At 67.5% G+C, this 56846-nt stretch carries 55 protein-coding genes, 1 other RNA gene and 1 riboswitch (2 of these 57 running past the window's edge); of the genes, 22 read left to right on the top strand and 34 right to left on the bottom strand.

Annotated elements, in window-relative coordinates; all coding sequences use genetic code 11:
• Nucleotides 1–1451: the 5' portion of a GuaB1 family IMP dehydrogenase-related protein gene (locus tag AB4Y91_RS04530; RefSeq protein ID WP_441417317.1), read on the bottom strand. 22 nt of this gene lie to the left of the window's left edge; 1451 of the gene's 1473 nt are visible here — the first part of the coding sequence; it begins with the start codon at nt 1449–1451; its stop codon lies off the left edge, out of view.
• A gap of 268 nt (nt 1452–1719) precedes the next feature.
• Here AB4Y91_RS04530 and AB4Y91_RS04525 point away from each other — a divergent pair, with 268 nt between their 5' ends.
• The 5 genes from AB4Y91_RS04525 (at nt 1720) to AB4Y91_RS04505 (ending at nt 7995) form a co-directional block, all read left to right on the top strand.
• Nucleotides 1720–5535: a multifunctional oxoglutarate decarboxylase/oxoglutarate dehydrogenase thiamine pyrophosphate-binding subunit/dihydrolipoyllysine-residue succinyltransferase subunit gene (locus tag AB4Y91_RS04525; protein WP_441417316.1), complete on the top strand. Its 3816-nt coding sequence runs from the start codon at nt 1720–1722 to the stop codon at nt 5533–5535.
• A gap of 94 nt (nt 5536–5629) precedes the next feature.
• Complete coding sequence (locus AB4Y91_RS04520) at nt 5630–6229, top strand: GDSL-type esterase/lipase family protein (RefSeq protein ID WP_441417315.1); 600 nt, start codon at nt 5630–5632, stop codon at nt 6227–6229.
• Nucleotides 6230–6386: 157 nt separating this feature from the next.
• A complete protein-coding gene (locus AB4Y91_RS04515) occupies nt 6387–7214 on the top strand; it encodes a DUF4097 family beta strand repeat-containing protein (RefSeq protein ID WP_441417314.1) in 828 nt (275 codons plus the stop codon).
• Complete coding sequence (locus tag AB4Y91_RS04510; RefSeq protein ID WP_441417857.1) at nt 7214–7825, top strand: PadR family transcriptional regulator; 612 nt, start codon at nt 7214–7216, stop codon at nt 7823–7825. The genes AB4Y91_RS04515 and AB4Y91_RS04510 overlap by 1 nt, the downstream gene beginning before the upstream one ends.
• Before the next feature lie 95 nt (nt 7826–7920).
• Entirely contained in the window at nt 7921–7995 is a 75-nt protein-coding gene (locus AB4Y91_RS04505; protein WP_104061284.1) for a 50S ribosomal protein bL37, read from the top strand.
• 101 nt (nt 7996–8096) lie between these two features.
• Here the strand turns inward: AB4Y91_RS04505 and rsrA are convergent, their stop codons facing one another.
• Together rsrA and AB4Y91_RS04495 are read right to left on the bottom strand one after the other, a co-directional pair.
• Nucleotides 8097–8369, bottom strand: a complete 273-nt coding sequence (gene rsrA, locus AB4Y91_RS04500; protein ID WP_441417313.1) for a mycothiol system anti-sigma-R factor — start codon at nt 8367–8369, stop codon at nt 8097–8099.
• Nucleotides 8366–9283: a sigma-70 family RNA polymerase sigma factor gene (locus AB4Y91_RS04495; protein WP_441417312.1), complete on the bottom strand. Its 918-nt coding sequence runs from the start codon at nt 9281–9283 to the stop codon at nt 8366–8368. Before AB4Y91_RS04495 ends, rsrA begins: the two co-directional genes overlap by 4 nt.
• A gap of 190 nt (nt 9284–9473) precedes the next feature.
• Here AB4Y91_RS04495 and AB4Y91_RS04490 point away from each other — a divergent pair, with 190 nt between their 5' ends.
• The 10 genes from AB4Y91_RS04490 to AB4Y91_RS04445 all read left to right on the top strand — a co-directional run bounded on the left by AB4Y91_RS04490 (nt 9474) and on the right by AB4Y91_RS04445 (nt 18860).
• Nucleotides 9474–10022, top strand: a complete 549-nt coding sequence (locus AB4Y91_RS04490) for a DoxX family protein (RefSeq protein WP_441417311.1) — start codon at nt 9474–9476, stop codon at nt 10020–10022.
• Between the two features lie 7 nt (nt 10023–10029).
• Nucleotides 10030–11418 carry a 3-phosphoshikimate 1-carboxyvinyltransferase gene (aroA, locus tag AB4Y91_RS04485; RefSeq protein ID WP_441417310.1) on the top strand — a complete coding sequence of 463 codons (1389 nt, stop codon included), beginning with the start codon at nt 10030–10032 and terminating at the stop codon, nt 11416–11418.
• Nucleotides 11402–12517: a ribosome small subunit-dependent GTPase A gene (gene rsgA, locus AB4Y91_RS04480; RefSeq protein WP_441417309.1), complete on the top strand. Its 1116-nt coding sequence runs from the start codon at nt 11402–11404 to the stop codon at nt 12515–12517. Before aroA ends, rsgA begins: the two co-directional genes overlap by 17 nt.
• A 68-nt stretch (nt 12518–12585) precedes the next feature.
• The gene (gene hisN, locus AB4Y91_RS04475; RefSeq protein WP_175321887.1) at nt 12586–13398 is read left to right on the top strand and encodes a histidinol-phosphatase; all 813 of its coding nucleotides are present in this window, start codon (nt 12586–12588) and stop codon (nt 13396–13398) included.
• An 89-nt stretch (nt 13399–13487) separates the two neighbouring features.
• Nucleotides 13488–13601, top strand: a riboswitch (SAM riboswitch).
• 34 nt (nt 13602–13635) lie between these two features.
• Complete coding sequence (locus tag AB4Y91_RS04470) at nt 13636–15063, top strand: aminotransferase class V-fold PLP-dependent enzyme (RefSeq protein WP_441417308.1); 1428 nt, start codon at nt 13636–13638, stop codon at nt 15061–15063.
• Nucleotides 15064–15135: 72 nt separating this feature from the next.
• A complete protein-coding gene (locus tag AB4Y91_RS04465) occupies nt 15136–15927 on the top strand; it encodes a class I SAM-dependent methyltransferase (RefSeq protein WP_441417307.1) in 792 nt (263 codons plus the stop codon).
• A 95-nt stretch (nt 15928–16022) separates the two neighbouring features.
• A complete protein-coding gene (locus AB4Y91_RS04460; protein WP_441417306.1) occupies nt 16023–17318 on the top strand; it encodes an Nramp family divalent metal transporter in 1296 nt (431 codons plus the stop codon).
• Between the two features lie 10 nt (nt 17319–17328).
• Nucleotides 17329–18042: a metal-dependent transcriptional regulator gene (locus AB4Y91_RS04455; protein ID WP_175321885.1), complete on the top strand. Its 714-nt coding sequence runs from the start codon at nt 17329–17331 to the stop codon at nt 18040–18042.
• Complete coding sequence (locus AB4Y91_RS04450) at nt 18043–18492, top strand: fluoride efflux transporter FluC (protein WP_441417305.1); 450 nt, start codon at nt 18043–18045, stop codon at nt 18490–18492. It begins immediately after the preceding gene.
• Nucleotides 18489–18860 carry a fluoride efflux transporter FluC gene (locus AB4Y91_RS04445; protein ID WP_441417304.1) on the top strand — a complete coding sequence of 124 codons (372 nt, stop codon included), beginning with the start codon at nt 18489–18491 and terminating at the stop codon, nt 18858–18860. The genes AB4Y91_RS04450 and AB4Y91_RS04445 overlap by 4 nt, the downstream gene beginning before the upstream one ends.
• Here AB4Y91_RS04445 and AB4Y91_RS04440 read toward each other — a convergent pair.
• Nucleotides 18857–20275: an MFS transporter gene (locus AB4Y91_RS04440; RefSeq protein ID WP_441417303.1), complete on the bottom strand. Its 1419-nt coding sequence runs from the start codon at nt 20273–20275 to the stop codon at nt 18857–18859. The two genes, AB4Y91_RS04445 and AB4Y91_RS04440, sit on opposite strands and share 4 nt — an antisense overlap.
• A gap of 110 nt (nt 20276–20385) precedes the next feature.
• Between AB4Y91_RS04440 and AB4Y91_RS04435 the strand changes: the two genes are divergently transcribed.
• Both AB4Y91_RS04435 and AB4Y91_RS04430 read left to right on the top strand, forming a co-directional pair.
• Entirely contained in the window at nt 20386–20757 is a 372-nt protein-coding gene (locus tag AB4Y91_RS04435) for a hypothetical protein (protein ID WP_441417302.1), read from the top strand.
• A 51-nt stretch (nt 20758–20808) separates the two neighbouring features.
• Nucleotides 20809–20943, top strand: coding sequence for a hypothetical protein (locus AB4Y91_RS04430; RefSeq protein ID WP_441417301.1), 135 nt, complete (start codon nt 20809–20811; stop codon nt 20941–20943).
• Between the two features lie 100 nt (nt 20944–21043).
• On the opposite strand, the gene ssrA is transcribed toward AB4Y91_RS04430, so the two are convergent.
• The 13 genes from ssrA to AB4Y91_RS04365 form a co-directional block, all read right to left on the bottom strand.
• Nucleotides 21044–21412: a transfer-messenger RNA gene (gene ssrA, locus AB4Y91_RS04425) on the bottom strand.
• A gap of 128 nt (nt 21413–21540) precedes the next feature.
• Nucleotides 21541–22011, bottom strand: coding sequence for an SsrA-binding protein SmpB (gene smpB, locus AB4Y91_RS04420; protein WP_441417300.1), 471 nt, complete (start codon nt 22009–22011; stop codon nt 21541–21543).
• Nucleotides 22012–22050: 39 nt separating this feature from the next.
• The gene (locus tag AB4Y91_RS04415) at nt 22051–23457 is read right to left on the bottom strand and encodes a peptidoglycan DD-metalloendopeptidase family protein (protein WP_441417299.1); all 1407 of its coding nucleotides are present in this window, start codon (nt 23455–23457) and stop codon (nt 22051–22053) included.
• Nucleotides 23458–23482: 25 nt separating this feature from the next.
• Nucleotides 23483–24397, bottom strand: coding sequence for a permease-like cell division protein FtsX (gene ftsX, locus AB4Y91_RS04410; RefSeq protein ID WP_441417298.1), 915 nt, complete (start codon nt 24395–24397; stop codon nt 23483–23485).
• Entirely contained in the window at nt 24394–25188 is a 795-nt protein-coding gene (gene ftsE, locus AB4Y91_RS04405; RefSeq protein ID WP_441417297.1) for a cell division ATP-binding protein FtsE, read from the bottom strand. The genes ftsX and ftsE overlap by 4 nt, the downstream gene beginning before the upstream one ends.
• Nucleotides 25189–25385: 197 nt before the next feature.
• Nucleotides 25386–26501: a peptide chain release factor 2 gene (gene prfB, locus AB4Y91_RS04400; RefSeq protein WP_441417296.1), complete on the bottom strand. Its 1116-nt coding sequence runs from the start codon at nt 26499–26501 to the stop codon at nt 25386–25388.
• 89 nt (nt 26502–26590) lie between these two features.
• Nucleotides 26591–27001: a hypothetical protein gene (locus tag AB4Y91_RS04395; RefSeq protein WP_441417856.1), complete on the bottom strand. Its 411-nt coding sequence runs from the start codon at nt 26999–27001 to the stop codon at nt 26591–26593.
• 56 nt (nt 27002–27057) lie between these two features.
• Complete coding sequence (locus AB4Y91_RS04390) at nt 27058–27495, bottom strand: hypothetical protein (protein ID WP_441417295.1); 438 nt, start codon at nt 27493–27495, stop codon at nt 27058–27060.
• Nucleotides 27476–27868, bottom strand: a complete 393-nt coding sequence (locus AB4Y91_RS04385) for a TadE family protein (protein WP_441417855.1) — start codon at nt 27866–27868, stop codon at nt 27476–27478. The genes AB4Y91_RS04390 and AB4Y91_RS04385 overlap by 20 nt, the downstream gene beginning before the upstream one ends.
• Nucleotides 27869–27985: 117 nt before the next feature.
• Nucleotides 27986–28234 carry a hypothetical protein gene (locus AB4Y91_RS04380; protein ID WP_441417854.1) on the bottom strand — a complete coding sequence of 83 codons (249 nt, stop codon included), beginning with the start codon at nt 28232–28234 and terminating at the stop codon, nt 27986–27988.
• Between the two features lie 169 nt (nt 28235–28403).
• Complete coding sequence (locus AB4Y91_RS04375) at nt 28404–29336, bottom strand: type II secretion system F family protein (RefSeq protein ID WP_441417853.1); 933 nt, start codon at nt 29334–29336, stop codon at nt 28404–28406.
• 5 nt (nt 29337–29341) lie between these two features.
• Complete coding sequence (locus AB4Y91_RS04370; RefSeq protein WP_441417294.1) at nt 29342–30196, bottom strand: type II secretion system F family protein; 855 nt, start codon at nt 30194–30196, stop codon at nt 29342–29344.
• Entirely contained in the window at nt 30196–31419 is a 1224-nt protein-coding gene (locus AB4Y91_RS04365) for a CpaF family protein (RefSeq protein ID WP_441417293.1), read from the bottom strand. The genes AB4Y91_RS04370 and AB4Y91_RS04365 overlap by 1 nt, the downstream gene beginning before the upstream one ends.
• A gap of 295 nt (nt 31420–31714) precedes the next feature.
• Between AB4Y91_RS04365 and AB4Y91_RS04360 the strand changes: the two genes are divergently transcribed.
• Entirely contained in the window at nt 31715–34090 is a 2376-nt protein-coding gene (locus AB4Y91_RS04360; protein ID WP_441417292.1) for a GH25 family lysozyme, read from the top strand.
• A gap of 89 nt (nt 34091–34179) precedes the next feature.
• Here the strand turns inward: AB4Y91_RS04360 and AB4Y91_RS04355 are convergent, their stop codons facing one another.
• The 9 genes from AB4Y91_RS04355 to AB4Y91_RS04315 all read right to left on the bottom strand — a co-directional run bounded on the left by AB4Y91_RS04355 (nt 34180) and on the right by AB4Y91_RS04315 (nt 44353).
• Nucleotides 34180–35421 (bottom strand): hypothetical protein, encoded by a 1242-nt coding sequence (locus tag AB4Y91_RS04355; protein WP_441417291.1) that lies wholly within the window; start codon nt 35419–35421, stop codon nt 34180–34182.
• A 133-nt stretch (nt 35422–35554) separates the two neighbouring features.
• On the bottom strand, nt 35555–36736 hold the full coding sequence (locus AB4Y91_RS04350; protein WP_441417290.1) for an acyltransferase family protein: 1182 nt from the start codon (nt 36734–36736) through the stop codon (nt 35555–35557).
• Nucleotides 36729–38180: a hypothetical protein gene (locus AB4Y91_RS04345; protein ID WP_441417289.1), complete on the bottom strand. Its 1452-nt coding sequence runs from the start codon at nt 38178–38180 to the stop codon at nt 36729–36731. The genes AB4Y91_RS04350 and AB4Y91_RS04345 overlap by 8 nt, the downstream gene beginning before the upstream one ends.
• The gene (locus tag AB4Y91_RS04340; RefSeq protein ID WP_441417288.1) at nt 38173–39324 is read right to left on the bottom strand and encodes an aminotransferase class I/II-fold pyridoxal phosphate-dependent enzyme; all 1152 of its coding nucleotides are present in this window, start codon (nt 39322–39324) and stop codon (nt 38173–38175) included. Before AB4Y91_RS04340 ends, AB4Y91_RS04345 begins: the two co-directional genes overlap by 8 nt.
• 22 nt (nt 39325–39346) lie before the next feature.
• The gene (locus tag AB4Y91_RS04335) at nt 39347–40354 is read right to left on the bottom strand and encodes an SDR family NAD(P)-dependent oxidoreductase (protein ID WP_441417287.1); all 1008 of its coding nucleotides are present in this window, start codon (nt 40352–40354) and stop codon (nt 39347–39349) included.
• Nucleotides 40355–40359: 5 nt separating this feature from the next.
• A complete protein-coding gene (locus tag AB4Y91_RS04330) occupies nt 40360–41415 on the bottom strand; it encodes a sugar phosphate nucleotidyltransferase (RefSeq protein ID WP_441417286.1) in 1056 nt (351 codons plus the stop codon).
• A gap of 4 nt (nt 41416–41419) precedes the next feature.
• Nucleotides 41420–42580, bottom strand: a complete 1161-nt coding sequence (neuC, locus tag AB4Y91_RS04325) for a UDP-N-acetylglucosamine 2-epimerase (protein WP_441417285.1) — start codon at nt 42578–42580, stop codon at nt 41420–41422.
• Nucleotide 42581: 1 nt separating this feature from the next.
• Complete coding sequence (locus AB4Y91_RS04320; protein ID WP_441417284.1) at nt 42582–43634, bottom strand: N-acetylneuraminate synthase family protein; 1053 nt, start codon at nt 43632–43634, stop codon at nt 42582–42584.
• The gene (locus AB4Y91_RS04315; protein WP_441417283.1) at nt 43631–44353 is read right to left on the bottom strand and encodes a PglD-related sugar-binding protein; all 723 of its coding nucleotides are present in this window, start codon (nt 44351–44353) and stop codon (nt 43631–43633) included. Before AB4Y91_RS04315 ends, AB4Y91_RS04320 begins: the two co-directional genes overlap by 4 nt.
• A gap of 36 nt (nt 44354–44389) precedes the next feature.
• Here AB4Y91_RS04315 and AB4Y91_RS04310 point away from each other — a divergent pair, with 36 nt between their 5' ends.
• The 3 genes from AB4Y91_RS04310 to AB4Y91_RS04300 are packed head-to-tail and all read left to right on the top strand — an operon-like array spanning nt 44390 to nt 47128.
• The gene (locus AB4Y91_RS04310) at nt 44390–45481 is read left to right on the top strand and encodes a Gfo/Idh/MocA family protein (RefSeq protein ID WP_441417282.1); all 1092 of its coding nucleotides are present in this window, start codon (nt 44390–44392) and stop codon (nt 45479–45481) included.
• Between the two features lie 55 nt (nt 45482–45536).
• Nucleotides 45537–46337: an acylneuraminate cytidylyltransferase family protein gene (locus tag AB4Y91_RS04305; protein ID WP_441417281.1), complete on the top strand. Its 801-nt coding sequence runs from the start codon at nt 45537–45539 to the stop codon at nt 46335–46337.
• Complete coding sequence (locus AB4Y91_RS04300; protein WP_441417280.1) at nt 46334–47128, top strand: SDR family oxidoreductase; 795 nt, start codon at nt 46334–46336, stop codon at nt 47126–47128. Before AB4Y91_RS04305 ends, AB4Y91_RS04300 begins: the two co-directional genes overlap by 4 nt.
• 25 nt (nt 47129–47153) lie before the next feature.
• On the opposite strand, the gene AB4Y91_RS04295 is transcribed toward AB4Y91_RS04300, so the two are convergent.
• From AB4Y91_RS04295 to AB4Y91_RS04280, 4 genes are all read right to left on the bottom strand, one after another.
• A complete protein-coding gene (locus tag AB4Y91_RS04295) occupies nt 47154–48185 on the bottom strand; it encodes a hypothetical protein (protein WP_441417279.1) in 1032 nt (343 codons plus the stop codon).
• Between the two features lie 69 nt (nt 48186–48254).
• Entirely contained in the window at nt 48255–49151 is an 897-nt protein-coding gene (locus tag AB4Y91_RS04290; RefSeq protein WP_441417278.1) for a glycosyltransferase family 2 protein, read from the bottom strand.
• Nucleotides 49151–49564: a DUF2304 domain-containing protein gene (locus AB4Y91_RS04285; RefSeq protein ID WP_441417277.1), complete on the bottom strand. Its 414-nt coding sequence runs from the start codon at nt 49562–49564 to the stop codon at nt 49151–49153. The genes AB4Y91_RS04290 and AB4Y91_RS04285 overlap by 1 nt, the downstream gene beginning before the upstream one ends.
• 3 nt (nt 49565–49567) lie before the next feature.
• Nucleotides 49568–50341 (bottom strand): glycosyltransferase family 2 protein, encoded by a 774-nt coding sequence (locus tag AB4Y91_RS04280; protein WP_441417276.1) that lies wholly within the window; start codon nt 50339–50341, stop codon nt 49568–49570.
• Nucleotides 50342–50485: 144 nt separating this feature from the next.
• Between AB4Y91_RS04280 and AB4Y91_RS04275 the strand changes: the two genes are divergently transcribed.
• On the top strand, nt 50486–52555 hold the full coding sequence (locus tag AB4Y91_RS04275; protein ID WP_441417275.1) for a DUF6541 family protein: 2070 nt from the start codon (nt 50486–50488) through the stop codon (nt 52553–52555).
• Nucleotides 52556–52650: 95 nt separating this feature from the next.
• Here the strand turns inward: AB4Y91_RS04275 and AB4Y91_RS04270 are convergent, their stop codons facing one another.
• From AB4Y91_RS04270 to AB4Y91_RS04255, 4 genes are all read right to left on the bottom strand, one after another.
• Complete coding sequence (locus AB4Y91_RS04270) at nt 52651–53715, bottom strand: ABC transporter substrate-binding protein (RefSeq protein ID WP_441417274.1); 1065 nt, start codon at nt 53713–53715, stop codon at nt 52651–52653.
• 88 nt (nt 53716–53803) lie between these two features.
• Entirely contained in the window at nt 53804–55795 is a 1992-nt protein-coding gene (locus AB4Y91_RS04265) for a DUF6541 family protein (protein WP_441417273.1), read from the bottom strand.
• 40 nt (nt 55796–55835) lie between these two features.
• Nucleotides 55836–56588 (bottom strand): ABC transporter ATP-binding protein, encoded by a 753-nt coding sequence (locus AB4Y91_RS04260; protein WP_441417852.1) that lies wholly within the window; start codon nt 56586–56588, stop codon nt 55836–55838.
• A 5-nt stretch (nt 56589–56593) separates the two neighbouring features.
• On the bottom strand, nt 56594–56846 hold the 3' end of the coding sequence (locus AB4Y91_RS04255) for an ABC transporter permease (protein WP_441417272.1). The gene runs 638 nt beyond the window's last position; 253 of the gene's 891 nt are visible here — the last part of the coding sequence; its start codon lies beyond the right edge, outside the window — the gene reads right to left on this strand; it ends in the stop codon at nt 56594–56596.

Below are 56846 nucleotides of genomic sequence, written 5' to 3'. Positions count from 1 at the left end.
CGGCCTTCCTCGTAGCCCGCCGCGGACTGGATGCCGGCTACGGCCCGCTCCCGGAACGCCGCGAGATCGGCGGCACCGGCGTAGCTCATCGAACTGCGCAGCCCCGCGGTGATCATGTCGAGCAGGTCCTCCACCCCGGGGCGGGCGGAGTCGAGGTACATCCGGGAGGTGGAGATGCCTTCCTCGAACAGGGCTTTCCGGTCCTTTTCGAATGCGCCCTCGCGCTGGTTGCGGTTCTGCACCGCCCGCGCCGAGGCCATCCCGAAGCTCTCCTTGAACTGGCGGCCGTTGGCGTCCAGTTGCAGGTCCCCCGGGCTCTCGTGCGTCCCGGCGAACCAGGAGCCGATCATGACCTGGCTCGCGCCGGCCGCGAGGGCCAGCGCCACGTCGCGGGGGTAACGGACTCCGCCGTCGGCCCAGACCCTGCCGCCGGCGTCGCGTGCCGCGGCCGAGCACTCCAGCACGGCGGAGAACTGCGGACGGCCGACCGCCGTCATCATCCGGGTGGTGCACATGGCGCCCGGTCCCACACCGACCTTGACGATGTCCGCGCCGGCCTGGATCAGCTCGCGGGTGGCCTCGGCGGTGACCACATTGCCGGCCACGACCGGCACTCCGGGGTCCAGACTGCGGACCGCGGCCAGGGCGTCGAACATCTTCTGCTGGTGGCCGTGGGCGGTGTCCAGCACCAGCACGTTAACTCCGGCCGCGAGCAGTTCTGACGCCCGGCCGGCGACGTCGCCGTTAATGCCGACGGCGGCGGCCACCTTGAGCGCACCCCCGTCGTCGAGGGAGGGCCGGTACAGGGTGGAGCGCAGGGCGCCCTTGCGGGTCAGGACGCCGGCCAGCACACCGTCCTGCTGGACGGGCGCGAAGTCGGTACCGGCGGCGTCCATGGCGTCGAAGGCGCGGCGCAGGGAGAGCGCCATGGCCCCGGAATCAGCTGCGCCGTCGGCGTCGAACTCCGCGGCGTCGAGCACGAGCGGCTGGTGGCGCATCACGGAGGCAAGGGAAGCGAAACGGTCCTGGCCCTCGAAGTCCGCGGCCCGGACGACGCCGGCGACGGCGCCGGCGTCGTCCACAACCACCACCGCGCCGTGCGGACGCTTGCCCATCAGGTGCAGGGCATCGATCACGGTGTTCGAGGCGCGCAGGCTGACCGGCGTCTCAAAGACCGCGTGCCGGGCCTTGACCCAGGCCGTGACGCTCCGAAGCACGTCCAGCGGCACGTCCTGCGGAAGGACCGCCAGGCCACCGCGGCGTGCCATCGTCTCGGCCATCCGTTTCCCGGTCACGGCGGTCATGTTCGCGACGACCAGCGGGATGGTGGAACCGGTCCCGTCGTCCGCCGACAGATCCACGTCCAGCCGCGAGGTGACGTCGGAGCGGGATGGCACCAGGAAGATGTCCGAATAGGTCAGGTCGGTGGTCGGCTCACTCAAAAAACGCACGGCTGCTCCTTCATAGAGGGTCTCGGTTGTGATTCTAGAGGCACTCGGGCGGCGGGGCAGTTCCGGCCCGGGGGCGGTCCGCCGGGCCGGATCGGACGGCGTTGCGGCTCGTGGATGATTTGAGTCACCCTTATTGGCGGTTTGGCCGGAATCGTCACTAGACTGGCAAAGGTCTGGGTTCACTGGACGCGGAGAACTGGTTCGATTGACGTGCTGCGGCACCGTGGAAACCAGCGGGAATCAAACTCATGGAAGAGGCGTATTTCAAGTGCCAGAGCAGCCTAGCCACCGTCTACCCGAGGAATTTGGCGGAAACGAGTGGCTCGTTGACGAACTGTACGAGCGGTACCAGCAGGACAAGAACACGGTAGACGCCAAGTGGTGGCCGCTTTTCGAGTCCTTCGATGCCAGCGACGGTTCCTCGACCAACGGCGCCTCGGCAACGGCCGCCGCGCACCCTTCCACCCGTGAGCTTCCCGTCGTAGCACCGTCCGCTGCGTCTGCTCCTGCTGCCCCGGCACCGGCAGCCCCTGCTGCCCCGGCCGCCGCCCCGGCCCCTGCCGCTGCGCCCGCTCCCGCCGCAGCCGCATCCCAGAAGGCGCCGGCCACCGTCGCCCGCGACGGTTCGAAGACCGCCGAGCCCGGCGCCGGCACCCCTATCCCGGCCCAGCTGCCCAAGAACGTTAAGGCCCCCACCGCGCCGGAAGAAGACGTCGTCTCCGTGCTGCGCGGCCCGGCGAAAGCCATCGCGGCCAACATGGTCACCAGCCTGGAGGTCCCCACCGCGACGAGCGTCCGGGCCATCCCCGCCAAGCTGCTGATCGACAACCGCGTGGTCATCAACTCCAACCTCGCCCGCGCCCGCGGCGGCAAGGTCTCCTTCACGCACCTGATCGGCTACGCCGTCATCCGGGCGCTGGCCCAGTTCCCCTCGATGAACGTCTACTACGACGTCGTCGACGGCAAGCCCGTGGCCGTGCAGCCCGCGCACGTGAACTTCGGCATCGCCATCGACATGCCCAAGCCGGACGGCACCCGCCTGCTCATGGTGCCGAACATCAAGAAGGCTGAGACCCTCAACTTCTCCGAGTTCTGGCACACCTACGAGGACCTGATCAAGCGCGCCCGCAACGGCAAGCTGACCGCGGACGACCACTCGGGCACCACGGTCTCGCTGACCAACCCCGGCGGCATCGGCACCGTGCACTCGGTCCCCCGCCTCTCCAAGGGCCAGGCCGCCATCATCGGCGTCGGCGCCCTTGACTACCCGGCCGAGTTCCAGGGCGCCAGCGAGAAGATCATTGCGCACAACGCCATCAGTAAGGTCCTCACCCTGACCTCCACCTATGACCACCGCGTCATCCAGGGTGCCGGCAGCGGCGAGTTCCTCAAGCTCGTGCACCAGCTCCTGCTCGGCGCGCAGAACTTCTACGACGAGATTTTCGAATCCCTGCGCATCCCTTACGAGCCCGTGCGCTGGAGCCCGGACCTGCAGGTGGACCCGGCGGACGAGATCAACAAGGTCGCCCGGATCCAGCAGCTCATCCACTCCTACCGCGTCCGCGGCCACCTCATGGCGGACACCGATCCGCTCGAGTACGTGCAGCGCAAGCACCCGGACCTCGACGTCCTGACTTACGGCCTGACGCTGTGGGACCTGGACCGTGAATGGCCCACCGGCGGCTTCGGCGGCAAGCCGATGCTGAAGTTCCGCGACATCCTCGGTGTGCTCCGCGACGCGTACTGCCGCACCACGGGCATCGAGTACATGCACATCCAGGATCCCGAAGAGCGCAAGTGGTTCCAGGACCAGCTGGAGCACCCCTACTCCAAGCCGAGCCGTGACGAACAGCTCCGGATCGTCTCCAAGCTCAACGCGGCGGAGGCTTTCGAGACCTTCCTTCAGACGAAGTTCGTCGGCCAGAAGCGCTTCTCGCTCGAGGGCGGCGAGTCGCTGATCCCGCTGCTGGACGCCATCATCTCTGACGCCGCCGACGACGAACTCGACGAAGTAGCCATCGGCATGGCCCACCGCGGCCGCCTCAACGTGCTCACCAACATCGCCGGCAAGACCTACGCCCAGGTCTTCCGCGAATTCGAGGGCACCCAGGATCCGCGCTCCGTGCAGGGCTCGGGCGATGTGAAGTACCACCTCGGCACCGAGGGCACCTTCACCTCGGACAACGGCAAGGAGACCAAGGTCTACCTCGCCGCCAACCCCTCGCACCTCGAGGCCGTGGACTCCGTCCTCGAAGGCATCGTCCGCGCCAAGCAGGACCGCCTGGACGCGGGCGAGGCCTTCCCCGTGCTGCCGATCATGGTCCACGGTGACGCCGCCTTCGCCGGCCAGGGCGTTGTGGCGGAAACGCTCAACCTCTCCCAGCTGCGCGGCTACCGCACCGGCGGCACCATCCACGTGGTGGTCAACAACCAGGTCGGCTTCACCACGGCGCCGTCCTCGTCGCGTTCCTCCACCTACTCGACGGACGTCGCCAAGATGATCCAGGCGCCGGTGTTCCACGTGAACGGCGACGACCCGGAGGCAGTGGTCCGCATCGGCCAGCTCGCCTACGAGTTCCGCCAGCGGTTCCACAAGGACGTTGTCATCGACATGGTCTGCTACCGCCGCCGCGGCCACAACGAGGGCGACGACCCTTCGATGACGCAGCCGCTGATGTACAACCTGATCGAGGCCAAGCGGTCGGTCCGCAAGCTCTACACCGAGTCGCTGATCGGCCGCGGCGACATCACCGAGGAAGAAGCCGAGCAGCTGCTCCGCGACTACCAGGAACGCCTCGAGCGCGTCTTCGCCGAGACCCACGCCGCGCAGACGTCCCCGATCCCGATCATCACCGCAGATTCCGCCGCGGTGTCCGATCTGGAACGGCCCTCCGCCCAGCAGTCCGACTCGGGCATCAGCGCCCCGGAATCCACCGCGATCTCCACCGAGATGCTGGCCCGGATCGGCAAGGCGCACGTCCAATTCCCCGAGGGCTTCACGGTGCACGCCAAGCTCAAGCAGCTGCTCGAGAAGCGTGAGCAGATGTCCCGCGAAGGCGGCATCGACTGGGGCTTCGGCGAACTCGCGGCCTTCGGCTCGCTCAGCATGGAGGGCGTCCCGGTCCGGCTCGCCGGCCAGGACTCGCGCCGCGGCACCTTCGTGCAGCGCCACGCCGTCTTCCACGACCGCGCCAACGGCGACGAGTGGATGCCGCTGGCCCACCTCTCCGACGACCAGGCCAAGCTCTGGATCTACGACTCGCTCCTGTCCGAATACGCGGCCATGGGCTTCGAATACGGCTACTCCGTCGAGCGCCCGGACGCGCTGGTGCTCTGGGAAGCGCAGTTCGGTGACTTCGTCAACGGCGCGCAGACCATCATCGATGAGTTCATCTCCTCGGCCGAGCAGAAGTGGGGCCAGCGCTCGTCGCTGGTGCTCATGCTGCCGCACGGCTACGAGGGCCAGGGCCCGGACCACTCCTCGGCACGGATCGAACGCTTCCTGCAGCTCTGCGCTGAGGAGAACATGATCGTGGCCAACCCCACGACGCCGGCCTCGCACTTCCACCTGCTCCGCCGCCAGGCGTACAGCAGGCCGCGCAAGCCGCTGATCATTTTCACCCCGAAGCAGCTCCTGCGCCTCAAGGCTGCCGCGTCCTCGGTGGAAGACTTCACCACGGGCACCTTCCGCCCGGTCATCCCCGAGCACGAGCAGCTGCAGGCCGACGCCGTCGAACGCGTCCTGCTGGTCTCCGGCCGCCTGTACTACGACCTGCTGTCCACCCGGCAGAAGACCGGCGACACGACGACTGCGATCATCCGGGTCGAACAGCTCTACCCGCTGCCCGCAGCGGAAATCGCCGCCGAGCTGGCCAAGTACCCGAACGCCGACGTTGTCTGGGCCCAGGACGAGCCCGCCAACCAGGGACCGTGGCCGTTCATCGGCCTGAACCTGCCGGATGCGCTGGACCGGCGCGTGCGCCTCGTCTCCCGGCCGGCCTCGGCTTCGACCGCGGCAGGTTCGATGAAGCGCCACGCAGCCGAGCAGGATGCCCTGCTCAAGCAGGCATTCGCACGTAAGTAAGACCAGGCTGCCCGGCCGGAGGTGGAACACCACGACTCCGGCCGGGCAGCTTCGTTTAAGGCTTTGAACCGGCATTGGGAATGAAGAGGTAGTCGTGGAAGATCGGAAGCTGCGGATCGCAGCCGTTGGAGATGAGTTGCTGGCCGGCCTGGGTGACCCCCGGGCACTGGGCTGGCTGGGACGGGTGCTCGCCCGCACTCCCCACGACGGGCTCAGCCTGGAAAGCTACTCGCTGCCGTGCCCGCAGGAAGGCACCGAAGGGTTGGCTGAGCGCTGGCTCGAGGAAGCCGGCCGCCGGTTCGGCCCGCAGCACGAGAACCGCCTGGTGATCGGCTTGTCCGGGCGGGACATCGAGTTCGGCCTCTCCACGGCCCGCAGCCGGCTCAACCTCGCCAATATCCTTGACTCCGCTTCGCAGAACAAGATCGAGGTCTTCGTCGTCGGGCCGCCGCCGACCCTGGACCCCGCCCAGAACCGCCGACTGGGCGAGCTCAACACCGCCTTCGCCGATGTCACCACGCGCCGCAAGCACCTGTACGTGGACACCTTCTCGCCGCTGCTGAACCACGAGCAGTGGCGCCAGGACCTCGCGGCCAACGGCGGAACGCCGGGCCAGGCCGGTTACGGACTGATGGCCTGGCTCGTGCTGCACCGCGGCTGGTTCCAGTGGCTGGGGATCGACGCGCCGGAGTAGGCCGCCGCCCGTCCGGTCCCGCCCGGCGGACCACGGAAGATTCTGTCGCGATATATCTTGACCGCTCAGGGGGCGCGATATATCGTGTTTCCATAGTCGCGATATATCGCAAGCACCGAGGCTCGCCTGATCGCACCCGCCCGCATCCGGAGGAAGCATGGAACAGAATTCGTGGACCGTTACGGGTCCCCAGACGATCGACGTCGACGGCGTCCGCTCGCTCAAGCTCGGCATTGTCCGCGGCCGCTTCGACGTTGTCACCCACGACGAGGACGTGGCCCGGATCGAGGTCTCCGAGGTCGACGGCGATCCGCTGGCGATCAGCCTCACCGAGGGCCGCCTGGAGGTGCGCCACCAGCTCCACGGCCCGCAGGGCTGGTTCAAGAACCTGATGGGCACGGTCAACAACAACTCCAGCAACAGCGTGGTCATCAGCATTGCCCTGCCGGCCGGCGTGGACGTCGAGGCCGGCACTGTCAGCGGCGACGGCATGGTCTCCGGCCTCACCGGGCACACCCGGCTGAACACCGTCTCCGGCTCGGTGCTGGCCGACGGCACCGCGGGCGAACTGGCCGTCAGCACCGTCAGCGGCGAGGTGATCGCCCGCAACCACCACGGCGTCCTGACCGCCAAGAGCGTCTCCGGCGAAGTCACCGCCTCTGGCGAATTCAGCAACATCCGCGCCAACACCGTCAGCGGGGACCTGAGCTTCGACCTGCACGGCTTCACCCAGGACTTCGGCGCCAACTCGGTCTCCGGCGATGTCACCATCCGGCTGCCGCACGACGTCGGCGTGGACATCATCGCGAAGTCGGCCAGCGGCGCGGTGGTGATCGACGACCAGCGGTACGCCCAGCCCGGCGGATCCGTGCAGACCATCGCCGGTCCCGATGCCAAGCTCATGCTGGTCCGGACCAACTCGGTATCGGGGAAGACCTCGATCTTCCACCGCCAGCCCAGCACGGACACCGAAGCGGGGCTGTGATGCCGCCCGTCTTCGCCCACGGCGCGCTGCGGCTGTACCTGCTGGCCCTGCTGGAGTCCGGCCCCAAGCACGGCTACGAGCTGATCAAGGCACTCAGCGACCGCTTCGGCGGCACGTACTCCCCCAGCGCCGGGACCATCTATCCGCGGCTCGCCAAGCTGGAGGAGGAGGGGCTCGTCGCCACGCACACCGAGGGCCGGCGCACCAACTACAGCATCACCCCGGCCGGCTTGGTGGAACTCAACAGGCGGCGGGAGGAGCTGGCCGACGTGGAGGACGACATTTCCGCCTCCGTCCGGCGACTGGCCGACAAGCTGCGGCAGGACATCCGGGTGAACATGCAGGGGCTGCGCGCGGACCTTGCCGCCACGGCCGAGGCGGCCCGCTCCACGGCCCGCAGTGCCGCCTCCCCAGCCGGGGCGCGCTACTCCAAGGAAAGCGACCGCAGGCTGCGGGAGGCCGAAATGCTGGTGCAGTCCTTCCGGGACGATATGCGGGTCGAGCTGCGCCGCCACGCCGGAGCCCGGCCGGTCACCCCAGTCACCCTTGAAACCGTCAAGACGGTCCTGGACCAGGCCCGGATCTCCATCCGGAACTCACTGGAGGGCTGAGCCGCACGACGGCGGCCGCCCGGTTCGCGGCGGGTCCGCCAATGTGGGAGACTTGAGGGCAGCTCTTTTGAGTACCAAGATTAAGGAGGCCAGCTATGAGCAAACGTGCACGTAAACGTCGTGACCGTAAGCGTGGCGGCGCGAACCACGGTAAGCGCCCCAACGCCTAAGCCAAGGCTTGGATATCAAGCTTTAAGCGAAAGACCCCGGAAACCTCACGGTTCCCGGGGTCTTTCGCTGTTTCTTGGTCCTTCGCGGGGCCCGGCGGCGCTCAGGCCTCCGCGTCGGCCTCAACCGCGCGGATCGAGTGGATCCGGTCGAGGATGGAATTCTTGAGATTCTCGGGCGCGGCCTCCGTGCAGGAGCGCTTTACCATCACGCGGATGACGCACTCGAGGTCATACTGCTCGTGGCACTCGGGGCACTCGTCGAGGTGGTCCTTGATCTCGGCGATGTCGTCGTGTGTCAGGGCCCCGTCGAGGTACTCGTAGATGCGCTGCATCCGGGTGTCATCGCAGTCGCCCAGTCCCTGGCAGTCGCTCATTTCCTGTTCTCCTGATTGTTGCTTTCGGCCGCTGCGGCGGGATCGCCCGCGGCTTTGAATCCCCGCTCGGCCGCGTAGTCGGCCAGCATGTCCCGCAGCATTCTCCGGCCGCGGTGCAGCCGGGACATGACGGTCCCGATCGGGGTGTTCATGATGTCTGAAATTTCCTTGTACGCGAAGCCCTCGACGTCGGCGAAGTAGACGGCGAGCCGGAACTCCTCCGGGATCGACTGCAGGGCCCGTTTTACGTCCGAGTCCGGCAGATGGTCCAGCGCTTCAGCCTCCGCCGAGCGCAGGCCGGTCGAGGTGTGCGACTCGGCGCGGGCCAACTGCCAGTCCTCGATGGTGTCCGAGTTCGACTGCAGCGGTTCACGCTGGCGCTTGCGGTACAGGTTGATGTACGTGTTGGTGAGGATCCGGTACAGCCATGCCTTGAGGTTCGTTCCGGGCTTGTACTGGTGGAAGGCGGAAAACGCCTTCGTGTACGCCTCCTGGACGAGGTCCTCGGCGTCGGCGGGATTCCGCGCCATCCGCATGGCCGCGGAGTAAAGCTGGTCGACGTACTGCATCGCGTCGCGCTCGAAGCGGATGCGGCGCTCGTCGGTGGTCTCGGCAGTCGTGTCCAGCGGCTGGCCGGTGCCGTCCGCCGCTACGGTTTCCACGGCTGTTCGTTCCGCGATGGCCTCGTCCGCGGCTGTCGCCTGCGCCGTACTACTGGCGGCGGCTGCCTTGGTGGGCTTGGCGTCGTCGTTTCCGGCAACCTCGTGCATGGCCGCAACGGCCGGATCCATGGTGCTCATTGCGTTCAAGTCTACTGTCACCTTCCGGCGGGTGCTCAAAGCCCCCGTCAGGGCCGCGGCCCACGGGTCCGCGGCGGCTTCATCCAGCAGCCCGGATTCTTTAACCAGAACCAAACCTCCGCCTTCCTGCACTGGCCGGATGACCGGCCGTGCCCATAGTTATTGCGCTGGTTTTCCCGCCCCCATTTCGGCTGGAATCTGTCATGCACAACCCCGCACAACGGGCAAATATTCCGCAAAAGTGCAAGACTAGAACCGGTTCTCCCGCACAGCGTCCGCGGTTCGTCCATCCAGGAGGAAATTCATGTCCTTTGTCCGCTTTCTCGCCCGCCCCATGCTCGCCTCCAGTTTCGTGCTCGCAGGCATGGACAAGCTAAAGAATGCGGATGACACTGCGACACAGCTGTCTCCCCTGCTGCGCCGCGCGGCTGAGTCCCTCCCCTTCCAGGCCGACGAGAAAGTCCTGGCCCGCGTGATCGGCGGCACCCAGGTGGGTGCCGGCGTGTGCCTGGCCCTCGGCAAGGCCTCCCGCCTGGCCGCCACCGTGCTCGCTGTGATCTCGGCGCTCAATGGCTACGTTGAATGGCGCAGCGCGGACATCTCGTCCAAGGAAGGCCGCGACGCCCGGCGCAAGCAGCTGCTGAAGAACGTCTCACTGACCGGCGGGGTGCTGCTGGCTTCCGTGGACACCGCGGGCAAGCCGAGCCTGGCCTGGCGTGCAGAGCACCTCGCCGCCGACGCCCGGAAGACCACCGCACACCTCGCCGCGGACGCCCGGAAGACCACCGGCAAGAAGCTGAAGAAGGCTGACAAGGCGGTCCGCAAGGCCGTCGACCACGCTGTCGGGGCCTAAGACGGCAATGACTGGCACCACCCCCACCGCTGCAGCCCCTTCCCTTCCGGCCGGCGGCGGTCCGCATTGGCGTGCGCCCTTCGCCGAGCGTCCCGTCGACGCCACCGTCACCGTTCCCGGCTCCAAGTCCCTGACTAACCGGTACCTGATCTTGGCCGCCCTCGCGGACGGGCCGTCCAAGCTCCGTGCTCCGCTGCACTCCCGGGACTCGGCCCTGATGATCGAGGCCCTCCGGCAGCTGGGGGCCACCATCACCGAAGTGCCCGGCGACGGCGCCTACGGCCCGGACCTGGACATCACCCCCATCGCCCCGGATGCCGCTGCCGCGGACACCTCAATCGACTGCGGCCTGGCCGGCACGGTGATGCGCTTCGTGCCTCCGGTCGCCGCGCTGCACCGCGGCCGCTCAGCATTCGACGGCGATCCCCACGCCCGAAACCGGCCGATGGGCACCATCATCGAGGCACTGACCGGTCTCGGCGTCGCCGTTAGCGCCCCCGACGGCGGACCGGCGTCGTCGTTGCCGTTTTCCGTCCAGGGAACGGGAGAAGTCCGCGGCGGCCACCTCGTCATCGACGCCAGCGCCTCGTCGCAGTTCGTTTCCGCCCTGCTGCTCGCGGGAGCCCGCTTTACCGAGGGACTCCACCTCGAACACGTGGGAAAGCCCGTACCGAGCCTGGACCACATCAACATGACGGTCGCCGTGCTGCGCGGCGTGGGCGTGGCGGTCGATGACTCGGTGCCGAACCACTGGGTTATTTCCCCCGGCCCGATCCGCGCCTTCGACCAGCGGATCGAACAGGACCTCTCCAATGCCGGGCCGTTTCTCGCCGCGGCCCTCGCCACCCGCGGAACCGTGCGGATCCCCAACTGGCCGGCCGGGACCACCCAGGTCGGCGATCTCTGGCGCGGCATCCTGGCCACCATGGGCGCCACCGTGACGCTGGAGCACGGCACCCTGACCGTGAGCGGCGGCCCGGAGATCAAGGGCGGCGACTTTGACGAAACCAGCGAACTCGCCCCGACCGTGGCAGCCCTCTGTGCCCTGGCCACCGGCCCCTCCCGGCTGAGCGGCATCGCCCACCTCCGGGGCCACGAAACCGACCGGCTTGCCGCCCTCGTCGCGGAAATCAACCGCCTTGGCGGGGACGCCGAAGAGACCCCCGACGGACTCATCATTAGGCCGGCGAAGCTGCACGGCGGCGTCGTGCACAGCTACGCGGACCACCGCATGGCCACCGCGGGCGCAATCCTCGGTCTCGCCGTCCCGGACGTGGAGGTCGAGGACATCGCCACCACGGCCAAGACCATGCCCGGCTTCCCGCAGCTGTGGGGGGCCATGCTCAGCCAGGCAAGCACCGCAGACAAGGACGCCGCCGGTGGCACGCAGCACTGACTCCTGGGACGAATCCGACGTCCGGATCCGCCCCAACAAAAAGGGCTCCCGCCCCCGCACCAAGGACCGGCCCAGCTACGACGACGCCGTCACCGGCCGGATCGTCACCGTGGACCGCGGACGCTACACCGCCGTCGTCGGCGAGGGCACCGCCGACGAACGCAAGATCATCGCGGCGCGGGCCAGGGAGCTGCGCCGCAACCCCGTAGTTGCCGGGGACTTCGTCTCGCTCGTCGGGGACGTCAGCGGCGAACCCGACACCCTGGCCCGGCTGGTCAAGATCCAGGACCGCAGGACGCTGTTGCGCCGCAGCGCGGACGACACGGACCCGATCGAACGCGCCGTCGTCGCCAACGCCGACCAGCTCGTCGTTGTCGTGGCCGCAGCCAACCCGGAACCCCGCACCGGCTTCATCGACCGCGCTCTGGTGGCCGCCTACGACGCCGGCATCGAACCGCTGCTGCTCGTCACCAAGGCCGACGTCAAGGACCCCGCCGAGCTGCTGGCCAACTACCAGCACCTGGATTTCCCGGTGATCATCTCCAAAACCGCGGATTCGGCCGCCTCCGGCATCGACGCCCGCTCCGATGACGGCCTGTCCGCCCGGCTGGACAAGGCCGCCGTGTCGCAGCTGCGGGACTACCTCGACGGGAAGGTCACCGTCATGCTGGGCCACTCCGGCGTCGGCAAATCCACCATGGTGAACGCACTCACCGGCGCCGAACGGGCCACCGGCGGCGTCAACGCGGTCACCGGCCGCGGCCGCCACACCTCCTCCTCCGCGCTGGCGCTGAAGGTCAGCGATGCGCCTGCGGGCAGCTGGATCATCGACACCCCGGGCATCCGCTCCTTCGGCCTGGCCCATGTGGACCCGGACAGGATCCTGCGTTCCTTCCCGGACCTGGCGCCCGGCACCGATGACTGCGAGCGGGGCTGCAAGCACGACGCCACCGCCGTCAATTGCGGCGTGGACGCCTGGGTGCAGGGCGGCCACGCGGGCCCGTCCGGCCCGGCCCGGCTCGCGTCGCTGCGCCGGCTGCTGGGCACCGATCCGCGGCTGGAAGCGCAGGACACCAAGGAACTCGGCAGCGTCTCATAGCCGCGTCTACTTGGCGGCAGCGACGTGGCCTCCCGGTCCGCGGCGCGTTTTGACGGTAGTTTGGAAGCATGAGCCAACCAGCTTCGAGCTACAACGATGACCTGCGCCTTGCCCATGTACTGGCAGATTCCGTAGATTCCCAGACCATGAGCCGCTTCAAGGCGCTCGACCTTCGGATCGAGACGAAGCCGGACCTGACCCCCGTCACCGACGCGGACAAGTCCGCCGAGGAAGCCATCCGCGGGCAGCTGTCCCGCTCCCGCCCGCGCGACGCCGTCCTGGGCGAGGAGTTCGGCAGCTCCGGCCACGGTTCGCGCCGCTGGATCATCGACCCGATCGACGGCACCAAGAATTTCGTCCGCGGCGTCCCGGTCTGGGCCACCCTGATCGCCCTCGTCGACGAAGGCGAACCCGTGGTGGGCGTCGTCAGCGCCCCCGCACTGGGCAAGCGCTGGTGGGCCGCAAAGGGCGCCGGCGCCTACATGGGCCGCTCACTGGCCGCCGCGACCCGGCTGCGGGTCTCCAACGTCTCCCGGCTCGCCGATGCGTCACTGTCCTATTCGAGCCTCGGCGGCTGGAAGCAGCGCGGCAACCTCGACGAGTTCCTCGGACTCACCGAGGAGGTCTGGCGTACCCGCGCCTACGGCGATTTCTGGTCCTACTGCCTCGTGGCCGAAGGCGCCGTCGACATCGCCTGCGAGCCCGAACTCAACCTCTACGACATGGCGGCGCTGGTCCCGATCGTGACGGAGGCCGGCGGCCGCTTCACCTCGCTCGAGGGAGAGGACGGCCCCTTCGGCGGCAACGCGCTGGCGACCAACTCGATCCTGCACTCCGAAGTCCTCAAGCGCCTCAACCCGGGCCTCGACGACCTGCTCTAGCCGGCCACGCCCGAGGCAGCCCGTAACACTACGCTTCATATTCCGCCCTCCCTTTTCCGTGCGACCGGCCATGTCCTAGGCTCGAAGCAGGTCACGAGTGCCAGCGCAAAACCCCGGTTTGCTGGCCGGCAACCCTCCATTCGCGGCGGGGTGCCCCGGGTGACGACCTGGCCGGTCCGGAGCGGACCCGGCAAGCGCGGATCCCCTGTGTGCGGGGTCCTTTTCGAGCGAGGTCCCATGACGACTGCCACCATCCCCACCCACACCACCAGCGCCGGCGGCCCGGAGTTCACCGACGCACGCTTCGACGCCGCCCGCCGGCCACTGTCCGCGGTTTCCGGCGCCGAAATCCTGGCCCCCCTGATCCAGGGCGGCCAGGTCCGGTACGCCAACCTGGACTACGGAGCCTCCGCCCCGGCGCTGTCCGTGGTGTCCGCCTACCTGAACGAGATCCTGCCGTACTACGCCAGCGTGCACCGCGGCGCCGGCTACGCCTCCCAACTGAGTACCTCGGTGTACGAAAACGCCCGGAACATCGTCCGCGGGTTCGTCGGCGGCCGTCCGGATGACTCCGTGATCTTCACCCGGAACACCACCGACGCACTGAACCTGCTGGCCGGCTGCCTGCCCGTCGACGACGGCCGACACACCGGCGAGGTGCTTTACCTCGACATCGAGCACCACGCCAACCTGCTGCCCTGGCAAAACGTCCCGCACCGCAGCGTCGTCGCGGCGCCCACCCTGGCCGGCACCGTGGAGCGGCTCCGGGCGGAACTCGCCCTCGGCGGAGTAAGCCTGCTCGCCGTGACCGGCGCGTCCAACGTCACCGGCGAAATCCTGCCGATCCGTGAGCTGGCCGCGCTGGCGCACGAATTCGGCGCCCGGATCGCCGTCGATGCGGCCCAGTTGGCCCCGCACCGCCGCATCAACATCGCCGCGGACGACGTCGACTACCTCGCCTTCTCCGGCCACAAGCTCTACGCCCCGTTCGGCGCCGGCGTGCTGGTGGGCCGGCCGGACTGGCTGGACGCCGGCACCCCGCACTTGGCTGGCGGCGGCGCAGTACGGGACGCACGACTCGACGCCGTCAGCTGGACCACCGGGCCGGCCCGCCACGAGGGCGGCTCCCCCAATGTCCTGGGCGCGGCCGCGCTGGCCCGCGCCAGCCAGGTTATCGAGGCGCTGGACGAGCAGCAGTGGCACGCCCACGAGGACGCCATCCGTTCCTTCCTGGTCGAGGGGCTGGAGCGGATCGACGGCGTAACGGTCCACCACATCTTCGAGGACACCGGCCGGGAAGGCGGCCCCGGGACGATCGGCGTGGTCAACTTCTCGGTCGCCGGTTACGACGCAGGCCTGGTCGCCGCATACCTGTCCGCGGAGCACGGCATAGGCCTGCGCGACGGCCGGTTCTGCGCCCACCCGCTGCTAAAACGGCTCGGCCTGCCCGCCGGTTCGCTCCGGGCCAGCTTCGGCCTCGGCTCACGGCTCAACGACGCGCAGCGGCTGCTCGCCGGGCTCCAGGAGCTGCGGCGGAACGGCCTGGGCTGGGACTACGTCGTGGACGCCGGACGCTGGGTGCCGGCCAACGACACGCGCAGCTATCCGCACTGGGCGCCGAACACGCCTGGCACCGCTGGCGCAGCCCCCTGCTCCGTCGACTGACCGGCAGCGCAGCCCGGGCCGCGTGCGGTAAATTCGACAGGTACGCACCAGAGCTGCCGAAGGAGATCGCACGTGGCACGCGGCGGCCCCAAACTGCACCACCCCGGACTGCAGGGTGGCCCAAAACTGCAGCACCAGCGGCGGCGGGAGCTCGGGCAGAGCTTCCAGGACGGCGGCGAGCACTACGACCGGGTCCGGCCCGGCTATCCGGCGGATTCGGCCGATTGGCTGATCCCGGCCGGGGCCCACGACGCCGCCGACCTGGGCGCCGGGACCGGTAAGTTCACGGCGCTCCTGGTCCAACGGGGGCTCAGGACCGTGGCCGTCGATCCGTCCCCGGACATGCTCGACCAGCTGCGCCGCGCCCTCCCGGAAGTCGCCGCCGTCGAGGGTACCGCCGAACACACCGGGCTGGCTTCGGGGGCCTTCGACCTGGTCACGGTGGCCCAGGCCTGGCACTGGTGCGATCCCCTGCTGGCCAGTACCGAGGCGGCTCGGATCCTGCGGCCGCACGGCGTTCTCGGCCTGATCTGGAACCAGCTCGACACCTCGGTCCCCTGGGTGCACAGGCTGTCCCGGATCATGCATGCGGGGGACGTCCACAAGCCCCACTTCACGCCGCCGCTGGGACCGGAATTCATCGGGCTGGAGAGTCATCTCACCCGCTGGGAGGATCCAGTAACCACGCAGGACGTCATGGAACTGACCAAATCCCGCAGCTACTACCTGCGGGCAGGCGAGAGCACCAGGGCCAAGGTGCTCGCTAACCTCGACTGGTACCTGCACGAGCACCTAGGACACACTGCCGGGCAGCTCCTGCCGCTTCCCTACCTGACGCAAAGCTGGCGTGCCGTCAAAGCCTGAGGTTCCCGCATTGCACTGACCACGCCGCGGCGCCTATTATTTCGGTGTGCCTAACTTATATTTGTAGGCACTCAGGAACTTCTTGGGAGCCCGCAGTGCTGGACGTAGCCGGACACGAACCCCTGCCCGCGGGGAAACCGCCTGCCCGCAGGATCAGGGGTAGCCGCCGGGCTTTGCTGGGCCTGCTCGGCCCGGCGTTCGTGGCTGCCATCGCCTATGTGGACCCCGGCAACGTCGCCGCCAACCTGACGGCCGGGGCACAGTACGGTTATCTGCTCGTCTGGGTCCTCGTCGCCGCCAACGTCATGGCGGTGCTGGTCCAGTACCAGTCCGCCAAGCTCGGCATCGTCACCGGCAAGAGCCTCCCGGAGATCCTCGGCGAGCGGCTCCGGCCGGCCTGGCGCCGCGCCTTCTGGGTCCAGGCCGAGATTGTGGCCGCAGCCACCGACCTCGCCGAGGTGGTGGGCGGCGCGGTGGCCTTGTACCTGCTCTTCGGCCTTCCGCTCCCCCTCGGCGCCGTCATTGTGGGCGGCATTTCGATGGCCCTGCTCGCCGTGCAGAGCCGCAACCAGCAGCGCCCCTTCGAGTTCGTCATCATGTTCCTGCTGGGCATCATCACCGTCGGGTTCCTGGCCGGACTGTTCATCAGCCCGCCGGATCCGGGCGGGTTCGTGGCCGGGCTTGTGCCTGGCTTCCAGGGCCCGGACACGGTGCTGCTGGCCGCGAGCATGCTCGGTGCCACGGTGATGCCGCACGCCATCTACGTCCACTCGGCGCTCTCCCGGGACCGGCACCGCCCGGATCCGCATCTGCATGTCCCGCCGCACGCCATTGCCCGGCTGATCAAAGCCACGCGCTGGGACGTCGTCGCGGCGCTGGCCGTCGCCGGCATCGTCAACATCGGAATGCTGCTGCTGGCCGCGTCCACGCTGGGCGGTGAAGACGGCACGGACACGATCGAGGGTGCCCACGCCGCCATCACAGCCAACCTCGGCCCGGTGGTCGGCGTGGTCTTCGCCGTCGGCCTGCTTGCCTCCGGCCTGGCCTCCACCTCGGTGGGCTGCTACGCCGGCGGAACCATCATGCAGGGCCTGCTCAAGATCCGCATTCCGCTGATGACGCGACGGGTGCTGACCCTGGTCCCCGCCGTCGTCCTGCTGGCCGTCGGCTTCGACCCCACCTGGGGGCTGGTGCTCAGCCAGGTTGTGCTCAGCTTCGGGATTCCGTTCGTGCTGGTCCCGCTCGTGGTGCTGACCAGCAGCAAGCCCCTGATGGGCCGGTTCGCGGACGGCATGACCCTGCGGGTGGCCGCCGTCGTCAGCGTGATCCTGGTAGTGGCGCTGAACCTGGTCCTGCTGTGGCTCACCTTCACCGGTGCCGCCGGACGGTAGGCTTGGGGCTGTGAAGACCAGTCCGCCCTCCTCCTCCATTGAGGACTACGTCAAGGTCATCTACTCCTTCACGGAGTGGCAGGACAAGCCCATCACCTCCACCCAGCTGGCCCAGCGGCTGGGCGTCGCGAATTCCTCGGTCTCCGAGATGGTCCGCAAGCTCAAGGACCAGGGCCTGGTGGACCACAAGCCCTACAGCGCCGTAACCCTGACCGAGGACGGCGTGCGGCTGGCCCTCTCCATGGTCCGGCGGCACCGGCTGATCGAGACCTTCCTGGTCCAGGAGCTCGGCTACCGCTGGGACGAGGTCCACGACGAGGCCGAGCTGCTTGAACACGCCGTCTCGGACACCTTCATCGAGCGGATGTCCGCCAAGCTCGGCAACCCGGTCCGCGACCCGCACGGCGACCCCATTCCGGCCGCGGACGGCTCGGTCCTGATGCCGCCGGCCTACCGGATGAGCGAGCTCGACGACGGCCACACCGGCCGGATCACCCGGATCAGCGACGAAAACCCCGAGCTGCTGCGCTACCTCGCCGCCGAACAGATCGACCTGGACTCCGACGTCGAAGTCCTGGGCCGGAAGCCCTTCGGCGGCCCGCTCGTGGTCCGCATCGGCGCCCGCGGCGAGCTGCGCGAAATCGACCTCGCCGACGAGGTGGCCTCCGCGCTCTGGGTGCACAGCGACGCGGCCCATTCCGGCTGCAGCGTCGAGGGGCGCTGAATGGAAGCGTTGGATGCGGAGCGCCGCCCGGCAACGGTCGCGACGGTTCCCGGCTGGCGGGCATGGGCGGCAGTCGCCGTCGGCGGCCTGATCGGAACCGAGCTGCGCTACGGCGCGGGGCTAGTCTTCCCCGAGGCGGCAGGCGCCGTGCCGTGGACCACGCTTGCGATCAACGTCCTGGGGAGCTTTGTCCTGGCCGCCCTGACCACCATCTGGATTGCCCGGCCGCGGACAGCTTTCTGGCTCCGGGCGGGCCTCGGCCCGGGGCTCCTTGGCTCCTTCACCACCTTTTCCGCGCTGGCCCTCGCCGTCGACCAGCAGATTCGCGGCGGCTTCCACGCCGTGTGGCTCGCCTACCTCGGCTTGTCGCTGGTCCTGGGGCTCGGCGCGGCGGCGGTCGGCTGGAAATCGGGCAAAGCGCTGGCCGACCTGAGCGGCAGGGCACAGTGACCGCCGCCCTGCTGGTGGGGGTCTTCGGAGTGGCCGGCGCCCTGGCCAGGTTCGCCGTCGACTCCTGGTTCGCCCACCGGCCTGGACCCCACCCGCACTGGCCCTGGGCCACCCTGGCCGTCAACGTGGCCGGATCCTTCATCATCGGGCTGTCCCTCGGGGTGACGCCGCGCCTTGGGCTCGGCCCCGAGTGGCAGACGGCGGTCGCCAGCGGCCTGGCCGGAGGCCTGACCACGTTCAGTTCCTGGACCACGGCCACCATCCGGCTGGTCAGCGAAGCACGCTACCGGGCCGCCGCCCTGAACGTGGCCGCGAACCTGGCGGCGGGGCTGGCGGCGGCCGCCGCCGGCGTCGCGCTGGCCGGCTAAGCCGGCTGGGTAGGGGCGTCCCCTCCCCCACTGTCCGCGGGTTCCCTCGGCGGGTTCCTGATCCCGACGGCGGACGCCGCAGCGCCCGCGACGAATAGCGCGGCGGTGACCGCCGCCGTGCCGTGCAGGCCCGACGTCGTGATCACCGGTCCGGTGATGAGCCCGGCAAAGGCGATGGTCACCAGGCCCGCGATGCGGGCGACGGCGTTGTTGACGGCCGAGCCGATCCCTGCTTCTTCAGGATCCACGGCACCCAGGATCGCGGAGGTCAGCGGCGCCACTGTCACGGCCAAACCGAGTCCGAAGACCACCAGCCCGGGAAAGACCTCTCCGAAGTAATCCAGCGGCAGGCCGATCCCCAGCATCATCAAAAAGCCCGCCGCGCACAGCAGCGGCCCGGCCGTCATGAACCAGCGCGGACCGAAGCGGCCGGAGAGAGCCCCGATCTTTGCGGAGAGCAGGAGCAGGATCAAGGTGGAGGGCAGCAGGGCGATGCCGGCTGCGGTGGCCCCCAGACCGGCGACCTGCTGCAGGAAAAGCCCCAGGACGAAGAACCCAAGGTTCAACGCCCCGTAGATCACCGTGGTGGCGACGTTGCCCCAGCCGAAGTTGCGGATGGCGAAAAGCCGCAGCGGCATCATCGGCGCCGGGGTCCGCCGCTCGTGGAGCAGGAACCCGGCCAGGCCGGCAATCCCAAGGACCAGCGGCAGCCAGACCTGCGGGGCGCCCCAGCCGAGGCTCCCGCGTTCGATAAAGGCGTACACGACGCCGCCCAGGCCGATGATCGCCAGGACGGTACCCGTGACGTCGATCGTGCTGCCGGGCGCGCGTCCCAGATCCAGTTCGCGCAGCTTGCGCAGGGCCGGCCACACGGCAACCGCCGGGACGATGTTGAGGAAGAAAATGACGCGCCAGGTGAACACATCCACGGAGATGCCGCCAAGCACCGGGGCCGCCACGATGGCCCCGGAGGTCCACGCGGACCACTTGCCGATCGCGCCGGACTGGGCCGGGCCACTGAACACCGTCACGATCAGGGCCAGCGAGCTGGGCACCAGCAGTGCTCCGGCGACGCCCTGCAGGCCGCGCGCCACAATCAGCGACTCCCCGCTCCAGGCGAGGCCGCAAAGCACGGAGGTGGCGGTGAAGCCGGCGAGGCCCCATTGCAGCACCCGGACCCGGCCGAACTGGTCCGAAAGGGAGCCGGCAACCAGGATCAGCGCCCCCAGCGTGAGCAGGTAGGCGTCCACCACCCATTGCTGTACCACCAGGCCGCCGCCGAGTTCACGGCTGATCGCCGGGAGTGCAAGGTTGACCACCGAACCGTCCAGGAAGGCGATGAAGGACGCGACGATCGCCACGTACAGCACGCGCCTCTCAAGGCTGGACAGGGCTGTGGCGGGGGTGCCGGACATGGCTGCTGCCTTCCTCACTGCCTGCCGGACGGCGGGCACCGGGTTTGGGATGAGCCTAGCACCGGCGGCCGGCTGACTGCCGGTGTGCCCGGATCCCGTAAAGTTGAAGGATGGTTACGAGACGTGAAGCTGCCCAGGTCCTTGATATTCCGCTGGAAATGGCACACCGTCACGGCATTCCGTCCCGCCTGTCCGAGGCCGAACTCGGCGCCCTGCTGGACAGCCCGCCGGCCTGGCTCCTCCAGTCGAGGGCCAACCGGACGGGCAAACGCCCGGTCTGGGTCCAGCTGACCTGTGCCGTGTGCGGCTTCTCCGAAACGGCCCGGCCCAAAAAGTGGTGGCCGGAGTTCAGCTTCGTCTGCTGCGCCCACCATGCCCCGCGCGAGCTGCCCGCCCTGGAGGCCGGGCTGGTCCGCAGCGAATATGAGGGCGTCGGCAGCCGCTTCATCGGCATCGTGGACGTCGCGGTGCCCGAGGCGTAGCCTTAAAAGCACGGGCTCATCCCGGGCCCCCCGCCTTTAGGGAGCGCGCAAATGCCTGACAAGTCGCCGCACCGGCACCTTACGAAGAAGCCGGTCAAAACCATCAAGGAAAAACGGGCCGAGAAGAAGGCCAAGCACATCGCGGACGAGCACACCGATCCGGTGGCGCACATCAAGAAGCGCTAACCCGCCGTCCAGCACAACAAAGTCGAGCACAACAAAAAGGCCGGAAGCTGATGCTTCCGGCCTTTTGCTACGGGGTGGAGCTCCGTTGCCGGCGCTCCCTATGTGGAGATGGGGGGAATTGAACCCCCGTCCGATGTCGTGTTGTCAGGGCTTCTCCGGGCGCAGTTTGCGTCGGATTTTCTCGGCCCCAGCCATGCTGCAAACAGCTGGCTGATCCGGGCCCAGTCATCAAAGAGTCCCGTTCACCCCGATGACGGAGGTAAACAGCAGTGGCTATCTAAATGACGCCAGGATCCGGGGCAATAGCAACCTCGGGCTGACGGACTGTCTTACTGCTTAGGCAGCGAGAGCGAAGTCAGTGCGTTTTGATTCGGCACTTATTGGTTTGCAGACAGCGTTTACGAGATAATTCTGCATCCTCGGCCCGCTTCACCTGTCGCGACTAACATCGTCGAAACCGATCATCCCCGTATTTTTTTATCAAACCGGTCAGGTTCCCGCCGATCCGCCTTCGCGGGTTCAGCCGGTTCCTTCCCGGACTACCAATCATAACGCAAGGCCCGCCGGATTCATTCCCGCGGGTTTGGTGCACCTTGCCTAGCGCCTGTTCCGCTCGCGCATCACGCGCAGGGCCTCACGCTTGTCCTGCTGCTCGCGCAGCGTCTGGCGCTTGTCGTATTCCTTCTTGCCCCGGGCGACGCCGATCTCCACCTTCGCGCGGCCGTCCACGAAGTACAGCTGCAGCGGCACGATTGTGAAGCCGGATTCGCGGATCTTGTGCGAGATTTTGGTCAGCTCGTCGCGGTGCAGCAGCAGCTTGCGACGCCGGCGCGCGGCATGATTGGTCCAGCTCCCCTGGTGGTACTCGGGGATGTGGATGCCCTCCATCCACAGCTCGTCGTTGTAGAAGGTGCAGAAGCCGTCAACCATGGAGGCATGGCCCTCGCGGAGGGACTTCACTTCGGTGCCCATGAGCGCGATACCGGCCTCATAGGTATCCATGATGTGGTAGTCGTGCCGGGCCTTGCGGTTGGTGGCCACTACCTTCCGGCCACTTTCTTTAGGCACGGTAAAACTCCTTAGTCGATGGATCGGGTCAGTTCCAGTTTAGAGCAGGCCCATCGGGTCGACTGCCTGGCCGTTGACCCAGGTCTCGAAGTGCGAGTGGCAGCCGGTGGAGTTGCCGGTGGTCCCGGAGTATGCGATCAGCTGACCCTGGCTGACCTGCTGGCCGTCAGAGACCACCACAGAGGTGTTGTGGTAGAAGATCGTGGTCAGCGAGTTGCCCTGCACAACGCCGTGCGAGATTTTCACGTGGTTGCCGCCGCCGTCGTTCCCCCACCCCGCCGAGAAGACCGTGCCGGCCGCCGGGGCGTAGACCGGGGTGCCGCAAGCGGCGCCGAAGTCGATGCCGGTGTGCATGTAGCCGCCCTGGCCGTAGAAGTCGATGGTGCCCGGCGGCGTCGCGCGCCAGCCGAAACCCGAGGTGATCGGGACGCCGTTGAACGGGCTGCGCAGGCCGAAGGCCGACACCGGTCCCGGCGGGGCCGGGACGTAAGGCGCCGGCCGGGGCGCGACCTGGCCCTGGGCCCGGGCCGCCGCGGCGGCCGCAGCGGCGCGGGCCGCCGCGATCCGGCGCTGTTCAGCTTCCCAGGCCTCGCGCAGCTTCCGGTCGCGTTCGACGATTTCGGCCGCGACGGCGTCCTGCCGGGCTTTGACCTGCGCGAGCTGGCCCTGGATGGCGGGCTTGGCTGCCTGCAGCTGTTTGTTCAGCCGGGTGGTGTCGGAGATCAGCTTGTCCACCGTGGCCTTTTTGGCCGCCGCCTCGTCGCGTGCCGCCTGCTCCCGGACCAGCGCCGCGTCAGCCTTGGCCTTGAGGTCCGCGATTTCGGCTTCCACCGCCTGCAGTCGCGCCTGGGAGTTGACGTTCGTGGCGTTCTGCTGGGTCAACTTGTCCATCGCGGTGTTCTGGCTGCGCAGCGCCTGGTCCGCCAGGTCGATGGTGTCGGTCAGGCTGCCGTTGTTCGAGCCAAAGAAGAGCGAGAGGTTGGACGGCACGCCGCCGGACTTGTAAGCCTGGGTGGCAATCTGCCCGATCAGCTTGCGGGTGTCGGTGATCTTCTTCTGGTCATTCGCTAGCTGCTGGGTGATTTTGGCTTTGTTCTGCTGGGCCAGGTCCACGCGGGCAGCGAGGGCTTCAACCTCCTTGACCGCACCGGCCACACGGCCCTGGGCATCAAGCAACGCCTGCTGGGCACCGGGAAGCTGGCCCTGGTAGAGCACCAGGTCGCCTGCCGCTTTGGCGATGCGTGCGTCCACGAACTCCAACGAATGCTGGACCCGCTCGGCCTCAGCCCTGAGCGCAGTCTGCTGGTCTTCGAGGGTGTCGGCGAACGCCACCGGGGTCGAAGCGCCCAGGTTGGCCGCGAGGACGAGCACCACGGCGGCGCTGATCAGGCGGCCGCGGCGGAGGGTACGGCGGGCCGGATCGGTGCGTCGGACCATCGGTTTCATGAGCATTCCTCTTCGTTGCGCAAAGCTAGACCCTCAGGTAGCGGCGGAGGGTCAGGAGAGATGAGGTGCCGGCCAGCAGCACACCAAGGCCGATCAGGGCCGGCGCCAGGAGCAGCGTCTGGGCCGGGGAAATGAAGGCAGTGTCCGGATACTGTTTGGACAGGACCCCGCCGAGGAAGAAGTGGGCGACGGCCCACAGCGTGCCGGAGGCGAGGGCCGCGCCAATCACGGCCGCGATCACGCCCTCCAGGATGAAGGGCAGCTGGATCACCATCTTCGACGCGCCCACGAGGCGCATGATCCCGGTTTCCCGGCGGCGGCTGAAGGCGGAGAGCCGGATGGTGGTGGCTATCAGCAGGATGGCGCAGACAATCATCACACCGGCCACGCTGACCGCCACCAGGGAGGCGGCGTTCATCGCGGAGAAGAGCCGTTCCAGCAGCTGCCGCTGGTCGATGACGGACTCCACACCGGCCTGCGAGGAGAAGTTCTCGCTGATGACCTCATACTTTTCCGGATCCTTCAGGTTGATCCGGAAGGAGGCCGGGAGCTGGTCCGGGGTGACCGAGTCAACGATCGGCGAGTTGGAGAACTGCTCCTTGAAGTGCTTGTAGGCCTCGTCCTTCGATTCAAACTGGAAATCGTTAACGTACTGGGCCACGGACGGGGACTGCAGCAGCTTGCGCAGGTTGGCCTGCTGCTCCGGCGTCGCCGGGCCGGAGGCGCAGCCTGGCGCCGTCGAACCGTCGCTGCAGAGGAAGACGGCGACCTGGACCTTGTCGTACCAGTACCCCTTCATCTGGTTGATCTGAAGCTGCAGCATGCCGGCGGCACCCACGAAAGTCAGGGATACGAAGGTCACCAGGATGACGGAGACCACCATGGACAGGTTCCGGCGCAGGCCGCTGCCGATCTCGGCCAGGATAAAAGCGAGTCTCACAGCTTGCCCTCCCCTGCGTGCTGGGCCTCGCCGTTGGCGGCGCCGACGTCGGACGGCTCGCGGCCGCTCGCGTCCCGCAGCCGGCGGGATTGTCCCACTACCGGGATCATCGAGGTGTACAGGGCCCGGGCCTCGTCACGGATCACGACCCCGTTGCGCAGTTCCACTACGCGTTTGCGCATCTCGTTGACGATGTCGTCGTCGTGGGTGGCCATCACCACGGTGGTGCCGTTCTGGTTGATCTTGTCGAGGACGCCCATGATGCCCATGGAGGTTGTCGGGTCGAGGTTGCCGGTGGGCTCGTCCGCCAGCAGGATGCCGGGACGGTTGACGACGGCGCGGGCAATCGCCACGCGCTGCTGCTCACCGCCGGACAGTTCGTGGGGCAACCGGTTTTCCTTGCCTTCGAGGCCGACGGTCTTGAGGACTTCGGGGACGGTTTCGCGGATGACGCTGCGGCTCCGGCCGATGACCTGCATGGCGAAGGCAACGTTGGCGAACACGGTTTTTTGGGGCAGCAGGCGGAAGTCCTGGAAGACGACGCCGATCCCCCGGCGCAGCCGCGGCACCCGCCAGCTGGAAATCTTCGCCACGTTCTGGCCTGCGACGTAGACGGCCCCTGAGGAGGCGCGGTCCTCTTTCAGCACCAGGCGCAGGAAGGTCGATTTGCCGGAGCCGGAGGCACCCACGAGGAAGGCGAACTCGCCACGGTCGATCTCAAGGTTGATCGAATCCAGCGCCGGTCGCGCGTTCTGGTCGTAGACCTTGGTGACATTTTCGAAACGGATCATGGCCCTAATACCCTGCAGGAGCCGGGCATCTTTCAGACCAGTTCTGCTGCCGGGGCGCGGGCTTTCTTTTGGGGGAAGTAGGGCACCGGCCCCTCGACTATACGCACGGGTAACAGCACAGGGGCCGGAGCAAGGGGGCGTGTCGCGGGATTTGGGCCCGGCGGGCCGGTTATGGCACGGGCCGCCGGGGCGCCTTGCTAGTCTTCGGCGTTGCGGTTGTCGGTCCGCCAGCGGATGCCGGCGTCGATGAAGTCGTCGATCTCGCCGTCGAACACCGCCGAGGTGTTGCCCACCTCGTGCTCGGTGCGGAGGTCCTTGACCATCTGATACGGGTTGAGCACGTAGGAGCGCATCTGGTCGCCCCAGGAGGCCTTTACGTCGCCGGCGAATGCCTTCTTCTCGGCGTTTTCCTGCTCCTTCTTGAGCAGCAGCAGGCGGGACTGCAGCACCCGCAGCGCCGCCGCGCGGTTCTGCAGCTGCGACTTCTCGTTTTGCATGGACACCACGGTGCCGGTGGGGATGTGGGTCAGGCGGACGGCGGAGTCCGTGGTGTTGACCGACTGGCCGCCCGGGCCGGAGGAGCGGAAGACGTCGACGCGGATCTCGTTGTCCGGGATGTCGATGGAGTCGGTCTGCTCGATCAGCGGGATGACTTCGACGGCGGCAAAGGACGTCTGGCGCCGGCCCTGGTTGTCGAAGGGGCTGATCCGGACCAGCCGGTGGGTGCCCGCCTCGACGCTCAGCGTGCCGTAGGCGTAGGGCGCCTTGACCTCGAAGGTGGCGGACTTCAGCCCGGCTTCTTCGGCGTAAGAGGTGTCCATGATGGTGGTCGGGTAGCCGTGGCGCTCGGCCCAGCGCAGGTACATCCGCAGCAGCATCTCGGCGAAGTCCGCGGCGTCCACGCCGCCGGCACCCGCGCGGATGGTGACCACGGCTTCGCGTTCGTCGAACTCGCCGGAGAGCAGCGTGACCACCTCAAGGTCCTTGAGGGCCTTGCGGATCGATTCGAGTTCCGCGGCGGCCTCCCCCATCGAGGCGGCGTCGTCCTCGTCCTGGCCCAGTTCCACGAGGACTTCCAGGTCGTCGATCCGGGCGGCCAGCTTGTTCAGCCGCTCCAGTTCGGACTGCTTGTGCGAGAGCTTGGAGGTGATGACCTGCGCGGCCGCGGGGTCGTCCCAAAGGTTCGGCTCGCCGGCGCGCTCGCTCAGTTCGGCGATGTCTTCCTTCAGCGCATCGACGTTCGAAACGTTCTCGATCGAGGCGTAGGTGGCGCGCAGCGCGCGGATTTCTGCGGGAAAATCAATGTTTGCCATGGTTTTTCAAGCCTACGCTATCCGCCGCGGACGCCCCGGCCCGGTGGCCGCGCCCGGGAGCCTCGCCCGGGCCCGGGGCTTGCGTGCGGTCAGCGCGTCAGCCGGGACCGCGCCGTCGACGTCGCCTCGATCCGGATGCCGTCCGGGGCCAGGAAGTTCACGATGGGCGGGTGGACGGCGGCGCTGAGGACCACGACGGCGGTGGACCCGTCGGGACTGCCCGTCGCGGGGCCGACGGCCAGGCCGCTGAACCTGGCGAAGGCGCCGTTGCGGTTCAGGTAGTCGGCGGCGGTGCTGCGCACCCGGCTGCCGCTGAGGACTGCGGTGGGGCTTCCGGAGGAGCTTTGCAGCTGCCCCAGGGTGAAGCTGTCCGCGGCCGCCACGGAGGCCCCGTCCGCCAGCGACAGCAGTTTCTTGTGTTCGATGTAAACGCTGAACGCAGCCGCGACCACAGTGGTGACCAGCAGGGCAAGCAGTACATAGCCGATGATCAACACCATCAACTGGCCGTCCTCACCGTCCTGGCGTCCCGCCGGCCCGACGGCCGGGCGGGTGGTCACCGGAACCGCCCAACGATCTGCGTGGCGGAGGCACTGAGCCGGCCGGCGTCGAGCCTCAGGGTGTCGCTGAACGGCACGAACGGCAGCGGCACCGTGAGTCGCACGGTGACGGTGACGGCGGATCCGGCAGCGGTGCAGTCGGCGGGAACGCAGCTGGTTTCCAGGCTCGCGTTTTCCGCCGGCTGGCCGTAGTCGGCGAGCGCCAGCTGCACGGCTTGTTCCGCGGCGGCCCGGCCGCTCGCGGCGTCGGGCTGGGCAACGTAGACCTTGGCTGCCTGGTCCGCTGCGCCGACCACCGCGAAGGAGCCGCCCTGGAGCTGGCCGATCGTGATGATGAAGTAGACCACCGGCACCATCAACAAGAGGGACAGGAAGGTGAATTCGATGACGGCGCTCCCCCGCTCGGCATCGTCGCTAGGGCTGGATGGCGGCATGGCCTTTCACCTCCAGTAGTTCGCGGGGGCCGATCAAGCCGATGACAGGAAGCGGTGCGCGGACAGTTACCTCCAGTGTGCGGATGCCGGCGTAGGTGGTCTCCGCGGTGCTGACGTCCCGGGCGAACTCCGGCGTGAGCGCCACCCCGATCAGTTGCGTGGTGCGTTCCTTGGCGTCGGCGGCGCCGCGGTCCGCCAGGGTGCCGTACCGGGCGCCCGAAGCCGCGGCATCGATCAGGGTATTCCGGACGTGCAGGACGAGGGCTAGCTGGATGATGCCCAAGAAGAACAGCGTGAGCAGTCCGCCGACCAGGACGAAGTCGACTACGGCTGAGCCGCGTTCCCGGCCGGCGGGACCGGCGGCGTCCTGGATGGCGGGGCCGGCACACTGGAGGGCGGGGCCGGCACACTGGAGGGCGGGACCGACACACTGGTCGGCGGGGCCGACACACTGGTCGGCGGGGCCGCGGCCGCCGGCTGCATACACCGCCTACTGCCCGACTTTTTGCATGGCCTGGTTGAAGAGCCCCTCCAGCGCGGGGCCTGCGAGCGCCAGCAGTGCGGCGACCAGCACGGCCGACATCAGGGTGATCATTACCCAGCCTGGGACATCCCCGCGCTCCCCGAGATCCCGGCTACCGTGCGCCCGCCCGCTCTGCCGGCCGGGGTGTTTGCCTGGCTGTTTGCTCGGCTGGATTCCTGGCTGTCTTCCTGCGGCCGCGGAAAGCCACAGCAGTATGGCCGCCGTGTGAGCCAGTAACAACGTGCGGATACCAATACTCTTCACCGTTTCCCCTTTGTGTTTTGAATGTCGCAGTCGAGCTGCGCTGCTTGCCCCTGTTCCGATGCGGTTACTGCCCTACTGCTTACTGCGTACGACCTCTCCATGTCTTGCTCAGAGGTCTTGCTCAGAGCCCCAGGCTGATGGCCGCCAGCCCCGGGAAGACGGCGAACACCACGGTCAGTGGCAACACGCCGAAGACGAGCGGAACCATCATGCCGATCTCCTTCCGGCCGGCGGACTCCATCAGTTCGCGTTTGGCGGTGTCGCGCACGTCCTGGGCCTGGGCGCGCAGGACTTCCGCCAGGGGTGTCCCGCGTTCCACCGCGACGATCAGGCCGTCCACGAACCGGACCAGCGGGCCCAGCTCGGTTCGTGACGAGAACTCCTGCAGGGCATCCGCCAATGGCTTCCCGGCCCGGGTATCGGCCAGGACCCGGGAGAACTCCTTTGACAGCTCGCCCTGCGTTCGGCGGCCTACCCGGTCCAGGGCGCCGGTGGCGCTCTCGCCAGCACTGACCGCCAGGGCCATAAGTTCGGCCACGCTGGGGAACTCCGCCATCATCCGGGCCTCGCGCTTCTTGACCTGCGCCCCCAGCACATAGTCGCGGAAGAGGAACCCGGCCAGGCCGGCGCCGACGACGATCAGCACGGCGAAGAGCGGATTGAAACGACCCATTGCTCCTCCCAGCAGCACGATTCCCGCCGCCCCCACGAAGCCGCCGGCGGCCCAGAGCAACTGCTCCGCGCGGAAATCCACCGACGATTTGCTGCTGCCGGCCCGGGCGAGCCTACGGTTGAGCGCCGATGAACCCGGGTTCAGCCTGCCCAGCGCTCGGACCCCGTCCCGGATCACCGGGCGCAGGATCCGTTCGAGCGGGCCAAACGGCGTGACGTTGCCGGCAGCCGTGCGCAGCAGCCGGGATTCCAGGTTGTGGGATCTCAGCTGCGGCCCGATGCGCTCCGCGAAGGTCATGGGCCGCATGAACGGAAGCCGCACCAGGAACAGCCAGAGGCCTGCACCCAGTACTGCGCCGCAGACCACCGCGCTCGCCATCATCCCGTTCACCGGAGTACCCGCTCGTCCTGCGGGAGGGCACCGATTCGCAGCATGACGGTGTAGGAGAACAACGAGACCAGCAGGCCGCCGACCAGAACCACTGTGCCGACGGGCGAGTTGTAGGCCGCCACGGCCTCGGGCCGGCCCGCCATCAGCACGAGGACAATCCATGGAGCGGCCACGGCGAGGCGGGCGGCGTTCACCGTCCAGGATTGCCGGGCTTCCAGCTCGCTGCGGGTCCGGGCGGTTTCCCGCAGGAATTCGGCGAGCGTGCCCAGCAGGCGTCCGAGGTCCGATCCGCCTACCTCGCGCGTCAGTCGCAGTGCCTCAACGATCCGGTCAGCAACGGGATCAGCAAGTCTCTCCTTCAGCCGGTCCAGGGCGGGGTCGAACTGGCCGCCGGACCGGTAATCCGCGCCGAAGTCGCGGAACAACTGCCGCAGCTCGGACGGCCCCTTCTCGCCCAGTTGAATAAGTGCCTCCGGCAACGACAAGCCCGCCCGGATGGCCGAGCGCAGATGGTCGACGACGTCGGGCCACAGCTCGCGGAGTACGGCCGTGCGTTTGCGGGCGCGCCATTTGACGATGCCCAGCGGGAGCCAGCCCCCGAACAGCCCGAAGCAGCCGGAAATCGGCCATGACCTGGTGCCCGCGAAGAACACGAGGGTCACGAAAGCACCGACGCCGAGACACGTCGCGAGTAGGCCCAGCCGGCTGACCTTTTCGATGCCGGCGGATCGCAGGAGGTCCTCCAGCCGGCTGACCCGGGGCCGGCGCCTGGCTCGGTGGGGTTGTTCCCAGGCTGACCACCAGACCAGCAGCAGTCCGGCTCCCCCGAGCACCCCCAGCAGCGGCGCCATCAGCGCGGCTCCAGCAGCGCCGCGACGTCGAACCCGGAGCGGGCGAACTTCTCGGCAGCGGGCATGGAATTCGCCTGCGGTTGCAGCTTGCCGTCGAGCATGTCGAACACCATGGACGACTCGATGATGCCGTTCTCCACCCTGCGCCCCAGCGAAAGGATTTCCGTGACTTGCCGCCGGCCACCCGGTTGCCGGCTGCAGTGGACCACCAGGTCGATGCAGGACGCCACGGTCGGGACGACGAAGGCACTTGAGATGTTGTCCCCGGCCAGCAACGGCAGCGTGCAGATCTTTGTCACCGCATCATGGGCCGAATTTGCGTGGATCGTGCACATTCCCGGCATGCCGGAATTCAAGGCAATGAGCATGTCCAGGCTTTCGGCCTCGCGGACCTCGCCGACCACGAGCCGGTCCGGCCTCATCCGGAGGGCCTCCTTGACGAGCCGGCGCATGGGGATCTCGCCTTCGCCCTCCAGGTTGGGCTGCCGGCACTGCAGTCCGACGACGTCGCGCAGCGGGAACTGGAGTTCAAAGATTTCCTCCACCGTGACCACCCGCTCGCGCGTGCCGATGCTCGCGGCCAGGCAATTGAGCATGGTGGTTTTTCCGGCCTGGGTCGCGCCGGAAACCAGGATGTTGAGCCCGCTTGCCACGGCGGCGCCGAGGAAGCGGGCCGACTGCGGGGTGAGGGTGCCCAGGTCCACGAGGTGTTCGAGCCGGCTGGCTTTGACCACGAATTTGCGGATATTGACCGCCCAGTGCCGCCGGGTCACGTCGGGGATGACGACGTGGAGCCGCGAGCCGTCCGGCAGGGCCGCGTCCACAAACGGGGAGGAAATATCCAGCCGCCGCCCGGAGCTCTTCAGCATCCGCTCCACCAGGTTGCGCACCTGCTGGTCCGTCAGGGCGATGGAGGTCAGCTCGGATTCACCGTTGCGCGCGACGAAAATCTCATCCGGGGCGTTGAGCCAGATCTCTTCGATGGCCGGATCGTCGAGCAACGGCTGCAGCGCCCCGAATCCCGCCACAGCGTCGAAGACAAATCTCCGGGCCTGCTCCTGCGGGCCGATGGGCGGAAGCGGTGCGAGCAGCGCGCGCTCGTCGTAGTCGCTGATCGCCTCCTCCACGAGGCGGCGGACTTCCCCGCTTTGCCGCAGCGGATCAAGGCCGCGGCGACGGATCAACTCACGGACTTCGTCCTCGACGATGCGCACAGCTTCCACGGTGCCCCCAACATGACCGCTACCCATCCCCCTGGGGCAGTGCAACTGGGTTAAAGCTAGAGGCGCCCGGGCCGACGGACAAGGGCGCGGCCGGATCTATGTGGAAAACAGATTCCCCGATTCATAACAATTGCCTCACTAGTAACACGAGGCACTCTGGTTCACGCTTGGCGGCGGTGTTAGGGTGGGCGCGACAAGTCAGACATTCTCACATCCCGGACAGCTGCCTCCTGCATGGCACCCGGGCGTGGGATCACTATGACACTGCCATGAGCGTGTTGTTCCGGAGCGGCAAATGAAACGGACCCAACTTCCACCCCTGAGCCTACTCGGCAGCCGGATCGGAGCCGTGCTTCTGGCCGCCTCCCTGCTTGCGGTCCCGGGACTGGTGCCGCCCGCCGCCGCCGTCGAACCCGCACCCGTGACAACCACAACGGCGACACCGGCGCCCACGGCGAGCACGCCGGCCCCGCCCGCCTCCCCAACACCTGCCCCGGCCGCTCCGTCGCCCTCGTCCTCGGCAACACCGTCGCCGTCTCCGAGCACCGCGCCGGTGGCCGTCGACCGGACATCCGAGGCCTACCGTGCCGCCATGACGGCGGCCACCCGCTCGGGCGGAGCGGAAATGGGCGAGGCCGGACGTTCCGCCGCCGCGGCCACCGGGGACAAGGCCACCACCCAGGCGCTGGCGACTGAGGGCACCTGGACGCCGACGTTCGGCATCAAGGGCATGGATGTCAGCCAGCACCAGCCCTCGATTAACTGGCAGCAGCAGTGGAACCTGGGTGCCCGGTTCGTCTACATCAAGGCAACCGAGGGGAACTACTACACGAACCCGATCTTCTCCACCCAGTACAGCGGATCGCGGGCCGTCGGCATGATCCGGGGCGCCTACCACTTCGCCAACCCGGCTGCGTCGTCCGGGGCGGACCAGGCAAGGATCTTCGTGCAAAACGGCGGGGGCTGGTCCAACGACGGTTACACCATGCCGCCGGTGCTCGACTTCGAGGGCAACCCCTACGCGGGCCAGACCATCAACGGTTACTACCAGGGCAACGCCTGCTATGACATGTCCCGCGCGGCCCTGACCGCCTGGGCAAAGGACTTCAGCAACACCATGAAGTCGCTGACGGGTCGGCTCCCGGTCATCTACACCGGCAACTACTGGTGGAAGGACTGCGTCGGAAACCCCCTCGGCTTCGGCGACAACCCGCTCTGGCTGGCCTCCTACCCGGTCTCGGCCTCCAACGACGCCGGTCCGATCCCCGCGAGCTGGTCCACCTACAGCATCTGGCAGTTCAGCAGCACCGGACCGTTTGCCGGGGACTCGAACGTCTGGAACGGTTCCACGGCCCAGCTGCAGTCATTCGCCCGCGGAACTGTCGGCTCCAACGGTGCAATCGACGCCAAATGGGTGGCCACCGGCGGTGCAACGGGGCCGCTGGGTGCAGCCAAAACGACCTCGGAGAGCTGCGGGCTCGTGGGCAACGGCTGCTACCGCGCCTTCACCAACGGCAACATCTACTGGACCTCCGCGACGGGGGCGCATCCGGTCACCGGGGCCTACTGGACTGCCTGGGGCAAAGCCGGATGGCAGACAGGAATCGGCTACGCCACCAGCGACGCCACGTGCCCCACCACCACAACCACGTGCCACCAGACCTTCCAGGGCGGCAACGCCTACAACACCCCCGGCGTGGGGACGTTTGTCGTGAAGAATTCCTACATGGCCGCCTGGAAAGCAGCAGGCTGGCAAGACGGCATCGGGTACCCCAAGTCCAACGAGAACTGCGGGCTGTACGGCGGCGGCTGCTACCAGGAATTCACCCGCGGCAACATCTACTGGTCCGCCGCCACCGGCGCCCATGCCGTGACCGGCGACTTCTGGGCGGCGTGGGGGCGGGCCGGCTGGCAGACCAAGATCGGCTACCCCACCAACGACGTCACCTGCGGGCTTTATGGCGGCGGCTGCTACCAGTCCTTCGGCAACGGCAACATTTACCAGTCCTCCGCCACGGGAGCCCACGCGGTGACCGGAGCCTTCTGGAATGGCTGGAAAGAGGTCCGCTTCCAAACAACCATCGGCTACCCCACCAACGAGGCCGTTTGCGGGCAGTACGGCGGCGGGTGCTACCAGACGTTTGCCGGCGGCACCATCTACTGGAGCTCCGCGACCGGAGCCCACGCCGTCACCGGCGAGTACTGGAAGGGCTGGCAGCGCGCCGGATTCCAGCCGAAGATCGGCTACCCCACGGGGACCGTCAGCTGCGGACTCTACAACGGCGGCTGCTACCAGCCCTTCACCGGCGGCAACATCTATTGGAGCGCCGCCACCGGAGCCCACGCCGTCACCGGCGCCTACTGGAAGGGGTGGGGTGAAGCAGCCTGGCAGCGCGGAATCGGCTACCCGAAGGGTTCGGTGGTCTGCGGACTTTACGGAAGCGGCTGCTACCAGCCCTTCAGCGGGGGCAACATCTACTGGACGGCGGCGAGCGGCGCCCACGCCGTGAACGAACCATACATGAGCCAGTGGCGCGTGGCCGGCTGGCAGATGGGCAAGCTCGGTTACCCCACGCAGGCCGCAATCTCCTACGCCGGGTACAAGACAGTTCGTTTCCAGGGAGGGACAATGACCTGGACCGCGTCCGGCGTCAAGATGGCCTACTTCTAGGCGAAGATCCCAGAGTCGACGGGAATGGCCGGGCGAAAGTCATTGGACTTTCACCCGGCCATTTCCATCTTGGCGGCAGGGCGCCCGGGCTAGATCGGGCTTCCGCTCCCCGCCAGGTGCTGAGGTGACCTCTTCCGTTGCCGGACCCGATCAGTCACCGACCTGGCCAGCAAGCCTATGCCAATGGCGACGCCGACCCAGAGGCTGGAGCCCAGGCGCTCTGCCTGCGTGTAAACCGGGTGTCCGACGACGCTGAGGATTCCGTAGAGGGACAGCGCCACTCCAGCCCAGCCGGCCGGCGGCAACAGTTTCTCGCGCATGGCGCGCACGTATCCCCACACACCCACAACGAAGACAAGGAGATACGCAGCGTTGGCCGGGAGATCCATCAGGAACCGCCACAGGAAGTCCCCCTCCAGCACGATCAGCAGGCTGAACGGATCGTCCACCGGCGGGTGCCGGAAGTGGTCGGTGAAGGTGTCCTGCAGGCTCTCGTTGAGGCCCGGGAAGCCAAACAGTCCGTTGACGGCCAGCGAGGTCACGATCAAGACGGTGGCGATGACGATGCCCAGGCGTATCTGGCTGTAGCGGCGGTAGGTCTTGAAGATCAACAGGCCGACGCAGACCAGCAGGAAACTCAGGCATAGCAGCACGGCGGAGGAGTACTTGAAGAAAAACACCAATCCCAGCCCGAGCACCAGCAGGGCCGTCCCCCGGCCCCGGGAGCCCCGCAGTACGTGGGCCATGCCGATGGCCATGACCAGGGCGGAGGCAAGTGTCGGACCCTCCGCCAGCAGGGCGACACCGTGCGGGATGCTGGCGGGCAGGGCGTAGAAGGCGGCCTGGACCAGGAGGGACGGCACCAGGTTGAGCCCGGCCATCCGTGCCAGCCGGGCCATAAGCAGCCCTGCGATGGCTGTTCCGGCGACGGCGACCAGCCACATGCCCTCACGCTCGCCGAGGAGCCGCATGAAGGGAATCGACAGGAGCGGGAAACCCACCCTTGGGGTGAAGATGGCCTGGTACTGGGGGTTCCGGTCCACCCAGCCGATCACCGGGCCGCGGCCGGCAACGGTCTTGGTGATGCAGTTCTCGAGGGTCCCCTTGTAGGGCACGGACGGGTTTTTGCAGAATTCCGTGAAGGCGTGCAGCCACGCCTGGTCCGAGGGGATGCCCTGCAGCTGGTCGGCGATTCTGATGTACTGGACAGTGTCGCCCCAGACGACGCCGGGCCCCATGAGCATGACCGCCAGGATGAACAACAACGCGAGGCCGGCATGCGCCGAGCCGTGTTGCAGCCGGTATTTCCAGACACTAACGTGGTCGGTCACGATCATGATCCCCAAACAACTAGCAAGCCGATATCAGTCTTCAGGGTGATCCTGGAAATCCCCCACACGAATAGTACCTTCGTTGAAGATCCAATCCGGCCCGCCGCCCGGGTTGTTACCGCCGCATCCGTTCCTACCTGAGCAGGCGTGCTTTCAGGACCTTGCCCACCTTGTGGAAGTGCCGTTCCACCAGGAGGAAGTAGCCGTAGGCCAGCACATTGCTGACCACGAGCGCCAGCGGAATCAGCTGCCACGCACTGAGGCGGTCGTGCAGGTAGAACCAGAGGTAGGTGATGACCGAGAAGTGGATCAGGTACAGCGAATAGCTGAAGCTGGACAGGAAGACGCTGGCCTTGTTAAACCACTGGGTCGCCGGAGCCGGCCGCGCACCATCAAAGTTCGGCGCCGCCGCGGCTCGCTCCTTGCGGCCGGACAGCCAAAAGTACAGGTGGCAAAATGCCACGGAGGCGGTGCCGATGGCGCTGGCCGCATGCAGGTTTTGCCCGCCGTAATACAGGGACACCAGGAACCCTGCCGTCGCCAGGATGGCGAGCATCCCGTGGAACGAGGCCGGCAGCTTGCGCAGCTGCGCGGCAGCCATTGCATAGAGCATTCCGATGATCCAGGCGAGGGACTCGTAGCCGCCCTTCGCCATGTAGCCAACGGGAACGGCAATGGCGAACACCAGCAGGAGGGCGCTGCCGACGCCCAGTTTCATCCGGCGGATGGCCGCGAAGGCCAGGAGGCCGAACGCCACGTAGATCCACCACTCGGCCACCACTGACCAGAGCGGGGCGCCCGAACCGACCGGACCCACGCTGATCCACGGCATCCGCAGCCGGGGCGCCAGTTCCTGGAGGATCGGGTGGTTGAACAGCAGCAGGAAGTTGCCGGCAATCGTCTGCGGGCTGAGGTCGATCCTAATGAAGGGCAACTTCGTCGAGCCGTGGAGGACGAGGAAGTCGAACACGGTGATCAGGAACAGGGCCGGGACGAGCGGATAGACCACCCGCGCGATCCGGTCAATGAGGTACGAGCCGAACGTGAAGCCGGGCTGGGACTTCTTCTTGAGGACGGCGCTGGTGATCAGGAAGCCGGACAGTACAAAAAAGATGATCACGGCGAAGGACTGCATGTAGAACACCCGTTGTCCGGGGACCATGAAAATCCCGGGCACAAAGATGTTGAGCGCGTGGCCCAGGACCACCGCCTGGGCGGAAACCCCGCGGGCGAAGTCGAAAAAGATGATGGGGCCGGGGGCAGGCTTGGCCGACGGCGCTCCGGTCCGTTCCACCACTGGCGGTGCGTCAGTCAAGGATCTGTTCCTTTCGACTCTGGGCTACCGCGGTGGCGCGGCGGGCACGGGCCCGCCAGATGATGGCGGCCGCGGCCATTACCGCACCCACTACCGCGACGGTTATTACGCCCGTCAGGATATCCCGGGGCAGGAGCAGGAGGACAGCCACGTAGGCCACCGCGGCCAGGCAGCAGGCGCCATAGACCTTGAGCGCCCAGCCACCGGCGGCGCGCCGCCGTGCAACGAGGAAATACGCGCAGCCCAGCAGGAAGAACGTTGCCACGGACGCCACGGCCATGCCGACGAGGTCCCCGTGCGTCGCCGGCCACAGCGCGAGCAGCACGCCGACGCCGAGGACGGTCGGGGTGACGACCGAGAGCCACCAGGTGGCATTGTCGGCGAACAAGAGGGTGGAGGCGTTGAGGTACAGGACGTAGCCGAGCCCGATCAGAGGCATGATTTGCGCCACCGGGATCAGGCTTTCCTTGCCGCCGGCCATCACGTGGGTCACGAGGTTCGCTCCGGCGGCAGCGACAACGATGATCGCCAGCCCGGCCAGGCTCGCCGTCGTCATGGTCGAGCGCATCCTGGCGACCCTTGCGTTGCCGCGCACAGACATCAGTGCCGGGACCCAGGCGTTGTTCAGGGCGCCGAGCAGCGTCACCGTGCCGAGTACGAAAATCTGGACCTTGCCGTAGTCACCGGAGACACCATTGGCGGCCGTGAGGGCCAGCAGGAACGCCGCCCCCTGGGTCAGCAGCATCAGCGCGCCGGTATGGGGAAGGACGGGCAGGCCGATCGCGAGAGCCTCTTTGGCGGCGCCCCGGTGGGCAAAGGGCGGCGCGGGCCGGGCGACGGCGACAGAAAGCACTGCACTGAGCAGGACCAGCAGCCCATAGCCGGCCATGAAGATTTCCGGTTCCGCGCCGAAGACCAGCATGGCGGCGAGCCCGCCGACGTAGGCCGCCATCGACGAGCACAGGCTCAAGACGACGAACATGATCGCCCGGCCCTGGGCCCGGAGGATGGCCTGGGCCGCTAGCACGGCGGACTGCAGTCCCATCGCCGCCAGTGCAATGACAAAGCTCGTGGAATGACCGGCGCCCGCCGCAGCCCAGTAGACGGCGGCGGCCAGGGCGCCGACGAGGATTCCGCCCACGGTCAGCAGTCCGCTGATGGATCGGGCCTTCGAGGGCCCGTCCGGGTCGAACCAGGCCTTGGTGATGGCCAGCGGAAGGCCGGCCGCAGCCAGGACCACGCCCACCTGGATCAGCGACACGGACAGGAACAGTTCCTGCCATTTGACGTCGCTGTTGAGCACATGGAGCGCAAAAGGCTGGACGAGGAACACGCCGAGGCCCTGCATCAGGGCCCCGGCGAGGTAAAGCACCGAGTTGCGTCCCGTCCGGGAAGCCGGCTCGGCTGTCCCCGGGCGGTCGGCGCTGCCGGCTACATCATCCACCGTTGAGCTGAAGCCATTCGTGGACCCGGTCGATTACGCGCTTCTGATCGGCTTCCGTAAGCTCGGTCGAGCACGGCAGGGACAGGCCCCGGGCGAAGAGATCTTCGCCGACGGCGCCGCCCAGCAAGGGCTCGTTCTTCAGTGGCGGCTGCATGTGCAGGGGGCGCCACAGCGACCTGGACTCGATGTCCACCTCGGCCAGGAAGTCCTGGAGCTCATCGCGGGCACCCGGCCCGCGCTCCGCCGGAACCTGGATCGAGTACAGCCAGTACGTCGACTCCTGTCCGGGGAGGGTCGGCGGCGTCTGGATGGCCGTTCCGGCGAACGCGTCGTTGTAACGTTTGGCGACGGCCCGCTTGGCGGCGACGAAATCGTCGAGGCGTTCAAGCTGGGCGACGCCGAGCGCGGCTGCGATGTTGGTCAGCCGGTAGTTGAAGCCGATCTCGTCGTGCAGGTAGCCGCGGTCGGGCATTCGGGCCTGGGTCGAGAGGTGCTTGGCGCGGCGCGCCAGTTCCTCGTCGTCGGTGGTGAACATGCCGCCCCCGCCGGTGGTCATGATCTTGTTGCCGTTGAACGAGAACGCGCCCATGTCGCCGACGGTTCCCACGTGACGGCCTGCCAGCGGGCCGGACGTCCAGGTGGCGCCGAGCGCCTCGGCGGCGTCCTCGATCACAATGATCCCGTATTCGCGGGCAAGTTCCACGACAGCGGCGACGTCGGCAGGCTGGCCGAGGATGTGCACGATTTCGATGGCCTTCGGGAGCTTCTCCCCCGCCGCCTTCCGGCGCTCAAGTTCCTTGCGGAGCAGGTCGACATCCATGCACCAGGACTCGGCGTCGGAGTCGACCAGGAGCAGTTCCGCGAACTGGTACGACGCCGCGTTTGAGCTCGCCATAAAGGTGAAGTCCGAGACGGCCACCATGTCCCCCGGCTGGATGTCGGCCAGTCGCATGGCGATATGCAGCGCGGCCGTGCCCGAGGCGCAGGCCACGGCGTACTTGGCGCCAACGTATTCGGCGAAGCGGGTCTCGAACTCGCTCACGAAGCGCCCCACGGAGGAGACGAAACCGGAACTGATGGCTTCGTTCATCAGCTCCGCCTCGCGGGCGCCGATGTTGGGGATGGCTAGGGGGACTCGCGTCACGGTGTGCCTTTCTGGCGGGTGTTTAGCGGGAGTATTTCGCGGCTGCGGACGCGTCAACGCCGCGGGCCTGGATCCACTCGGCGGTCTGGCGCAGACCGTCTTCGAGGCTGACCTGGGGTGCCCAGCCGAGTTCCGCGAGGGCCTGGGAGGGGTCCGAGAGGAGGCGCATGACCTCGCTGGCCTCGGGCCGGACGCGCTCGTCCTGGGTGATGATTTCGGCGGTCGAGCCGGTGACCTTGGCGGACATTTCCACGAGTTCACCGATGGTGACGTCGTGGCCGGTGCCGAGCTGAATGACCTGGCCCTGCAGCGGGATGTCAGCTGTTGCAGCCTTGAAGAAGCCGTCCGCGGTGTCCGAGACAAAGGTGAAGTCGCGGCGCGGGGTCAACGATCCGAGGTGGATCTTTTCGGCGCCGGCCACCATCTGCTGGAGCACGGTGGGGATGACCGCGCGGGCGGACTGCCGGGGGCCGTAGGTGTTGAACGGGCGCAGGACGACCACGGGCGTCTCGAAGGAGCTGGCCCAGGCCTCGCACAGCTTGTCCGCGGCGATCTTCGTTGCGCTGTACGGCGACTGGCCGCGGAGTTCGTTGTCGACCGTGATCGGGACAGTCTTGGGGGTGCCGTAGACCTCGGACGTGGAGGTGTTGACCAGGCGGCCGACGCCGTGGCGCCGCACGCCTTCGAGCACGTTCAGGGTTCCGACGACGTTCGTCTCCACATAGGAGCGGGGCGCCTGGTAGGAATACGGGATGGCGATCAGCGCGGCAAGGTGGAGGACGACGTCGGAGCCCTTGACCAGGTCCGAGACGAATTCCGAGTCGCGGATGTCGCCGAGCTGCAGGTCCACGGCGTCACGCTCTGCCGGGCTCAGCTCGTCCAGCCAGCCGTAGGAGCCGTTGGAGTTGTACACGCAGAGGGCGCGCACGTTGGCGCCCTCGGCGATGAGGCGCTGGGTGACGTGGCTGCCGATGAAGCCATCGGCGCCGGTAACGACCACTGTCTTGCCTTTAATGTCCTGGTAGTTCACGGCTATCACTGGCCTTTCGCTGTTGCTAGGTCTTTGGGAGTTCCGACGTCGATCCAGTCGGACTCAATGGGCCACGCGGCCACGTTTTTGGTGTCGTCGATGCAGGCTTTGACGAGGTCGGGCATGGAGAACGGTTTCATGTAGGGCACCATCGCCAGGGCCTCGGGCGAAACGGCGTAGATCCCGGTGCTGATTTCAAATTCGATGGTCGGTTTCTCCACCACCGAGCTGATGGACCGGCCTTCGCCGATCTCGAGCACACCGAAGGGCACCTGGTGCGTGTAGGGCCGGGCAGCAACTGTTACCGCAGCGTTCCTGGAACTGTGGAAGGCCAGCAAGTCCGCCGCGGAGTACCGCACCATCAGGTCAGCGTTGGTCACGATGACGGGCTCGGAAATGTCTGGCACCTCGTGGTGCAGGAGTCCGAGCGCACCGGCCGTGTTCAGCGGGGTCGCGGGATCCTCGTAAAGGTAGCTGATCTTGCAGCCGAGCTGGGAGCCGTCCCCGAGGTGGTCCTTGATCTTCTCCGCCAGGTAGGCGACGGAAACGTAGATGTTGGTAATGCCGGACTCAACCAGGCCGAGGATGATCCACTCGATGATGGTGCGGTCGGCCACGGTCATGAGCGGCTTGGGGGTGTCCTTCGTCAGGGCACCCAGGCGGGTTCCCTTGCCTCCGGCCATGATCACTGCGATGTTGCTCAGCCGCTTGCGTCCGACGATGTCGTTAAGGGTGTGCAGCCCGACGAGCGTGCCGGAGTCGTCCACAACGGGGACCTCGCTGATCCGCAGGCTGCGCATCAGGTCCAGCACCGAGGCGCGGGTGGCCTCCGGCCGGACCACGTGCGGCTCGACGTTGGCGAATTTAAGCGCCGGGGAGTCCAGCTGCGCCCCGCTGAGCAGGCCGCGGCGGATGTCGCCGTCGGTGATGACACCGCGGAGGCGGCCGTCGTCCGTGACCAGCGCAATTGCCGAAGCGCCACGGTCGATTGCTTCCAACGCCTGGCGCACGGTGGCCTCGGGGCCCACGCAGACGTTGCTCAACGGTCCCTCAATGGTCATAGATTCAACTCTCCAGCGGTAAGTCAACAAAAGCCTTGGTCAGGCCCGTGGCAAGGCTACCCACGATCACGCGTTCGATTGGCTCTGCGGAGTGGGAATCCCCGTACGGGTTGACCACGCTACGGCACATCAGGTGGAACTGCGGGCTCAGGGCCTTTTCAATACTAGCGTGAATCTCGTTCCGCTCATCCCGGCACTGCAGCACATTGGCGCCGTACTCGCGGCCCCGCTGCCGGTCACCGACGTTCACCACGGGCACGTGGAAGGACGCTGCTTCCAGGATTCCCGAGGAGGAATTCCCCACCAGTGCACGCACGGTGGCCATGACCCGGGGGTAGAGCGGGCCCAGGCTTTCGCGCACGATGACCCCTGGCAGGTTCCGCTCCCGGATCTCCTCGAGGACGGCGATGATGTCCTCCCGGCCTGCGTCGAAGCCGGGGTAGGTGAGGATGGCCGTGCCGGCCTGGGCGAGGGATTCTTCGAAGACTTGCCGGGCCAGCTCGCCGGCGTTGGTCGCCATCTCGGCGGTCGGCGGATGGTAGGTCACCATGACCAGGGGCTGAACCAGGGGAACGCCGAACTCGGCTTGGAATTCCTCACCGCTCAAGGGCACGGGATGGGCGAAACGGTCCAGCCCCGGGGCGCCCGTCTGATGGATCCGCTCGGCGGACTCTCCCAGCTGGGCAACCCTGCGCGCGGCCTGTGCCGTACTGACGCAGTGCTGGTCCGCGAGCTTGGTCACCGCGTGGCGGACCCGTTCATCGAGGGCGCCTTCGGTGACCTCGCCGCCATGCAGGTGGATCAGGCGGATGCCGCTGATCACCACCGGCGGCAGCACGTAGAGCAGTTCCCACCGGTCCCCCAGGACGACGACGGCGTCCGGCTTCAGCTCGGGCAGCAGCTTCGCCATCCCGGCGGACAGGGCCGCGCCGGTCAGCGACTGCCGCTCGGCGGACGGTTCTGCCAGGTACAGGCCCAGTTCGTGGTGGACGAACGTGCCGGGCGACAGCCCCGCCTCCAGGAGCCGGGCATGCGCTGTGCCGTCAGGGAAACCGATGGCGGTCGCGACGTGAAGCTCCACTGCGGCATCGGCGGCCAGGGCGACCAGCACCGGTCCCAGCGGGAAGAGATCCGCCCGTGTGCCGGCGAACGCAAGAACCTTCATCTCAGGCGATGTCCCCGCCGGTTACGGGAGAACCGGCGGCGATGGCGCGCTTGGCCTGCTGCCCCACCACGAGGGCGGACGGCGACAGCCCGCCTTCGGGGCGCAGGATGGCAACGTCGTCGGCCGTGATGACGGCACCGGCCGGGATGTCGCGGACGGCATGGAAGGAACGGCGCACCAGCGTGGCGTTGGCTTCCTCGCTGGGCATCCGCCGCTTGTTCCCGTCCCCGAGCGCGAGGTGCGCTTCCCGGACAAAGCGCACGTAGTCTGCGAATTCCGCCCGCTCCAAGGATGCCGAGTGGTCCGGGCCGTTGCGGGTCTTGTCGGTGGTGATGTGCTTCTCGAGCAGCGTGGACCCGAGGGCGGTGGCGGCGATGGCCGTCACTGACCCCGGGGTGTGATCCGACCAGCCGACCTCGACGCCGAATTCCTGGCGGAGCGCGGGGATGGCCCGGAGGTTGGCTTCTTCCAGCGGTGCGGGGTACGCAGAGACGCAGTGCAGCAGCACGGTGGCCGGAGCCTTGGCAGTCGCCTCGAGCGCCGCGGCGATTTCCTCGCGGGTGCCCATGCCGGTCGAGACGATCATCGGGATGCCGAACTCGGCGATCGCGGCGAGGTACGGAGTGTTGGTGAGCTCTCCGGACCCGATCTTGAGCCCCGGGACACCCAGTTCCGCCAGCATCAGGGCGCTGTCGTAGTCGAACGGAGTGGAAAGGAAGGTGATGCCGCGTTCGGTGCTGTGGTCCCGCAACTCGGCCCAGGCGGACTCGGGCAGCGTGAGCCGGGCCAGCATCTCCGACTGGGACTCCGAGAACCCTGCAGCCTTCTGGTACGGCGTGGTGTCGGCCGATCCGGTGACCAGGGCCTCCGGCTTGAAGGTCTGGAACTTGACCGCGTTTGCACCCGTATCGGCGGCCAGGTCGATGAGTTCATGGGCCACGGCCACATCACCATCGTGGTTCACGCCGGCCTCCGCGATGATAAAGATCTCTTCGGAAGGGCCGATGCGGTGGCTGCCAAAAGTTACGGAGCTGGAAATCGGGTCATGAGTCAATTGGCTGGACCTTTCGTAGATACAAGTCGCTGTGCGGGCACTCCCACATATGTTGTCATACCGGCCAACGGCCGCGTCGCCACCGCACCCGCCCCCAGCACCGCGAAGTCCCCCACGGAAACGCCCGGCAGGATGCGGGCACCTGAGCCTAGAAACACCTGGATTCCCGTCACGGCGGCCCCCAGCAGGACGGCCCCCGGGGCGATGTGGGTACCGGCTCCAACCACCGCGTCGTGTTCGACGACGGCGCTGGTGTTGATGACCGCAGCGTCGCCGATCCGGGCCTGCGGACCCACATGCGCGTGCTCGCAGACCTGGCTGAGGGCGCCGAGGACAGCCGTGCTGTCCACGGTCGCGCTGCTGGCAACCAGCGGAGCGGCCAGGGCCGCAAAGCGGGCCTCGGCCAGGATCGCGTCCGCAATCTTGGAGCGAATGGCGTTGTCGCCGATCCCGACGGCGATCGCGAGGGAATGCCGGGCGGCGTAGTCCAAGGCCTCACCGTCGTCCCCGAAGCAGGCGGGAGTCTCGCCGTCGCGGCCCGCGAAAGCGGCGAGGTCGGGGACAGGGCCATCCGGGCGCGCACCCGCGGTGCCGAAGGCACGGTCGCTGAGGGCGGCGATCCGTTCGCCGCGGCCGCGGATGATGGCGGCCAGGCTGCGGCTATGGCCGGAGGCGCCGATGATGAGCCATGCCGTTTCCTTCGGGGATTGCCCATCCATTTATAGTCGCAGCGCCTTTGAGAATAGAGTTGCCAGATGACCTTTTCATCATACTTGGACGATTCTAAGGTGATGGCGAGCGTCGCCACGCCTGCCGCCCGGGCCCAAGCGGGCCGCCCGCTGCGTGCCCTTGTCCGCGGTACGGGCTCCATCGGGGCTCGGCACCTGCGTGTGTTGCACAGCCTGGGGGTCGAACAACTCTTTGCGTGGCCGGTTAGGCCGCCGTCGTCGGACCCGTCCGCACGCGCCGCCGACTACCCCGCCTCGGTCCAGCTGGTCCAGGGCTACCCGGACGAACCCCTCGACCTGGTCATCATCGCCACCGACACCAACCGGCACGTCGCCGACGCCCTCGAGGCGCTGGAACACCCCCCCGCTTCGATCCTGCTGGAGAAGCCGGTCGCACCGTCCGCGGAAGAAGCGCGCGTGCTGTTGGAGCATCCGCGGGCCAACACCATCACGGTCAGCGCACCGTTGCGCTTCCATCAGGGGCTGGCACTGACGGCGGATATTCTGCCCCTGCTTGGCCGCGTGACCAGCGCCCAGGTGGTGTCCCAGTCCTGGCTGCCCTCGTGGCGGCCGGGCCGCGACTTCCGCAGCAGCTACTCGGCCCGCAAGGACGACGGCGGTGTCCTCCGGGACCTGGTCCACGACATCGACTACCCGGCGATGCTGCTGGGCGCCCCAGTTTCCCTTAAGGCCACCCTCGGGCACGGGATCCTCGGCATCGAGGCCGAAGAGTCCGCCGATGTGCTGTGGGGCGATGGTCCCTGCGTGCACCTGCGCCTGGACTACGTCACGCCGGTTAAAACGCGCAGCATCCGGATTGCGACCGAGCAGGGGGCAATCGGCTGGGACGCAGTAAGGAACGAAGTGACGCTGGACTGGCCCGCTTCCGCGGCGGAACCCGCCGGTTCGGTCCGTGCGGCGTTCCCGGCGGACGCCGACGTCGACGTCGTGCTGGCGCGCCAGTCCCTTGCGGTGCTCGAGCGGGCAGGGACCGTCACCGGCCGCTCCATGGAGGCGTTCTCCCCGGCCGGCCTGGCCGAGGGGCTGCTGGCGGTCGCAATCTGCGACGCGGCCAGGCTGGCCTCGGCGACCGGCGGAACTGAAAAGGTACTGTGGTGATACCGCAATCCGGCCACGCACCATTGCGATCACACGACGAGGTTGAGAAATAACAATGAACGAAAAACCGTCCGCGCCCCGCGTTCTTGCAGTCATCCCCGCCCGGGGAGGCTCCAAGGGATTGCCCGGTAAGAACATCCGGCCGCTGATGGGCAAACCCCTGCTGGCCCACAGCGTGGCCCTCGCCGCGCTGCTGGGAGACAACGTCCGTTGCATCGTCTCCACCGACGACCCCGAGATCGCCGAAGCCGCCCGCGCTGCCGGCGCGGAAGTCCCCTTCATGCGCCCAGCGGACCTCGCCAGCGACTCCGCCCCGATGAGCGTTGTCCTCCGGCACGCCCTGGAGGCGATGGAGTCACTGGACGGCACGACCTACGACATGGTCCTGCTGCTGGATCCCACCAGCCCCACCCGCACACCCGAAAGCGTAAACGAAGCCATCGCGACGCTCGGCGGCAGCCCCGAACTGGACGGCGTCGTCGCGGTCTCCGAGCCGTTCTTCAACCCGACCTGGGTGGGCGTCAAGCCGCAGACCGAAGGCGGCATCGAACTCGAGCGCTACTTCGCCGAGGGCACAGGTGTGGTGCGGCGCCAGGACGTGTCCCGGTTCCTGCGCATCAACGGCAGTTTCTACGTCTGGCGGGCCGAATTCATCCGGCGGCTGGAGAAGAGCTGGTTCGACGAAGGCCGCCACGGCTACGCCGAGATTCCCGAGACCCATGCCTTCAGCATCGATGACGAGAACGAATTCCTGCTGGTTGAAGCCGTCGTCTCCGCCGGTCTGGCCCCTCTCCCCGGCTTCGACGACGCGGGTAAGAACTCCCGCCAGACCCTGGACAAGGACCACTCAGCATGAGCAGCGCGCAGAGCCTCTTTTCCCTGACCGGCCGGACCGCGCTGGTCACCGGTGGGGCCGGCCCGCTGGGGAGCGTCCTCGCGGACGCGCTGGCGGCGCAGGGCGCGGACGTCATCATCTCCGATATCCACGAGCAGGCGTGCCAGGAGGTCGCCGCGGGCCTGCACGACCGCCACGGTGTGGCCGCCCGCGGCATCAGTTCCAACCTGCTCGAACCCGACGGCACCCGGAAACTAGTCGAGGCGATTGACGGTCCCCTGGACATCCTGGTGAACAACGCCGCCTTCACCGGGACCTCCGGGGTCCCGGGCTACGCCGTGCCGTTCGAGGAACAGACGGATGAGGCGTTCGAGCTGGCGTCCTCCCTGAACCTGCGGGCACCGTTTTCGCTGGCCCGGCAGCTGGCGCCCAAGCTCGCTGAAAGCGCGGGGGCATCGATCATCAATGTCTCATCCATCTACGGCATCGTCGCGCCGAACATGGGACTCTACGAGGGAACCCGGATGGGTAACCCGGCCGCGTATGGCGCCACCAAGGGCGGCATCGTGCAGCTGACGCGCTATCTCTCCACCGTGCTCGCACCCCGAATCCGGGTCAACGCCTTCGCCCCCGGCGGCATCGCCCGCGGACAGGACAGCGCCTTCACGGAACGGTATGAAAAGCTGACCCCGCTGGGCCGGATGGCCACCGAAGACGATTTCCGCGGCGTCGTGGCGTGGCTGGCCTCGGACGCTTCGCGTTACGTGACCGGTCAGACCATCGCCGTCGACGGCGGCTGGAGCGCCTGGTAGCCCAGGCACCCCGCCGCCCCGGGCCTTAGGGCCTCAACGGCTCCACGGCCGCCATCGCCGGCAGCTTCGGCAACGGCGAGGGCAGGTGCTGCAGCGGGTGGCGGATCCAGTGCCAGGGGGAGAGCCCCTTCTCGGTTGCGTGCGCGCCTTCGGGGACCTTCTTGAGGCCGAGCACGGTCTGCGCTTTGGTCAGGGGGCCGCTGGCCCAGTACTCCAGGAAGGGAACCACTGTGTGTGCGTCCCAGCCGAGCAGCCGGGACAATTCATGCGGCGTGCGCATGTCCCCGCGGCCCAGCTCTGCTTCGGCGATCGACGTCAGCACGTGCTGGGGCGTGGACTCGTCGTAGAACTCCGGCCACAGATCCCGCATGACCAGGCCCGGATCCGCGGCGGCGTTGGCGCCCAGCCGGAAGTCCGGACCGTAGATGGCGACGTCGGCCCCGCTGACCGCTGCGTACATGATGGAGGTCGACAGCCGGTTGGACACCACACGCTTCGCGACGGACATCATCCAGAGGATCCGTCCGATGAACTGCGGGTCGCGGCGGTCCCCGGCACTAACCACGTCATGGCCGGCAGAGCGCCAGGCATCAAGGATCTCGTCGTTGTGGAGATCATCAATGTGGAGGCATACCGTCGCCGGGCCCTCCTTTTCGCGGACCAGCTGCGCGTAGGCGCCGTGGTCACCGTCCACCTTGAGCAGGGCCGTCCCGTGCAGCGGAAGTACGAGGGTTCGGTCGGTGCGTTCCGGGACGGCGCCGTTGGCGCGGGCGGCGTCAAGCAGGTAGAGGTACGGGGCGCCGATGGCGTCCAGCATGGGCGTGCCGTCGCTGAAGAAGTTGCCGGCGTCGTCCGGGCTCCAGCCGCGTGAAGAGCTGGTCCAGGAAAGCCGGCGCCGGGCCGGGCCCCAGCTGGCGAAGTCGCCGAACTGGGCCGTTATCGGGCTGCTGACGGTCCATCCGTGCTGGATGAGGCCGGACACGTGGCGGAGCCTGCGCGATCCGCAGTAAAGGGCAAAGACGGCCGAGTGGCCGTAGTAGTGGTTCTGGATGTCCATGGGACTGAGCGGCACCTTAAGTTGTCGATCGGGATCACCACCGCCGCTCCCGGCGGCGGGCTCGGATGGTCAGGGCCTGACGGCGTGCGTGACCAGCTTGCGCAGGCCCGGCCACATTCCCTTCGAGACCACCTTCGGCGTCAGGGACACGGCGTTTAGCCGGGACGTGAGGTGCCAGCGCGCGGCGCGGGCGGCCGAGGACCAGCCCTTGGCGGTGAAGTCACGGACGCACTCGTCGAAGAACGCGCGCTCCTCGGCGAAGCGGCGGCCGTCCAGCGCCCGGACCGAGGAGTCGGACTCCCGGTGGCGGCGGTACTGGAAGCACACCGTGTCCACGACGGCCATCTTGCCGCCGCTGAGGGTGATGTCGATGGCCAGCGCAAGGTCCTGGACGACGTCGTACTGGGGACGGAAGTCATGCTTCTTGATGGCGTCGGCGCGCCAGGCAACCGACGGGAAGTACAGCCAGTCGCCCACCATGAGGCTTTCCGCGATGGCTTCGCCGGCGACGATCGCTTCCGACGCCTTGCCGACCAGCTTGTGGCGGAGGAACTGCTTGACGGAGTCACCCAGCGGCTGGTAGACGGAGCCGTTCTCGTCGATCACCTCGACGCCGGGCTGGACAATGCTGACTTCCGGGTCCTGGAAGGCCTTGCGGACCGTGCTGAGGTAGTTCGGCAGCATCAGGTCATCGGCGCCCATGATGACGACGATGTCGTGCTCAACCAGGCCCACGCACTTCTTGTAGTTGCCGTTGGCGCCGAGGTTGACCTCGTTCCGGTAGTACCGGACCCGGTCGTCCGCGGCCACGAGGCCGGCGAAGTATTCCGGCAGGGTGTCGTCCGGATAGCCATCGTCCACAATCGTGAAGCGGAAATCCTTGTCGTCCTGTGCGAGTACGGAGGAAACAGCAGCCTTCATCATGGCTACGTCCCCGTAGTACGGGAACATTACGTCAATTGTCACTATTTTCTTCTCTCGGTTGGCGGCACGGCGGAAGCCGTCTCGGCCCCGCCTGCCGTCGGCTGGATTGGTTTGGATTCCCGTTGGAGTCGTTCCACGGAGGATCGCAGGATGGCAACTTCTTCCGCAAGAATGCGGGTCTCATCCTCAAGGATGGTGAGTTCGCGGGAGACGTGCAGGCTGACGCCCACGAGCAGCAGAATCGCCAGCGCGAACAGCAGATTGGACGGAACGACGACGCCCACCAGCGCGGCCGCCCAGTTCAGGAGTCTGGGGAAGATACCCAGAATGATGGTCAGCGTGCCGATGACCAGCCACAGGATGGCGTACTTCTCCCGCAACCGGCCGTTGCGAAGCATTATGAGGACTACTGCCACCATCACGATGGACAAAATCAAGGAACCTGCAACGTTCATGCCTTAGGCACTTCCCTCTCCGGCAATGTCGCCGGACAGCGGCGCATGTAGTTCGGCCGCGCGCGGAGTCCGGCGTCGGGCCAGCGCGAAACACAGGACCAGGCCCGAGCGCGCGAGATAGATGGATGCTTTGATGGGCCCCTGGCTGGGGGTTCCGGCCTGCCGTTCTTTCATTTCGACGGGCACCTGGGTCACGCGGCAGCCGGACTTGACGGCCACGACCAGCGAATCGATGGTGTCCCCCAGGTATTCGGCCGGGAAATGTGAAATGTACTGCCGCAATGCGGTTTCGTTCGCGGCGCGGAACCCCGAGGTGACGTCCGTCAGCTGCGTTCCGGCGACCGCCGAGATGACCTTGGCGAGGAAGAACATGGCCCAGCGGCGGGGGCCCTTCGCTCCGTAGTTTCCCTTGCCGGCGAAACGGGCACCGATCGAGATGTCGGCATACTCCAGGCCGGCCAGGACACGGTCGATGTCGTGCGGATCGTGCTGGCCGTCCGCGTCCACCTGGATCACCGAGCTGTAGCCGTTGCGGAGGGCGTACTTGAATCCCGCCCGCATGGCCCCTCCGACGCCCAGATTAAAAGGCAGGCGGAGGACCGTGGCACCGGCTTCCCGGGCAATCCTCGGGGTGTCGTCCTTCGAGCCGTCGTCGACGACGAGGACATCATGCTGGGGGACTACAGCCAGGACTTTCCGGATGGTGTTGCCGATGGCCTCGGCCTCGTTCCAAGCCGGCATGACTATTAAAACGCCGGAACGCTGTGAGTTACCCATGGTTTGAAAGTATAGCAACGTGCCACTGCCGCCCCTTGCCCCGCTATGCGCTGCCGCCCAGCGCGGCTCCGGCGCCCGCCGCCGGATTCGTGAGGCCGTCCGCATACTTGTAGGGTTGGCTCTGAAACTTAGGAGACTGGATCAATGACTTGGTGGGAAACGCTTCCTACGCTGGCAGCGACTGCGCTGGTTTACTTCCTTCCCGGTTTGATGATCCTGGCAGCTGCCGGTCTTCGCCGGTTGAACCTGGTGGCCCTGGCCGCCCCCGTATCGGCGTCCGTTTCCGGCATGACGGCCATCATGCTGCCGTACCTGAAGCTCCCTTTTAACCCGGTGAGCTACTTCGCCGTCAGCGTGCTCGCGGCGGCCGCCGTGGCAGTGTTCAGGCTGCTCCGCCGCCGACGCCGGTCGGCAGCCGGATCCGAGGCAGCCGGGACCCGGTTCACCGGCTTCCTGGGAGCAAACGTCCCGCTCTCCCCTGCGGACACCGGAATCTGGCTGGCCCGCCTGGCCATTCCCGCCGCCGTCCTCATCCCTGCCGCGATCATCAGCCTTCGCTACATCACCGGCTTCGGATCCCCGGACAGCTTCTCCGAGACGTTCGACAATATCTACCACCTCAACGCGGTCCGCTACATCGCCGATACCCAGAACGGCTCGACGCTAACACTGGGCAACCTCACCGCCGCGTCCAAGGGCCTGTACCCGGCGGCCATGCACGACTCCATGGCGCTGGTCCTGATGCTCGGTGCCCCGTCGGTCATGGCCGTGGTCAACGTCGGAACCATCGTTACCGGAGCCATCGTCTGGCCGCTGGGCTGCGTGTTCCTGATCAGCCGGATCGTCGGCTACCGGCCGATGCCCCTGCTGGCGGCTGGAATCCTCTCCGCCGGGTTCAGCGGGTTCCCCTACCTCATGGTGGGCTACGGTGTCCTGTACCCGAACCACGCCGCCATCGCTCTGCTTCCTGCCGTGCTTGGGCTGGCCATCGAGGCCCTCGGGATGTCGCGCACTCCCCCGGGCTCGCCGTTGGCACCTGTCCTGGCTCTTGCCGCCACCGTTCCGGGCCTCGCCCTCTCCCACCCCAGCACCTTCGTGGCGCTGCTCGGCTTCGCCACCCCCGTGGTGATCGGCCGCCTGATCCGTTCCTGGCTCGCTGCCAGGGAAGGGCTGGTCTCACGGCGGCAGCCGCGGTTCTGGCTGGCCTTCACGGTCGCTTACCTGCTCGCCACCACCGCTGTCTGGGTGGTCGCCCGCCCCAGCCTCAGCTCTGCCGGCTGGACCCCGTTCCAGACCAACGCACGGGCCATCGGCGAAATCCTCGGCAGCGCGCCCATGGGGACCACCACTGCCTGGGTCATGCTGGTCCTGACCATCGTGGGGCTGTACGTCATCGCACGCCAACTGCGACGCTACTGGTGGGTCGCCGGCATGTACGCCGCCGGCGCCGTGCTTTACCTGGTGGTTTCCAGCTGGAGCAACGGCTTTTTCCGCAATTTCCTCACCGGAGTCTGGTACACGGACAGCTTCAGGCTTGCCGCACTGCTCCCGGTGGTGACTCTCCCCGTCGTCGTGCTTGGCGCCGAATGGGTGATCTGGCGCGTCCGCGCCCTGACCGGCGCCCTGATCGCGACCGCGAAGGAACGGCCGGCAGCCCTTCCCCGGGCAGCCTCGGGCATGATCGGCCGGCTGCCGGCGTCCTCGGGCATCGCGATGGGCTGCGTGGTACTGCTGGCCCTTGGCCTCGGCGCCCAGGGCGGAACCCTCTCCACGGTCCAGAACCGCATCAGCACCATCTTCACCACGACGCCGACGGCCTCGCTGCTGTCGACCGACGAGGTCTCACTGCTCAACGAAGTGGCGGCCATTGTGCCCGAGGGCGACGTCGTGGTGGGCAACCCCCGGACCGGCGCCTCGCTGGTTTATGCCTTCTCCGGCCGCCGCGCCCTGGCCCCGCATATCTTCGGCATCCGTACCCCGGAGGAACAGCTCCTCCTTGACCACTGGGACGAAGCCGCCTACAACGCCGCAGTATGCCCGGCGATCAAGTCGCTCAAGGCCTATTGGGCACTCGACTTCGGCAACACCGAGATCACCCCGCGTGCCGAGCCCCTCGTGGGCGTCCGCGACCTGACGGACAACACCGCCCCGGGAGTAAAGCTCGTCAAGGCCGTGGGCAGCGCCCGCCTTTTCCGCGTGACTGCCTGCGGGTAGCGCCCTGCCAGCAAAGAGCCAGGCCGGGGACGATGTCCCGGCCTGGCTCTTCGCTTTTCTGCGTACTACTACTTTCCGTACTACTTTCCTGCGTACTACTTGCCTGCGCTGCGCTGCTGTTCATAGTAGGCCGCCTTCGCCAGTTCCGGAACAATGTTCCGGCCGGCCCAGGCGACGCCCAGCGCGGATCCGGACCGCAGGGCCTGATCCTCGATCCCCGCAGCATAAAACAGGGAGGGCTGCTTGGCCGTCGTCAGCGCCGGGATCTTGCCGCCCGCACGCAGGGAGGCCATGTCGTCCTGGCTGATGGAGGCCACCAGGATGTCCGCGGTGAGTTCATCGGCGCGTTCGTGCGGCCACACGTAGGCGACCGGCGACTTCTGCCCGCCGGTGGCACGGCCTTCTGCCTTGACCTTGGCCAGCGCCGGGGCCGGAGCGAGACCGAAATCCTTCAGCACGCCCAGCACCACGGAATCGTCAGGATAGACCTGGATGTCGGCGCCGTCCGCGGACGACGCCGCCGCGAACAGGACGGTGGTTCCCTTGAGTCCGGCGTAGTCACGGACCGAATCCCTGACCGCCCCCTCGGTCCTGGCCTGCAGCTCGGAGGCAGCGCTGCTACGGCCCAGGACCTTTCCGATAAGTGCCGATCGCTGGCGCCAGTCACGGCCCGAATCCGCCGACTCGGAGAGCACTACCGGCGCGATCTCCGAGAGCTTGTCGTAGTCGGCGCGGGTGATGCTGCCGCCGACGGCCAAAATGACGTCCGGATCAAGATTGCGGATGTCATCGAGCGGCATCGCGACTTTGTCATTGAGGAGGAACGGAGGGGCGCCGTCGATGTCCCGCATCGCGTCGGTGAACCACGGCGACGAGGCGGAGCCGGAGATCCCCACCGGGGCCAGACCCAGCGCGGCGGCCGTGTCGGCGTCTGCGCTGCTCAACGCCACGACGCGCTTGGGCGGCGCGGCTACCGTCGTCGTCCCGTAGCTGTGGGTGAGGCTCAGCGGAAACGCGCTGGCTGAGACCTCGACTGCGTCACTGCCCTTGGTCGAGCTGCAGGCGGGCAGCGCCAGGGGCAAGGCAACAATTGCGGCGAGGAATCCGCGCCGGCCGACCACCTTGCCGGTCGTTGGTCCATTCGGCGGCGTCATGGCCATGTTTGAATCCTCAGTATTTCGGTGGTGGACAATGGTGCGGGCCCGCTGGACAGGTCCGAGTGTATCGCGTGCAAAAAGGGCGGCCCGTTTACCTGCATGCGGTCAGTTTCAGGAGTTTGGCCTCGCCGTGCTGGTCGACCACCTTGGCCACGCCGGCCTTCTCAAGGTCGGCCAGGCCGGGCGCGGGGTGGTGCTCGTTATTGATTTCCTGGGTGCCGAAGTCCAGGACGTAACCGATGCCGAGCCGCGACACCGCGGGGCAGACGTCAGGGTCCGTCTTGGCGTTCCGCAGCCGGGCCAGGATGGTCTTGTCATCCGGGTTCTCGTGGCTGGTCAGGATGTGAAGTTGCATGGTGCGCCGGCCGGCCAGGGCGTAGGCCAGGGCGCTGCCGTTTCCCGGGTTCGAGGCGATGACCTCATCCGCCGGAACGTACTGGTCCAGATCGGCCAGGACGGCGGCTTCATCCGAGGTGAGCAGCGGCGACTCCGCCGTCAGCGCATAGCTGCCGCGGGCCAGTGAGACCATGTCCGGAACGCTGCCCAACTGGGTGAGGACCACCAGCACCACGGCGCCGGCTGCCGACACCGTCGCCTTCACTGGCTTGCGGGACAGCAGCGGACTCCGCGACGGACCGGCGTCGCCGACGCCGGCTGCACCCGCGCCGGCCGCGGCGAGTCGGGACCGGAGCCATGTCCAGGCGGCGGTTGCCCCGACGGCGGCCGGCACTATCACCGCCACCGGCAGCAGGGCGGCCAGCCGGTAGCTGTCGCTGTACCAGGTGCCGGAGAGCAGGTAGCGCAGCCGGCCGGCGGGGAAGCTGGAGACGGCCACAAAGAGCAGCGCCGCGATAAGCAGGACGCCGATCAGCCACCAGTTGCGCCGCTTGCGGACGGCCAGGACGACGCCGACCACCGTGAGCAGCGAGATTGCGACGGCGGGCGAGGTGCCCAGGGGCGCATTGCCCGCCACTTGCAGCAGCGCCCGCGGGATGGACTGAACCGGCGGCCAGAAGGCTGCCGCGAAGGATGGCCTGGCGAAAACCCAGAGGCCCAGCGCCGCCGCGGCGCCGACCAGGAGGGCGGCGCTCCAGGCCACGCCCCGGCGCTTGTTCGCCGCCCAGTCCCGGCGCCATTTCAGGATCGAAACCACGTAGACGTACAGCACGGCGGGAGCCAGGAACGCCAGGAAGGCCAGGAAGGTGCTGGGGTGCGCCTGGGCAACGCCGGCCGAGGCGAGCCCCAGCACGACCAGTGGCAGCGGTCCCCGAAGCTCCGGAACTGCTGAAAGCCCCAGGGCCTGCACGCCCAGCGCGAGCAGGGCCGGCAGCAGGGACAGCGACAGCAGGTTCGGATAGAGGACACCGAAGTGGATCATGAGCAGGGGAAACGCTCCGAACCCGGCGGACAGGATGCCCGCGATGAAGGCGGCGTCCCTGCGCTGGCCCAGGGCCTGCTGGCAGAGGTAGACGCAGCCTAGGGGCCATGCGATGGACGCGATGGCGATGTTGCCGGCGTTGACCGCGACGGGGACAGAAGCCATGGAGGTCTCGGCGATCAGCGAGATGAACGCATGCCAGCCCGCCGGATAGAACGAGCCGCCGGTCATGGCGCCGAGGGTCAGCGACGACGCCTGGCCGGTGTCCTCAATAAAGCGGATGGCATTCAGGTGGAAGATGTTGTCGAAGGTCTGGGAAATGTGCTCCGGGGACCCGATGACCTCCACCATCCGCGCACAAATGATGATGCCGCCGAGGCCGGCACCGCCAAGGGCCCACCAGAACCGCGGATCGATCCGCCGCTCCGTTTGAAGCCCGCGCCATCTTTCCGGCAGCACGTGCCGGAGACCCACGGCCGCGAGGACAGCGACGGCGGTCAGGCCGGCGACCGGCAGAAGCGACCACGGGACTTTCAGGAACGGGGCCAGCAGGCCCGCAACGGACACCAGTGCGATTGAGAGCACCGGTGACAGCGCGGCAACGGCAAATGCCCGGAAGCCGAGGGCACGCCCGAGGACCAGTCCGGGCACGACCAGCACCAGGACGGCCGTCAGTACCGCGGGCAGGCTCGCAAACCAGGACATCTGTGGCAACTCCTCAAGAGATGGGGCGGCGGACGGCGGACTAGGACGCCGCGGCCGACCGGCGTCGCAGTTCCGTCACGACTTCAGCGACCGGTCCGTCCAGGACGACGTTGCCGTGCTCGAGGAGGACCCCCCGTTCGCAGACGGTGGAGACAAGGTCGAGGTCATGGCTGACGACAAAGAGTGTCTTCCCTGCCTCCGCCAACTCCTTGATTTTCGCGATGCACTTGCGCTGGAACGGTTCGTCGCCGACCGCAAGGATTTCATCGATCAGGAAGATCTCCGGGTCCGTGTGCACGGCAATCGAGAAGGCGAGACGCAGATACATTCCCGAGGAGTAGAACTTCACCTCGGTGTCGATGAACTCCCCGATTTCGGCGAATTCAACGATCGAGTCGAACATCTCGTTGATCTGCTTTTCCGTCATGCCCAGGATGGCACCGTTCAGGTACACGTTGTCCCGTCCGCTGAGGTCGTGGTGGAAGCCCGCTCCGACCTCGATCAAACCGGCCACCCTCCCCCGCGTCCGGACGGTACCGGCATCGGGCTGCAGCACGCCGGAGATGAGCTTGAGGAGCGTCGATTTGCCCGAGCCGTTGAGGCCGAGCAGCGCCACGGTCTCCCCCTGGTGGACGTCCAGGGAGACGTCCCGCAGCGCGTCGAAAACCTTGTACATGTCGCCCTTGCGCCCGCGGACAAACCAGACCAGCGCTTCCTTCAGGGACCTGGTGTGCCGCAGCACGAACTTCTTGCGCACGTCCGTGCACGTAATCGCCAGCATTTTTTCCTGCATGACTTTCACAGCTCCTGGGCAAAACGGACGGAAAGCTTGCGGAAGACCAGCTGGCCGATGAACAGGATCACCAGCGAGACGCCGAGCGCCACCGGCGCCCAGACCGAAGCGAGCCCGTGCATGACCGGGGCGGCCGCGACCTGGTCGGCGTTCAGGGTCGGGTACCAGAAGCCCCAGTGGAAGATCTCCACCGCGACGGTCATCGGGTTCAGCTGGTACAGGAAGAAGTACGGGCCGAGGGCCCGCTCCACCATGGTC

Origin of the sequence: Arthrobacter sp. YAF16, assembly GCF_052113385.1 — a bacterium.
In the GTDB taxonomy this organism is placed as follows: Bacteria; Actinomycetota; Actinomycetes; order Actinomycetales; family Micrococcaceae; genus Arthrobacter.
This window is presented reverse-complemented; position numbering and strand designations above follow the sequence as displayed.

What these genes read in the sequence shown, in the direction of transcription:
- AB4Y91_RS04515 (WP_441417314.1), top strand. Translation starts at nt 6,387, where the DNA reads ATGGAACAGAATTCGTGGACCGTTACGGGTCCCCAGACGATCGACGTC.
- AB4Y91_RS04510 (WP_441417857.1), top strand. Translation starts at nt 7,214, where the DNA reads ATGCCGCCCGTCTTCGCCCACGGCGCGCTGCGGCTGTACCTGCTGGCC.
- rsrA (WP_441417313.1), bottom strand. Translation starts at nt 8,369, where the DNA reads ATGAGCGACTGCCAGGGACTGGGCGACTGCGATGACACCCGGATGCAG.
- AB4Y91_RS04490 (WP_441417311.1), top strand. Translation starts at nt 9,474, where the DNA reads ATGTCCTTTGTCCGCTTTCTCGCCCGCCCCATGCTCGCCTCCAGTTTC.
- aroA (WP_441417310.1), top strand. Translation starts at nt 10,030, where the DNA reads ATGACTGGCACCACCCCCACCGCTGCAGCCCCTTCCCTTCCGGCCGGC.
- hisN (WP_175321887.1), top strand. Translation starts at nt 12,586, where the DNA reads ATGAGCCAACCAGCTTCGAGCTACAACGATGACCTGCGCCTTGCCCAT.
- AB4Y91_RS04470 (WP_441417308.1), top strand. Translation starts at nt 13,636, where the DNA reads ATGACGACTGCCACCATCCCCACCCACACCACCAGCGCCGGCGGCCCG.
- AB4Y91_RS04450 (WP_441417305.1), top strand. Translation starts at nt 18,043, where the DNA reads ATGGAAGCGTTGGATGCGGAGCGCCGCCCGGCAACGGTCGCGACGGTT.
- AB4Y91_RS04440 (WP_441417303.1), bottom strand. Translation starts at nt 20,275, where the DNA reads ATGTCCGGCACCCCCGCCACAGCCCTGTCCAGCCTTGAGAGGCGCGTG.
- AB4Y91_RS04435 (WP_441417302.1), top strand. Translation starts at nt 20,386, where the DNA reads ATGGTTACGAGACGTGAAGCTGCCCAGGTCCTTGATATTCCGCTGGAA.
- AB4Y91_RS04430 (WP_441417301.1), top strand. Translation starts at nt 20,809, where the DNA reads ATGCCTGACAAGTCGCCGCACCGGCACCTTACGAAGAAGCCGGTCAAA.
- AB4Y91_RS04415 (WP_441417299.1), bottom strand. Translation starts at nt 23,457, where the DNA reads ATGAAACCGATGGTCCGACGCACCGATCCGGCCCGCCGTACCCTCCGC.
- ftsE (WP_441417297.1), bottom strand. Translation starts at nt 25,188, where the DNA reads ATGATCCGTTTCGAAAATGTCACCAAGGTCTACGACCAGAACGCGCGA.
- prfB (WP_441417296.1), bottom strand. Translation starts at nt 26,501, where the DNA reads ATGGCAAACATTGATTTTCCCGCAGAAATCCGCGCGCTGCGCGCCACC.
- AB4Y91_RS04395 (WP_441417856.1), bottom strand. Translation starts at nt 27,001, where the DNA reads ATGGTGTTGATCATCGGCTATGTACTGCTTGCCCTGCTGGTCACCACT.
- AB4Y91_RS04390 (WP_441417295.1), bottom strand. Translation starts at nt 27,495, where the DNA reads ATGCCGCCATCCAGCCCTAGCGACGATGCCGAGCGGGGGAGCGCCGTC.
- AB4Y91_RS04375 (WP_441417853.1), bottom strand. Translation starts at nt 29,336, where the DNA reads ATGATGGCGAGCGCGGTGGTCTGCGGCGCAGTACTGGGTGCAGGCCTC.
- AB4Y91_RS04370 (WP_441417294.1), bottom strand. Translation starts at nt 30,196, where the DNA reads ATGGCGCCGCTGCTGGGGGTGCTCGGGGGAGCCGGACTGCTGCTGGTC.
- AB4Y91_RS04360 (WP_441417292.1), top strand. Translation starts at nt 31,715, where the DNA reads ATGAAACGGACCCAACTTCCACCCCTGAGCCTACTCGGCAGCCGGATC.
- AB4Y91_RS04330 (WP_441417286.1), bottom strand. Translation starts at nt 41,415, where the DNA reads ATGACCATTGAGGGACCGTTGAGCAACGTCTGCGTGGGCCCCGAGGCC.
- neuC (WP_441417285.1), bottom strand. Translation starts at nt 42,580, where the DNA reads ATGAAGGTTCTTGCGTTCGCCGGCACACGGGCGGATCTCTTCCCGCTG.
- AB4Y91_RS04315 (WP_441417283.1), bottom strand. Translation starts at nt 44,353, where the DNA reads ATGGATGGGCAATCCCCGAAGGAAACGGCATGGCTCATCATCGGCGCC.
- AB4Y91_RS04310 (WP_441417282.1), top strand. Translation starts at nt 44,390, where the DNA reads ATGACCTTTTCATCATACTTGGACGATTCTAAGGTGATGGCGAGCGTC.
- AB4Y91_RS04305 (WP_441417281.1), top strand. Translation starts at nt 45,537, where the DNA reads ATGAACGAAAAACCGTCCGCGCCCCGCGTTCTTGCAGTCATCCCCGCC.
- AB4Y91_RS04300 (WP_441417280.1), top strand. Translation starts at nt 46,334, where the DNA reads ATGAGCAGCGCGCAGAGCCTCTTTTCCCTGACCGGCCGGACCGCGCTG.
- AB4Y91_RS04295 (WP_441417279.1), bottom strand. Translation starts at nt 48,185, where the DNA reads ATGGACATCCAGAACCACTACTACGGCCACTCGGCCGTCTTTGCCCTT.
- AB4Y91_RS04285 (WP_441417277.1), bottom strand. Translation starts at nt 49,564, where the DNA reads ATGAACGTTGCAGGTTCCTTGATTTTGTCCATCGTGATGGTGGCAGTA.
- AB4Y91_RS04280 (WP_441417276.1), bottom strand. Translation starts at nt 50,341, where the DNA reads ATGGGTAACTCACAGCGTTCCGGCGTTTTAATAGTCATGCCGGCTTGG.
- AB4Y91_RS04275 (WP_441417275.1), top strand. Translation starts at nt 50,486, where the DNA reads ATGACTTGGTGGGAAACGCTTCCTACGCTGGCAGCGACTGCGCTGGTT.
- AB4Y91_RS04270 (WP_441417274.1), bottom strand. Translation starts at nt 53,715, where the DNA reads ATGGCCATGACGCCGCCGAATGGACCAACGACCGGCAAGGTGGTCGGC.
- AB4Y91_RS04265 (WP_441417273.1), bottom strand. Translation starts at nt 55,795, where the DNA reads ATGTCCTGGTTTGCGAGCCTGCCCGCGGTACTGACGGCCGTCCTGGTG.
- AB4Y91_RS04260 (WP_441417852.1), bottom strand. Translation starts at nt 56,588, where the DNA reads ATGCAGGAAAAAATGCTGGCGATTACGTGCACGGACGTGCGCAAGAAG.